The sequence below is a fragment of the Vibrio cincinnatiensis genome (assembly GCF_022113815.1).
Classification (GTDB): Bacteria; Pseudomonadota; Gammaproteobacteria; order Enterobacterales; family Vibrionaceae; genus Vibrio; species Vibrio cincinnatiensis_A.
This window is the reverse complement of record NZ_SGOM01000007.1, coordinates 173,014-225,248: the sequence shown is the minus strand read 5'-3', so window position 1 is coordinate 225,248 and position 52,235 is coordinate 173,014. Positions and strand designations below refer to the sequence as shown.

Annotated in this window: 44 protein-coding genes and 1 other annotated feature (1 of these 45 running past the window's edge); of the genes, 16 read left to right on the top strand and 28 right to left on the bottom strand. The window is 43.5% G+C overall.

The annotated features are described in order from the left end of the window. Nucleotides 1-501: 501 nt before the first annotated feature. The 3 genes from clpB to rluD all read right to left on the bottom strand — a co-directional run bounded on the left by clpB (nt 502) and on the right by rluD (nt 4,878). Entirely contained in the window at nt 502-3,075 is a 2,574-nt protein-coding gene (gene clpB, locus EXA13_RS11040) for an ATP-dependent chaperone ClpB (RefSeq protein ID WP_238133223.1), read from the bottom strand. Nucleotides 3,076-3,173: 98 nt separating this feature from the next. Continuing rightward, nucleotides 3,174-3,899 carry a peptidoglycan editing factor PgeF gene (pgeF, locus tag EXA13_RS11035; RefSeq protein ID WP_238133222.1) on the bottom strand — a complete coding sequence of 242 codons (726 nt, stop codon included), beginning with the start codon at nt 3,897-3,899 and terminating at the stop codon, nt 3,174-3,176. 4 nt (nt 3,900-3,903) lie between these two features. Continuing rightward, nucleotides 3,904-4,878, bottom strand: a complete 975-nt coding sequence (gene rluD / locus EXA13_RS11030) for a 23S rRNA pseudouridine(1911/1915/1917) synthase RluD (protein ID WP_238115663.1) — start codon at nt 4,876-4,878, stop codon at nt 3,904-3,906. Between the two features lie 152 nt (nt 4,879-5,030). On the opposite strand from rluD, the gene EXA13_RS11025 reads away from it, so the two are divergent. The 4 genes from EXA13_RS11025 to yjjX all read left to right on the top strand — a co-directional run bounded on the left by EXA13_RS11025 (nt 5,031) and on the right by yjjX (nt 8,474). Next, nucleotides 5,031-5,762: an outer membrane protein assembly factor BamD gene (locus EXA13_RS11025; RefSeq protein WP_238115662.1), complete on the top strand. Its 732-nt coding sequence runs from the start codon at nt 5,031-5,033 to the stop codon at nt 5,760-5,762. A gap of 401 nt (nt 5,763-6,163) precedes the next feature. Continuing rightward, nucleotides 6,164-6,502, top strand: coding sequence for a ribosome hibernation-promoting factor, HPF/YfiA family (gene hpf, locus EXA13_RS11020; RefSeq protein ID WP_238133221.1), 339 nt, complete (start codon nt 6,164-6,166; stop codon nt 6,500-6,502). Between the two features lie 112 nt (nt 6,503-6,614). Then, nucleotides 6,615-6,732: a sequence feature (Phe leader region), on the top strand. 12 nt (nt 6,733-6,744) lie between these two features. Continuing rightward, complete coding sequence (pheA, locus tag EXA13_RS11015; RefSeq protein ID WP_238133220.1) at nt 6,745-7,926, top strand: prephenate dehydratase; 1,182 nt, start codon at nt 6,745-6,747, stop codon at nt 7,924-7,926. A gap of 14 nt (nt 7,927-7,940) precedes the next feature. Next, on the top strand, nt 7,941-8,474 hold the full coding sequence (gene yjjX / locus EXA13_RS11010; RefSeq protein WP_238115659.1) for an inosine/xanthosine triphosphatase: 534 nt from the start codon (nt 7,941-7,943) through the stop codon (nt 8,472-8,474). Nucleotides 8,475-8,549: 75 nt separating this feature from the next. Here the strand turns inward: yjjX and trpR are convergent, their stop codons facing one another. After that, complete coding sequence (trpR, locus tag EXA13_RS11005; RefSeq protein WP_238115658.1) at nt 8,550-8,843, bottom strand: trp operon repressor; 294 nt, start codon at nt 8,841-8,843, stop codon at nt 8,550-8,552. Between the two features lie 55 nt (nt 8,844-8,898). Further along, entirely contained in the window at nt 8,899-10,845 is a 1,947-nt protein-coding gene (locus EXA13_RS11000; protein ID WP_238133219.1) for a transglycosylase SLT domain-containing protein, read from the bottom strand. A 263-nt stretch (nt 10,846-11,108) separates the two neighbouring features. On the opposite strand from EXA13_RS11000, the gene ettA reads away from it, so the two are divergent. Together ettA and EXA13_RS10990 are read left to right on the top strand one after the other, a co-directional pair. Next, entirely contained in the window at nt 11,109-12,776 is a 1,668-nt protein-coding gene (gene ettA / locus EXA13_RS10995; RefSeq protein WP_238133218.1) for an energy-dependent translational throttle protein EttA, read from the top strand. A 133-nt stretch (nt 12,777-12,909) separates the two neighbouring features. After that, a complete protein-coding gene (locus EXA13_RS10990) occupies nt 12,910-13,284 on the top strand; it encodes a PilZ domain-containing protein (RefSeq protein ID WP_238133217.1) in 375 nt (124 codons plus the stop codon). Nucleotides 13,285-13,326: 42 nt separating this feature from the next. Here EXA13_RS10990 and tyrA read toward each other — a convergent pair whose 3' ends face one another. Next, nucleotides 13,327-14,454, bottom strand: a complete 1,128-nt coding sequence (tyrA, locus tag EXA13_RS10985; protein ID WP_238133216.1) for a bifunctional chorismate mutase/prephenate dehydrogenase — start codon at nt 14,452-14,454, stop codon at nt 13,327-13,329. Nucleotides 14,455-14,474: 20 nt separating this feature from the next. Further along, nucleotides 14,475-15,548: a 3-deoxy-7-phosphoheptulonate synthase gene (locus EXA13_RS10980; RefSeq protein ID WP_238133215.1), complete on the bottom strand. Its 1,074-nt coding sequence runs from the start codon at nt 15,546-15,548 to the stop codon at nt 14,475-14,477. A 239-nt stretch (nt 15,549-15,787) separates the two neighbouring features. On the opposite strand from EXA13_RS10980, the gene EXA13_RS10975 reads away from it, so the two are divergent. Next, nucleotides 15,788-17,464 (top strand): sensor histidine kinase, encoded by a 1,677-nt coding sequence (locus EXA13_RS10975; RefSeq protein ID WP_238133214.1) that lies wholly within the window; start codon nt 15,788-15,790, stop codon nt 17,462-17,464. 9 nt (nt 17,465-17,473) lie between these two features. Then, nucleotides 17,474-18,193 (top strand): two-component system response regulator BtsR, encoded by a 720-nt coding sequence (gene btsR, locus EXA13_RS10970; RefSeq protein WP_238133236.1) that lies wholly within the window; start codon nt 17,474-17,476, stop codon nt 18,191-18,193. Between the two features lie 25 nt (nt 18,194-18,218). On the opposite strand, the gene nagZ is transcribed toward btsR, so the two are convergent. Next, complete coding sequence (gene nagZ, locus EXA13_RS10965; protein ID WP_238133213.1) at nt 18,219-19,208, bottom strand: beta-N-acetylhexosaminidase; 990 nt, start codon at nt 19,206-19,208, stop codon at nt 18,219-18,221. A 127-nt stretch (nt 19,209-19,335) separates the two neighbouring features. On the opposite strand from nagZ, the gene EXA13_RS10960 reads away from it, so the two are divergent. Further along, on the top strand, nt 19,336-20,463 hold the full coding sequence (locus EXA13_RS10960) for an anhydro-N-acetylmuramic acid kinase (RefSeq protein ID WP_238133212.1): 1,128 nt from the start codon (nt 19,336-19,338) through the stop codon (nt 20,461-20,463). 43 nt (nt 20,464-20,506) lie between these two features. Here the strand turns inward: EXA13_RS10960 and EXA13_RS10955 are convergent, their stop codons facing one another. Next, nucleotides 20,507-22,306, bottom strand: a complete 1,800-nt coding sequence (locus EXA13_RS10955) for a cation:proton antiporter (protein WP_238133211.1) — start codon at nt 22,304-22,306, stop codon at nt 20,507-20,509. 23 nt (nt 22,307-22,329) lie between these two features. Further along, a complete protein-coding gene (locus tag EXA13_RS10950; protein WP_238133210.1) occupies nt 22,330-22,671 on the bottom strand; it encodes a DUF2799 domain-containing protein in 342 nt (113 codons plus the stop codon). Between the two features lie 255 nt (nt 22,672-22,926). Between EXA13_RS10950 and EXA13_RS10945 the strand changes: the two genes are divergently transcribed. Next, nucleotides 22,927-24,414 carry a carbon starvation CstA family protein gene (locus EXA13_RS10945; protein WP_238133209.1) on the top strand — a complete coding sequence of 496 codons (1,488 nt, stop codon included), beginning with the start codon at nt 22,927-22,929 and terminating at the stop codon, nt 24,412-24,414. Between the two features lie 80 nt (nt 24,415-24,494). On the opposite strand, the gene ispH is transcribed toward EXA13_RS10945, so the two are convergent. From ispH to murJ, 6 genes are all read right to left on the bottom strand, one after another. Beyond that, nucleotides 24,495-25,457: a 4-hydroxy-3-methylbut-2-enyl diphosphate reductase gene (gene ispH / locus EXA13_RS10940; protein ID WP_238133208.1), complete on the bottom strand. Its 963-nt coding sequence runs from the start codon at nt 25,455-25,457 to the stop codon at nt 24,495-24,497. 30 nt (nt 25,458-25,487) lie between these two features. Then, nucleotides 25,488-25,919, bottom strand: coding sequence for an FKBP-type peptidyl-prolyl cis-trans isomerase (gene fkpB, locus EXA13_RS10935; protein ID WP_238133207.1), 432 nt, complete (start codon nt 25,917-25,919; stop codon nt 25,488-25,490). Nucleotides 25,920-26,064: 145 nt separating this feature from the next. Continuing rightward, a complete protein-coding gene (gene lspA / locus EXA13_RS10930) occupies nt 26,065-26,565 on the bottom strand; it encodes a signal peptidase II (protein WP_238133206.1) in 501 nt (166 codons plus the stop codon). A 15-nt stretch (nt 26,566-26,580) separates the two neighbouring features. After that, nucleotides 26,581-29,427, bottom strand: coding sequence for an isoleucine--tRNA ligase (gene ileS, locus EXA13_RS10925; protein ID WP_238133205.1), 2,847 nt, complete (start codon nt 29,425-29,427; stop codon nt 26,581-26,583). Nucleotides 29,428-29,457: 30 nt separating this feature from the next. Then, entirely contained in the window at nt 29,458-30,426 is a 969-nt protein-coding gene (gene ribF / locus EXA13_RS10920; RefSeq protein ID WP_238133204.1) for a bifunctional riboflavin kinase/FAD synthetase, read from the bottom strand. A gap of 65 nt (nt 30,427-30,491) precedes the next feature. Beyond that, a complete protein-coding gene (gene murJ, locus EXA13_RS10915) occupies nt 30,492-32,060 on the bottom strand; it encodes a murein biosynthesis integral membrane protein MurJ (protein ID WP_346346949.1) in 1,569 nt (522 codons plus the stop codon). A 348-nt stretch (nt 32,061-32,408) separates the two neighbouring features. Between murJ and rpsT the strand changes: the two genes are divergently transcribed. Then, the gene (gene rpsT, locus EXA13_RS10910; protein WP_099610660.1) at nt 32,409-32,669 is read left to right on the top strand and encodes a 30S ribosomal protein S20; all 261 of its coding nucleotides are present in this window, start codon (nt 32,409-32,411) and stop codon (nt 32,667-32,669) included. Between the two features lie 114 nt (nt 32,670-32,783). Here rpsT and EXA13_RS10905 read toward each other — a convergent pair whose 3' ends face one another. After that, nucleotides 32,784-33,080 carry an ArsR/SmtB family transcription factor gene (locus EXA13_RS10905; RefSeq protein ID WP_238133203.1) on the bottom strand — a complete coding sequence of 99 codons (297 nt, stop codon included), beginning with the start codon at nt 33,078-33,080 and terminating at the stop codon, nt 32,784-32,786. A gap of 302 nt (nt 33,081-33,382) precedes the next feature. Further along, nucleotides 33,383-34,273, bottom strand: a complete 891-nt coding sequence (gene nhaR, locus EXA13_RS10900) for a transcriptional activator NhaR (protein ID WP_238133202.1) — start codon at nt 34,271-34,273, stop codon at nt 33,383-33,385. Between the two features lie 362 nt (nt 34,274-34,635). On the opposite strand from nhaR, the gene EXA13_RS10895 reads away from it, so the two are divergent. Next, nucleotides 34,636-35,784 (top strand): Na/Pi symporter, encoded by a 1,149-nt coding sequence (locus tag EXA13_RS10895; protein ID WP_238133201.1) that lies wholly within the window; start codon nt 34,636-34,638, stop codon nt 35,782-35,784. Nucleotides 35,785-35,958: 174 nt separating this feature from the next. Here EXA13_RS10895 and EXA13_RS10890 read toward each other — a convergent pair whose 3' ends face one another. Genes EXA13_RS10890 through rppH form a run of 5 tightly spaced genes read right to left on the bottom strand, consistent with a single transcriptional unit; the run spans nt 35,959 to nt 41,241 of the window. Continuing rightward, a complete protein-coding gene (locus EXA13_RS10890) occupies nt 35,959-36,810 on the bottom strand; it encodes a thymidylate synthase (protein WP_238133200.1) in 852 nt (283 codons plus the stop codon). Between the two features lie 9 nt (nt 36,811-36,819). Beyond that, nucleotides 36,820-37,635, bottom strand: coding sequence for a prolipoprotein diacylglyceryl transferase (gene lgt, locus EXA13_RS10885; protein ID WP_238133199.1), 816 nt, complete (start codon nt 37,633-37,635; stop codon nt 36,820-36,822). 34 nt (nt 37,636-37,669) lie between these two features. Next, nucleotides 37,670-38,464: a sulfite exporter TauE/SafE family protein gene (locus tag EXA13_RS10880; protein WP_238133198.1), complete on the bottom strand. Its 795-nt coding sequence runs from the start codon at nt 38,462-38,464 to the stop codon at nt 37,670-37,672. A gap of 9 nt (nt 38,465-38,473) precedes the next feature. After that, nucleotides 38,474-40,720: a phosphoenolpyruvate--protein phosphotransferase gene (gene ptsP, locus EXA13_RS10875; RefSeq protein WP_238133197.1), complete on the bottom strand. Its 2,247-nt coding sequence runs from the start codon at nt 40,718-40,720 to the stop codon at nt 38,474-38,476. A gap of 2 nt (nt 40,721-40,722) precedes the next feature. Next, complete coding sequence (rppH, locus tag EXA13_RS10870) at nt 40,723-41,241, bottom strand: RNA pyrophosphohydrolase (RefSeq protein ID WP_238133196.1); 519 nt, start codon at nt 41,239-41,241, stop codon at nt 40,723-40,725. A gap of 614 nt (nt 41,242-41,855) precedes the next feature. Between rppH and mutH the strand changes: the two genes are divergently transcribed. Beyond that, nucleotides 41,856-42,530, top strand: coding sequence for a DNA mismatch repair endonuclease MutH (gene mutH / locus EXA13_RS10865; RefSeq protein WP_238133195.1), 675 nt, complete (start codon nt 41,856-41,858; stop codon nt 42,528-42,530). 161 nt (nt 42,531-42,691) lie between these two features. Continuing rightward, nucleotides 42,692-43,726 carry an NADP(H)-dependent aldo-keto reductase gene (locus EXA13_RS10860; protein ID WP_238133194.1) on the top strand — a complete coding sequence of 345 codons (1,035 nt, stop codon included), beginning with the start codon at nt 42,692-42,694 and terminating at the stop codon, nt 43,724-43,726. Nucleotides 43,727-43,777: 51 nt separating this feature from the next. Here the strand turns inward: EXA13_RS10860 and vpsR are convergent, their stop codons facing one another. From vpsR to brnQ, 4 genes are all read right to left on the bottom strand, one after another. Next, entirely contained in the window at nt 43,778-45,109 is a 1,332-nt protein-coding gene (gene vpsR, locus EXA13_RS10855) for a cyclic-di-GMP-binding transcriptional regulator VpsR (RefSeq protein ID WP_238133193.1), read from the bottom strand. A gap of 287 nt (nt 45,110-45,396) precedes the next feature. After that, nucleotides 45,397-46,929 (bottom strand): lysine--tRNA ligase, encoded by a 1,533-nt coding sequence (lysS, locus tag EXA13_RS10850; RefSeq protein ID WP_238115648.1) that lies wholly within the window; start codon nt 46,927-46,929, stop codon nt 45,397-45,399. Nucleotides 46,930-46,962: 33 nt separating this feature from the next. Next, a protein-coding gene (prfB, locus tag EXA13_RS10845) for a peptide chain release factor 2 (protein ID WP_238115647.1) occupies nt 46,963-48,061 on the bottom strand; the annotation gives its coding sequence in 2 pieces (ribosomal slippage) (nt 46,963-47,985 and nt 47,987-48,061; 1,098 coding nt in all). Nucleotides 48,062-48,259: 198 nt separating this feature from the next. Next, the gene (brnQ, locus tag EXA13_RS10840; protein ID WP_238133192.1) at nt 48,260-49,576 is read right to left on the bottom strand and encodes a branched-chain amino acid transport system II carrier protein; all 1,317 of its coding nucleotides are present in this window, start codon (nt 49,574-49,576) and stop codon (nt 48,260-48,262) included. Nucleotides 49,577-49,883: 307 nt separating this feature from the next. On the opposite strand from brnQ, the gene EXA13_RS10835 reads away from it, so the two are divergent. Next, entirely contained in the window at nt 49,884-50,606 is a 723-nt protein-coding gene (locus tag EXA13_RS10835; protein WP_238133234.1) for a tRNA1(Val) (adenine(37)-N6)-methyltransferase, read from the top strand. 90 nt (nt 50,607-50,696) lie between these two features. Next, nucleotides 50,697-51,920, top strand: coding sequence for an ATP-dependent RNA helicase SrmB (gene srmB, locus EXA13_RS10830; RefSeq protein ID WP_238103175.1), 1,224 nt, complete (start codon nt 50,697-50,699; stop codon nt 51,918-51,920). A gap of 126 nt (nt 51,921-52,046) precedes the next feature. Here the strand turns inward: srmB and prfC are convergent, their stop codons facing one another. Next, nucleotides 52,047-52,235 carry the 3' portion of a peptide chain release factor 3 gene (prfC, locus tag EXA13_RS10825; protein ID WP_238133191.1) on the bottom strand. The gene runs 1,401 nt beyond the window's last position, so only the last 189 of its 1,590 coding nucleotides appear in the window; the start codon falls outside the window, past its right edge — the gene reads right to left on this strand; it ends in the stop codon at nt 52,047-52,049.

Here is a 52,235-nt window from a genome sequence, read left to right as displayed (position 1 = left end):
ATGAATACTGACTTCAACTTACCTTAGTAAATTAAAGCTATTATCGTTCCAACAGAACGATAATGAATTGACTGTGCCAAAATCAAGTAAACTTGATTCTGATTGGTCACTCAGTTCATCGATAAATCTTTTTGATTATCATCAACGAGTGCCCACACAGATTGATTGGTTTAAATTGTTAAAGAGCGGTGCTTCGCTGGCTCATGAGAGCTTCGAAGCGGAGGTGCATTCTAGCGAGATAACTGAGCGTGTCAAACACTTTTTCAATTTTCTTTTTTTAGAAGCTTTTCCTCGCCTAACACTGCTTGAAGCCTTGTGGCATCTGCCGTGTCAGTGAGGGCGCATTATAGGGAGTTAATGAAAGTTGGCAATAGATAAAATGATAATTTTTATAAATTCAGGCTCAAACGCTCAAAAAAAACGACGAAAGCGTCAAATTTATAAGGTTGGGATAGAAAAAGAGACTTAATCTCCTCAGACCAAGTCTCTTTTTTTACCTAATTACTGATGAGCGGTAATGTTGCCACCTTTCACTTCTAAGTAGATTGGCATCCCTGGTACAAATTGCCCAGCCAAAATTGATTTAGCTAATGGGTTTTCAACCGTTTGCTGTATTGCTCTTTTCAGCGGTCTTGCTCCATATACAGGGTCAAATCCCACTTGTGCAATTAAGTTTAGCGCCTCGTCATTAACCTTCAACTCATAATCTTTGTCTGCTAAGCGTTGACGTAGCCGTTCAATCTGAATAAGAGCAATTGATTTAATATGCTCTTTACCTAGCGGATGGAATACGACACTTTCATCGATACGGTTTAAAAACTCAGGACGAAAATGCTTACTCACCACATCCATCACTTGTTCTTTCATTCCTTGATAATCCAGAGAAGCAAAGTGTTCTTGAATTCTTGATGAGCCTAGGTTTGAGGTCATAATCACAACAGTATTGCGAAAATCGACCGTTCTTCCCTGTCCATCGGTCAAACGCCCATCATCTAATACCTGTAATAGAATATTAAACACATCAGGGTGTGCTTTCTCGACCTCATCCAGTAAAAGAACAGAATAGGGTTTCCGACGCACAGCCTCGGTTAAATATCCCCCTTCTTCATACCCTACATAGCCCGGAGGTGCACCAACTAGTCGAGCTACAGAGTGTTTCTCCATAAACTCAGACATATCAATCCGCACCATGGCATCTTCACTATCAAACATGAAGTTAGCTAATGTTTTACACAGTTCAGTTTTCCCAACCCCCGTTGGGCCTAAGAATAAGAACGATCCAATTGGGCGATTGGGATCCGAAAGCCCCGCACGACTACGGCGAATGGCATTCGCAACCACTTCAACGGCTTCAGCCTGTCCAATAACTCGTTGGTGAAGAACCTCTTCCATACGTAATAATTTCTCTTTCTCCGCTTCCAACATTTTAGAAACAGGAATACCGGTTTGCTTAGAAAGGACTTCCGCTATTTCTTCATCAGTGACTTTATTACGCAGCAAGGTCATCTCTTGCATTTCCGCTTGAGCAGCTAAGTCGAGTTGTTTTTCTAACTCAGGAATCCGGCCGTACTGCAGCTCGGACATGCGGCTTAAATCCCCCGCTCGTCTAGCAACTTCTAAATCTAAACGAGCTTGTTCCAGCTCCGCTTTGATATGTTGAGTTCCCGAAAGGGCGGCTTTTTCGGTATTCCAAATCTCTTCTAATTCCGCATATTCTCGCTCTTTCTCCTTCAGTTCATCATTAAGGATACTGAGCCGTTTTTCACTGGCATCATCATGCTCATTGATTAATGCTTGTTGCTCGATCTTAAGCTGGATAATTTTTCGTTCCAGTTTATCCAAGGCCTCTGGTTTAGAGTCCATTTGCATACGGATACTTGATGCCGCCTCATCAATCAAATCGATCGCTTTATCGGGCAGTTGACGATCCGAAACATAGCGGTGCGATAATGTTGCCGCAGCAACGATGGCCGGATCGGTAATCTCAACATGATGGTGTAATTCATAACGCTCTTTGAGGCCACGCAAAATAGCAACGGTATCTTCGACTGTTGGCTCATCGACTAACACTTTTTGGAAACGACGTTCTAGTGCTGGATCTTTCTCAATATATTGGCGATATTCATCCAGAGTGGTGGCTCCAACACAGTGCAACTCACCGCGCGCCAAAGCAGGTTTCAACATATTACCCGCATCCATTGAACCTTCACCTTTACCGGCACCAACCATAGTATGCAGTTCATCAATGAAAAGAATGACATTACCTTCTTCTTTGGCAAGTTCATTTAAGACTGACTTCAACCGCTCTTCAAATTCACCGCGATATTTGGCCCCCGCAACCAGAGCTCCCATATCCAACGAAAGCACTCGACGGCCACGAAGCCCTTCAGGCACTTCATTATTAATGATACGTTGAGCAAGCCCTTCCACGATCGCCGTTTTACCCACACCAGGCTCCCCGATAATAACCGGGTTATTTTTAGTGCGGCGCTGCAATACTTGGATGGTGCGACGAATTTCATCATCACGCCCAATCACAGGGTCAAGTTTGCCTTGTTCTGCTCGCTCGGTGAGATCAATAGTGAACTTTTCCAGAGCTTGGCGAAGCTCTTCTGCATTAGGATCATTCACTTTTTGACCACCACGAATGGTTTCAATCGCTTCTGAGACTTTCTTTTCACTCAATCCGATCTCTTTTAATAATTGACCAAGAGGGCCACGATCTTCCAATGCGGCAAGTAAAAATATTTCCGAGGAGATATAAGCATCTTGACGCTTTTGCGCCACTTTATCACAGAGGTTAAAAAGTGAACCGAGTGAATTAGAAAGCTGAACATCACCACCAATCCCACTCACTTTAGGTAAGCGATCAAGCATTTCGCCCAATTTAGAGCGTAGCTGGGCAACATCCACACTGAGCATGGTTAATAATGGGCGAATCGGGCTGCCATTTTGATCGAGTAATGCCACCATCAAATGTACAGGCTCGATATACTGATGATCGCGCCCAAGTGCGAGCGACTGAGCATCGGAAATCGCTATTTGAAATTTGCTGGTAAATCTATCGAGACGCATAACCACCTTCTTAATCTCGTCGGAGATAAACTAATGACGTATAGAAAGATGGTTACGCAAGGGGGAAATTTCAAGCCAATACCATAAACTTTATAAGACTATTCAATCCAAATAAAGCTGGCTTGCCGACCCGTAATGCCGTCACGGCGATAAGAATAAAATTGTTGAGGATGTTGATAGGTACAAAGGTCGCAACTATAAACTTGGTCAATGCCCAATTTTGCTAATCGTAAACGTGCTAATTTCACCATATCAGCCAACCATTTACCTTGCCGCGAAGTCGGTAAAAACGCGAGTGCCGCATCACCATCATGATCACAAAACGCTTCTCTGACCTCATCACCAACCTCAAAGGCTTGCGTACCAATAGCGGGACCTAACCAAACAAGAGGGTGACCGGTCAATTTTTGCATCGCATTTTCAACAATACCTCCCGCCAACCCACGCCAACCGGCATGAACAGCAGCAACTTGTGTTCCTTGAGTATTGGTGATAAGAACAGGTAAACAATCTGCTGTCATCACCGAGCAAACCACACGAGGAGAAGCGGTGAAAAGACCATCGGCATCCAATATCACTTTTGTCGGCTGTTCAACTTCCACAACGTTAGTCGAATGCGTTTGATTTAACCATATAGGTGATGAGGGCATGTGGCTCATCATCTGCAACCATTCGCGGTTACGTAACACTAATTTTGGATCATCCCCAACATGCGTACCGAGATTTAAGCCGTGATACGGCGGAGGCGAAACCCCACCGATTCGTGTAGAAGCAAAGGCTTTAATGTTGTCTGGTGCTGGCCAGTTGGGAATAATCTTATCCATGTGATTAATACTCTTGCGAATAATTCAACTTAGCATCTTCACGTAATGCTTCAGCCATCACGACCATATCATCGGGAACTGGCGCATGAAATTCTAACACTTCCTCGGTAATAGGATGAGCAAACTTCAGCATCACCGCATGTAGCGCTTGTCGATCAAAATGACGAATCATTTCTGTTAGCTCTTCAGATGCACCTTTTGGAATGCGTGCCCGCCCACCATAAGCCGTATCCCCTAACAAAGGATGTTGCAAATACGCCATGTGGACACGAATTTGGTGAGTGCGACCCGTTTCCAGACGAAGCCGGATTCGAGTGTGCTCACGAAAATGTTCAGCAACACGATAATGCGTCACAGCAGGTTTTCCCATAGGTGTAACGGCCATTAAAGTTCGCTTCGTGGCATGGCGGCCAATTGGCTTGTCAATCATTCCACCGGCGGTCATTTTGCCAATCGCTATCGCTTCATATTCACGAGTAATATTGCGTTTTTGCAGTTCACGGACCAATCGAGTTTGTGCAGGGACAGTTTTCGCTACGACCATTAACCCAGTCGTATCTTTATCCAAACGGTGCACAATGCCAGCACGAGGCACTTCTGCAATCGGAGGGTAATGATACAATAACGCATTTAAGACCGTACCATCCGGCGTTCCGGCACCGGGGTGCACAACGAAATCTCTAGGCTTATTGATCACGATAATGTCGTCATCTTCATAAACAATATCGAGTGGAATATCTTGCGCTTCCCAACGTTGCTCATCTTCTAACTCGGCCAGAACCGTAATATTTTCTCCACCCATCATTTTCGTTCTGGGTTTGGTGACAACAAGACCATCGACGGTAATCTTTCCGTCCAATAGCCATTCTTTAAGCCGTGAGCGCGAAAAATCGGTGAACAATTCCGCTACCGCTTGATCTAAACGCTGACCAAGCTGGCTTTCTTTTACTGTTTGAGTTAATTCAATCTGCTGAGCCATATCGAACTTTTTTAAAAACCGTGAGACTAATAGCCACTAGTGTGGAAAAATAGGTCTTATTGTATCTGTTACTGGAAAGAAAGTAACGAAACGATTTATGGGGCATCCTGCTCCTAGTTTAGAAGCTTTATTGCAAGGAATTGAATCCTGACATGAAATACCAAACTTTATCGGGTTTACTCGCGTTATCTTTATTACTGACAGGCTGTTCGAGTAAAGAAGAGATTGTCCCAGACGTACCACCAGCAGAACTGTACAGCGAAGCACAACTGTCACTGCAAAGCGGAAACTGGCTCACTGCAATAGATAAGCTCGAAGCACTGGATTCTCGCTACCCTTTTGGTGCTTATTCAGAACAAGTACAGCTAGACTTAATCTACGCCTACTACAAAAATGATGATCTCGCTCTTGGGCTAGCAACCATTGAACGCTTCACTCGTCTTAATCCAACCCATGAGAAAATGGATTGGGTGCTCTATATGCGTGGGCTAACTCATATGGCTCAAGATCGTAATTTTATGCACGAATTATTCAATATTGATCGAAGCGATCGTGATCCAGAGCCCGCAAAATCGGCCTTTGCCGCTTTTAAACGTTTATTAGAACGTTACCCGAATAGTCCCTATGCCAAAGATGCCCAGCAACGCATGTATGCTTTAAAAAATCGATTAGCCGATTACGACTTAGCCACCGCTGACTTCTATTTACGCCGTGAAGCTTGGATTGCCGCGATCAACCGTTCTCAAGAGTTGCAAAAAACCTACCCTGGCACTGAAGCGGCTCGTAAATCTCTGGCTATTCAATTAGAAGCTTATCAACAATTAGGGCTGGACGAAGCCGTTGAACGAACCCAGCAACTCATTCAGCTAAACCCACGCCCATAGATTGATACGAAAAGAGATAGACAAGCTAGAAACCAGTAGTTAAACCCTGCTGGTTTTTTCTTTGAGAAAAACAAGATGAAGCTCTGACAAGAAGAAGAGAAGAACCCATGTGATTCGATTCACACTTATAAGATGAACAAAAATAGAGCAATATTTTTTTGAAGTTGATACAAGGCCCTAAAAAATAGAAAGTTTTTAGTAATACCTATAACCCAATCTAATCGTTTTTATCCAAATCTCAAGCTTTTTCCTTACCTCACACACTGACTCCTTGCTAAAGATCACGTTTATTTTTAAAGAGTCATACACCCAACCAAAAAGAGAGGTAGATCACATTCTTTTGTTATTGAAACGCTAATCTGTAGGTAACCCATAAGGGATGCAACAGAGGAAAAATCACTATGCAAATGAATATTACTGGTAAAAACATTGAAATCACCTCTGCGATCCGGAATCACATTGAGAGCAAATTCAAAAAGTTAGAAAAATGGCAAGTAGAAATTACAGGGTGCCAAGCAAGTTTTAGCGAACAGCCAAACAAACAGAAAAAATTTGAAGCAACGGTTACAATTCCAAAAGGCCAACTTGTTGCCTCTGCTATTCACGATGACCTTTATGCCGCAATTAATGAGGTAGAACAAAAACTTGAACGCCAATTGAATAAATTGCGTCATAAGCCCGAAGCGCGGCGAGCAGATAAACCCGAAGTGGAAGAAGAAGAAGAAGAAGAAACTGAATAATCTGAACCATTGCCGAGATAGCGCCTTAGGGCGCTATTTTTTTGCTTGACGCTCCTATCGGGCTTGCTTATTGTGTTGCTTGAATAAATAACCAAACAACAATGAATAATGGCATATAACTCACTGTTCCTTTTTGACTTCTTTTTTCTCCAATAATCCTTGGAGGCGTGCTCGTTTACGGAAATAAGTCAAAAACGAACAGGAAGCCTCCCTAGGGAGGCTTTTTTTATAAGGATTTTATAATGACAGACCATTCCCCTTCACTGGAAGAGATTCGATTACGTTTAAACACGATTGATGACCAACTGCTAAAGCTACTCTCTGAACGGCGTCAACTCAGTATTGAAGTTGCGAAAAGTAAAGTTAAAACCTCAAAACCAGTACGGGATACACTGAGAGAACAGCAGCTATTGGTAAAGCTTATTCAATCAGGAAAAGAGAACTATCAGCTAGACGCTCAATACATTACCAAACTCTTTCACACCATCATTGAAGACTCCGTCTTACTGCAGCAGGCCTACTTGCAAAATTTAGCGAATCCAGAAAATCGTAAGCCTCTAGCTCGTGTTGCCTTTTTAGGTTCTAAAGGATCTTATTCCCACTTAGCAACCCGTGAATATTTCAGCCGTAAAAATACCGAATTAATTGAACTCAATTGTGACCAATTTAGAGAAGTCACTAAAACGGTTGAATCAGGGCACGCAGACTACGGTGTTCTTCCAATTGAAAACACCAGTTCAGGCTCAATCAATGAAGTTTATGACCTTTTACAGCACACAACCTTGTATATCGTAGGGGAAATCACTCAACCGATAGAACATTGTTTAGTGGCAACTCAGGATATCCGCTTAGAAGAGATCAAAGTACTCTACTCACACCCACAACCTCATCAGCAATGTAGTGAGTTTTTAAGTCGGTTAAAAGGTGTAAAATTAGAAACCTGCATCAGCACGGCGGATGCCATGAAGAAAGTGCAAGACTTACAACGAAAAGATGTGGCAGCCATCGGTAATGCCTCTAGCGGTAAACTCTACGGATTACAAAGCATTCAAGGCAATATTGCGAACCAAACTGAAAATCATACACGCTTTATCGTAGTCGCACGTAAACCCATTGAGGTGTCCACCCAGATCCCCGCAAAAACCACCTTAATAATGTCAACGTCTCAAGAGGCGGGAGCCTTAGTTTCCACCCTCTTGGTTTTACAACGTTATGGGATCAATATGACAAAATTAGAATCTCGTCCAATTATGGGAAACCCATGGGAAGAGATGTTTTATGTCGACTTAGAAGCTCATGTCGATTCACAAGAGATGCAGCAGGCACTGGGTGAATTAACCAAACTCACCAAACATTTGAAAGTGTTAGGTTGCTATCCGAGCGAAAATATCAAACCAACACAAATTAAATTAGCTAATCAATAAATATAGAGTCTGTCATGAATAATGTTATCGTCGCCTCGCTCAACCCCGCAAAAATTAATGCTGTAAAAAGCGCATTTAACGAAGTATTTCCAGAACAAGAGTTTCATTTTCAAGGGGTTTCTGTCGCTAGTGATGTAGCAGCACAGCCAATGAGTGATAGCGAAACCAAACAAGGAGCACTCAACCGAGTACACAATGCAGAACAAATAGCGCCTAACGCCGAGTATTATGTCGGCCTTGAAGCTGGCATTGACCATGGAATGACGTTTGCTTGGATGATCATCAAGTCCGGTCAGCGTTATGGTGAGTCGCGTTCCGCGGGGTTACCTCTGCCTCCTATTGTAACAGAGCAACTCACGCCTGATAATGAACTGGGCCATGTGATGGATAAGGTTTTTTCTACAGAAAATATTAAGCAAAAAGGAGGAGCTATTGGTTTACTCACTCGCCATAAGCTCACTCGTAGCTCGGTTTACCATCAAGCGTTAATTCTTGCCTTAATTCCATTTATCAACCCAGAGCTCTTCCCCATCAATAACCTCAAGTAGATCTTCGGCGCAAGAAAAAGTCAGCTAATTCCCTTTAGCAAACGAAGGGGCTAAAGAAGGGTTGTTCAGGCGTAATTAAGGTAACAATAATTTTGCTAGCGAATCTCGCTCTTGCTCTGAGCGAGATTTCAGCTCATTCGAACCTCGTGTGATGGTAGCGACACCTACCCCTAACAACTGGCTAATCTGACGCTGAGAAAGTTCACCTTTAAGCAGCTCACATAAAATATTGACTCGAGCCACTAAAGCTTCGCGTTCATCCGGTGTCATTAAGATGGTTAACAGCATTTCATGCTGGCCCTGTGCCGTTGCTTGTTTGACTAACGCTAATAACTCACGCCAGTCACTATACTCAGGTTGTGATGACATTCTTGTACTCGTTGAGTGATACACCCGCTCTATTGTAGAGAACACTCAGATGGAATCAATATCTTGTTGCTAACTCTTGTTGAGTTAAAAATTCTCCATCCAATGCCATTAAGTTGCGATAGTAAGTTTCAAACATCAAAATATTTTGGACGTAGCCACGCGTTTCACGAAAAGGAATCGCTTCAATAAACGCATACACATCCAACTGGCCTTGCGTTTGCTCTCGCCAACGATCAACCCGATTCGGCCCAGCATTATAGGCAGCAAAAGCAAAGATCCGATTGTTATCATAACGCTCAAGAAGCCCGTTGAGATAATGGCTACCAATCTCAATATTCTTTCCTACCTGATACAACTCGTCAGCATCATCATAATTAAGCTGGTACTTCTTCGCCGTATAACGTGCGGTAGCTGGCATTATTTGCATGATTCCCCTTGCTCCCACTGGAGAGCGCGCCTCTACATCCATAGCACTTTCCTGGCGTGCCAATGACATTAAGGTAATCGGATCTATACCATGTTTTTTGCCATAAAAATTAAACCACCATTGGTGAGCCAACGGAAAACGCAATTGCGTGTTGTCCCATAAATTAGCAGAGATAGAGGCTTTTACGGTTAAATGATACCAACGTTGGGTTGCGGCATAAACGGCCAGCATCTCTTTCTCTTTTTGTTTTACCTGTAGCAGCAACCAGTTCCATTCACTCTTTGCAGCCGCAATTTTGTCTCGCTCAATTAATTCGTCAATGCGCACTAAAGTTTTTTGGTACGGTTTTAGCCATGAGCGATCTAAGGAAAGTGAAGAGCTGGGGTATTGAATCGATTGTTTCATCCACTGAGCGGCGGCGACACTGTAAAAATTACGCTGTCCAAGCAATGCCCGCATTCGAGCTAAACCTTGTGATTCATTGCCTTGTGCGATATCACTACGAGCTAGCCAATACTGCCAACGTAATGTGCTTTGTTCCCCCTCCGGTAATTGATGAATCCATCGAGCGAGGCCTTGCCAATCTTGCTCTCTCAGAGCAAGACGTATACGCGTTTCAATAAGAGGAACAGAAGAACTTTGCGCAATGATGGCATCTCGCCATAGTCGAAGCTCAACACTCTCCACATCCATCATGCGCAGAGCAATATATTGAGCAACACTGGCTTGTTGGGAATGAGGCCACACTATGGTTTGGTTAACCACCTGCCAGCGATTTTGAGCTTGAATTACATCGCTACGTGCCAGTTTTTTGAGGGAAAATTCGATCGCTTGAAGTAACTTAGGGCTATTTTTATGCTGCAGGATAAATTCAACGACGTTTTCAGGATGATCATACAATGCCAGTAAAGCAACCGCACTCGCTTCCCCAGGTTTATCCGTTAGCTTTCTAGCCAAATGCACCATTAAAGAGCGGTTTCGCCCTTCAAAAGCCAATAGCATACGTTCAAGAACCCTCTCCTCCGTTAACCCACCTTGCTGTTCCCAAACCTGAAATAACTCATCACAAGCAACAGAAACACTCGCTCCATTTTGCCATAATGATTGAGCGCCATTAAATGCTTCAGTATAACGGCCTGTCTTTAACTTGGCGGTATAGTAATAACAGCGATACGTTTCTCCCTGTGGTTCATTGGGGGAAAACTGAATAATCTCCGTCCATTTACCTTGGCTGGCTAAGGCCTCTAAATAAGGGGCACTGATACGATTAGCGAAGGGAAAATCTTTATGGCTATCAATAAAGTTGCGTACCACTATGGGGGATTTATCCCCTAAGTCAATTAAGAAGCTTCGGTAGTCGAGATAAGGTGTGAGTGGATAATCGGCAATGCTGGGACGCGCTTTCTTAAAACGGCGTACATCTCTATTATCTAGCCACTGCTGGGCTTGATCATACAGATCTCGTTGAGCCTCCAAATCCAACGTTTCAGACAGTGCGCTACCGCTAAATCCCCCCCATCCAATCAATATTGATAACAAAAGGCGAGATGGCTGAAAAAAATACCCAAGCGTCATAGCGCTCCATTCCTTTATAAACGAAAAATCCAATTCATACGTAATTACGCAGACTATTGCATAAAATGTAAAGGGACAAGATGTAAAGATGAAGTCAATTATCCTCCTTTAGCTTGAAGCTCTGATGACAGGATGAAACCATCATTAATAAGCCACATTCCCGTGACACTTCAACCAAAATCACTGCTCACTAGTAACAAATGCGCAGGCTTTGGTATAGAATAGTCGCTTTGTTCTGTTTGAAAGATTAGGAATGATCGGCAATGGCTGAATACGTCTATACCATGTCTCGGGTGAGCAAAATTGTGCCGCCTAAACGTCAAATACTCAAAGACATCTCTTTGAGCTTTTTTCCCGGCGCAAAGATCGGGGTATTAGGTTTAAATGGTTCAGGTAAATCGACCCTACTGCGTATCATGGCTGGCATTGACAAAGACTTCGATGGTGAAGCACGTCCACAACCTGGGTTAAATGTCGGCTATCTCCCTCAAGAACCCGTTTTGGATGAAAATAAAACGGTCCGTGAAGTTGTTGAAGAAGCCGTTGCTGATGTGGCTCATGCCCTTAAGCGCCTAGATGAAGTGTACGCCGCTTATGCCGAACCAGATGCAGATTTTGATGCGCTTGCTAAAGAACAAGGGGATTTAGAAGCGTTAATTCAAGCCAAAGATGGACACAATTTAGATAACGTTCTTGAACGTGCCGCCGATGCACTGCGCTTACCAGAATGGGAGGCTAAAGTCGCTACATTATCGGGGGGGGAACGTCGCCGCGTTGCCATTTGTCGTCTACTGCTTGAAAAACCAGATATGCTACTGCTAGACGAACCCACCAACCACTTGGATGCAGAATCCGTCGCTTGGTTAGAACGTTTCTTAGTTGATTATAGCGGCACCGTCGTAGCGATTACCCATGACCGTTATTTCTTAGATAATGCAGCCGGTTGGATTTTAGAATTAGACCGTGGTGAAGGTATTCCATGGCAAGGTAACTATACCTCTTGGTTGGAACAAAAAGACGCTCGTCTACAACAAGAAGCTTCACAAGAGAAAGCTCGTCAGAAAACCATTGAAAAAGAATTGGAATGGGTTCGCCAAAACCCTAAAGGCCGTCAAGCCAAATCCAAAGCTCGTATGGCTCGATTCGAAGAATTACAAAGTACCGAACATCAAAAACGTAATGAAACCAATGAACTGTTTATCCCACCGGGTGAACGTCTAGGTGATAAAGTTATTGATGTTAAACACTTAACCAAATCCTTTGGTGATCGAGTCCTGATTGACGATCTCTCCTTTAGCATTCCTAAAGGAGCCATTGTTGGTATTATCGGTGCTAACGGCGCAGGTAAATCGACTTTATTTAAGATGCTTAGCGGTGTAGAACAACCAGACTCAGGCAGCATAGAACTGGGTGACACGGTAAAATTAGCATCGGTTGATCAGTTCCGTGACAGCATGAATGACAAAAATACCGTTTTCCAAGAGATTTCTGAAGGTGCAGATATTATTCGTATCAATAACTTCGAAATTCAGGCGCGCGCTTACTGCTCACGTTTTAACTTTAAAGGCGTCGATCAGCAAAAAGTGATCGGAGAGCTGTCTGGTGGGGAACGTAACCGTGTCCACCTAGCCAAACTGCTCAAAGCGGGCGGTAATGTATTGTTACTCGACGAACCAACCAACGACCTTGACGTAGAAACACTGCGCGCTTTAGAAGAGGCTCTACTTGAGTTTCCAGGTTGTGCCATGGTTATATCGCATGACCGTTGGTTCCTTGACCGCATCGCAACCCATATCCTTGACTACCGCGATGAAGGTAAAGTGAACTTCTATGAAGGTAACTACACTGAATATATGGATTGGCTCAAGCAGACACTAGGTGCGCAAGCGGCTGAGCCACATCGCATCAAATATAAACGGATGACTAAATAATCCGCTTCAGGCCGCTAAGGCGGCCTGAATTCCTTTTACCCATAGGCCTTATTTTGTAAGTAGCGTTCCATTGTCAAATGGGTAACTCTGCTATGCTTACGTTATATTTTTATTCCCTAATACGGTGGCTATTATGACAGACCGACGCCGATTTTTTCGCATTCTCTATCAGGCACCAGCAATGCTGCGACAAGGCCAAGCTCAACTGGCTACGTGTATTCAAGATCTGTCTTTACATGGGCTACTTTTGTGGGCGGTTGATGAACCCAACTTAGATCCATCTCACCCATTAGAAGTCGAATTTACGCTACCAAACAGTGAGATAACCCTGACCATGACCGTCAGCTTGGTTAAACAGAATGAACGCATTCTCCATCTTAAAATTGATTACATTGATATTGAAAGCATTGCACATTTAAAACGGATTGTTGAACTCAATGTGGGCAATGAGGCACTGTTACATCGAGACATTGAACATTTGGTAAATTTAGGTGATGAAAAAGAATAATCATGGCGAGTCCAATACCCCTCGCCATTAACTTTGCGTCAGCTAGGTTCGATGAATCGCGTCATTGGCTTGTTTAAGCAAGTTTTGGCTCTCATTCATAAACTGCTGAGAATATTGACCAAACCATTGACTCACTTGCTCAAACTGTTCGATAAACCCCTGTTTATCTTGTTGTTCAATTAAACTCACCGCTTGAGCAAAACTTTGCTGAAAACGCTGAATCATCTGCACATTTTCGTGAGAAGAGAGAATGATATCTCCGTATAAGTGAGGGTCTTGACCAAATAAACGCCCAACCATGGCCAATTCAAGCCGATAAATCGGTGAGCTTAATTTCAGTAATTGTTCAAGATTCGGATTTACCTTAGAAAGGTGTAAGCCATAAACAAAAGAAGTAAAGTGGCGCAAAGCTTGGATTAATGTCATGCCATGATCGTGTTCATCGGCATCAATTTGACACAAGCTCGCTCCCCAAATCGCCAACTGATCCAATAACCACTGATACTGCTTTGCTCCGCGCCCATCGCAATACACCACGACCTGCTTAGCAAGGCTTGGAACATCTGGGCCAAACATCGGGTGTAGCCCGACAACAGGCCCTTGATGTACCTTTAACATGGCCGCCAGCGGCTTTGCTTTAATTGAGGTTAAATCACATAAAATACAATCTTCCGGTAACTGACCCAATTTATCAATGACACCAAGCGTTAGATGAATCGGCACAGTGACCACTACCAACCCTGCATCATGCAAAAGTTCATCAGCCTGAGCCCAATCTTGGCTACCCAAAATTTTCACTTGGTAACCCGATAAACGGAACATCCGAGCAAACAAACGCCCCAGTTGCCCGTTTCCGCCAACAATCACCACCGACCGTAACTTAGGATTTAAACACTTAAAGCCGGAATCTTTCTCACTGGCATAAGATTCACGCATTGTGCGACGCAAAATATCTTCGATTAACTGAGGAGGAACGCCTTTACGCTCGGCCTCATCTCGTCGGGAAGCTAACATGGATGCTTCACGTTCTGGAACATAAATCGGTAAACCATAGCGGCTTTTTACTTCCCCTACCTTTTCGACTAAAGCCAAACGACGAGCAAGTAGCTCAACCATTTGTTTATCCACATCATCAATTTGGTCACGTAATACGTTTAATTCTTCGGCCATCGGTAAATCCTTTCCCTTACTTAACCTTTGAGGCGATTTTCTAAAAATGGAACCAGCTCTTGATGAGCATGACGCAATAATGCCTCAGTCGCTTGCCAATGAATACAGGCATCCGTAATAGACACACCATACGCCATGGTCTCTCTCGGAAGATCGGCCGACTGATTACCTTCATAAAGGTGGCTTTCTATCATCAAACCAATGATCGAGCGGTTACCTTGACGAATCTGATGGATAACATCTTCAGCCACCAAAGGCTGACGACGATAATCTTTCCGCGAATTAGCATGGCTGCAATCAACCATCAATGCAGCATCAAGGCCGACCTGCTTCAGCTCTTGCTCACATTCTGCGACAGAAACAGAATCATAGTTAGTTTGCTTACCCCCACGGAGAATCACATGCCCATTGGTATTTCCTTGGGTCGTTAATAATGCGACTTGTCCTTCACGGTTAATACCCATAAAGCGATGGCTTGATGACGCCGCCTGCATCGCATTAATGGCGGTTGCTAAACTGCCATCGGTACCATTTTTAAAACCAATCGGCATAGAAAGCCCACTGGCCATTTCTCGGTGAGTTTGTGATTCCGTAGTGCGGGCACCGATGGCTGCCCAGCTAAAGGTATCTGCTAAATATTGAGGGCTAATCGGATCTAACGCTTCTGTGGCTAAGGGAATTCCCATTTCAGCCAGCTCAACCAGCAGCTTACGCCCCACATGCAAGCCGTGTTCAATATCAAATGTCCCATCCAGATGAGGATCGTTGATCAACCCTTTCCAACCCACCGTTGTCCGTGGCTTTTCAAAATAGACACGCATCACAATATACAGTTGGTCGCTTAACTGCTCAGATAATGCTTTTAGATTCTTCGCATACTCTCTGGCGGCATCAATATCATGGATAGAGCAAGGGCCACACACCACCAGTAAACGATGGTCTTTTTTATGAATGATGTCTGCTATCGTTTGGCGTGATTGACGAATAAACTGGCGAGCCTTATCGCTCAATGGTAATTTTTCTTTTAACGCATCAGGCGTTATTAAAACCTGTTCATCAACAATATTAATATCGCTTAAGTCACTTTTCTTCATATTACACCTGTAAACTTTTATTCACATCTATTTGTTAATGATGTTTAATCCTGAATAATTGTTAAATTAACAGGCTTTGTTAGCATTTCAAAGTGTAAATTATAAAAAACATTAACCGTAAAAATTTATTTACACTTGTGATTTATTGAGCTTATGCTCAATCTATGCAAACAACCATGTTTTATTCAAGCAAACTTTCCTAGAATGGGCTATCTCTGCGATTGATCACTGAGCTGTTTATGGAATTAGTGCTTTCCCTGTTACAACAAATGTGCGTTTACTTTGTACTAGCTTATATGCTGAGTAAAACGCCACTTTTTCTTCCCATTCTTAATATCTCTAGCCACTTCACACATAAACTCAGTGTGTATGTACTGTTTTCGCTCTTTTGCATCTTAGGCACCTATTTAGGCTTGCAAATTAATGATGCCATTGCCAACACTCGGGCCATCGGTGCCGTCATGGGCGGAGTCTTTGGTGGGCCTGTTGTTGGGTTTGCTGTTGGTTTAACAGGTGGCCTTCATCGTTTTACATTAGGCGGTTTCACAGACCTTGCCTGTGCTGTTTCAACCACGGCTGAAGGCTTAATTGGTGGGTTATTTCATACCTATATGCTCAAACAAGGGAAACGCCAACAACTCTTTAATACTCGCACCGTATTCACCATTACTTTGATCGCTGAAGTGGTGCAAATGCTCCTAATTTTATTGATTGCCAAACCTTTTACTGAAGCCTATGAGCTTGTTTCTGCGATAGCCATTCCGATGATCATCGCTAACGCTTTAGGAGCCGCATTGTTTATGAGTATCCTACAAGATAAAAAAACGATTTTTGAGGAGTATTCGGCCACTTTCTCACGTCGAGCCTTGAACATTGCGGAGCGTTCAGTAGGAATTCTTGCCGCAGGTTTTACCCCCAGCAATGCTGAAAAAATCGCCAGAATTGTTTATGAACAAACCAATGTGGGGGCCGTTTCCATTACCGATAGAGAAAAGATTCTCGCTTTTGTGGGCATTGGTGATGATCATCATAAACCCAATACGGCCATTTCCTCTCAAAGTACACTTGATGCTATTGCTCGTAACGACATTATTTATCTTGATGGTAAAGAGTATCCTTATCAATGTTCATTATCCTCCACCTGTAAACTGGGGTCGGCGTTAATTATTCCACTCCGAGCTGGTGATCGGGTAATTGGGACCATTAAGTTGTATGAACCTAAACGTAAGCTGTTTTCCACCATCAATATGTCGATGGCACAAGGGATTGCTCAGTTACTTTCTAGTCAGATTCTGTATGGCGAATATCAAGAAAAGCAGATCCTTTTATCACGAGCTGAAATCAAATTACTTCAAGCTCAAGTTAACCCACATTTTTTGTTTAATGCATTAAATACCATTAGTGCCGTGATCCGTCGAGATCCAGCAAAAGCGCGAGAACTTATCCAACATCTCTCACAGTTTTTTCGCAGCAACTTAAAACAAAATATTGGAACAGTGACACTAAAAGAAGAGCTAGCCCATGTGAATGCGTACCTCACCATTGAAAAAGCACGTTTTAGTGATCGTCTTGATGTGGAAATAAACATCAATGAAGGGTTGCTCGAACGAAATGTTCCCAGCTTCACCCTGCAACCTTTAGTGGAAAATGCAATCAAACATGGCACCTCAAACCTACTAGAGGGAGGTAAAGTTCGTATCTACAGTGTAGAAGAAGCAAAGGGAAGTCGAATCATTGTGGAAGATAATGCTGGAAGCTATCAAACGCCAAAGCAGGATCATGATGGTCTCGGCATGCAAATTGTAGCTAAACGCTTAACTTATAAATTTGGCAATGCATCATCACTCAATGTGGATGTCGAACCCAACCAATACACAAGGATGAGTTTTCTCATCCCACAGAAAGGAAGTTACTGAGGTATGAGTATGCTGTCTGCGTTAGTCATTGATGATGAACTCTTTGCTCGTGAAGAACTCATGGAGTTATTAGAAGAAAGCGGCAAGATCAACGTAATGGGGGAAGCCAATAATGCTATTGAAGGTCTAAAGAAAATTCATCAGTTGAAGCCAGATGTGGTGTTTCTTGATATACAAATGCCACAAATTACTGGCATAGAACTACTCGCGATGCTCGATCCTGACACCATGCCGAAAGTGGTCTTCATCACGGCTTATGATCAATATGCGCTACAAGCTTTTGAAGAAAATGCCTTTGATTATTTACTCAAACCCGTTGATCCTGCGCGGCTGGACAAAACGATTCAACGCCTACAGCGTAATATCACTAAAACACAAGATTTTGCTCTGTTAGCCCCGCACCAACTTGATCATATCCCCTGCATTGGCCTAAACCGAATCATGATCATTCCAACTCAAGACGTAGAATTTGCCTTTAGTGATATCAGTGGGGTACATGTTCAAACCGCTCAACAACGCGCCACCAGCCAATTAACCTTAAAAATACTGGAAGCAAAAACGCCATTACTTCGCTGTCACCGTCAGTACCTGATCAACCTTAAAGCGATCAAGGAGATCAAACTGCTGGAAAATGGATTGGCTGAAATTATTACCCCAGCTGGACATTCGATTCCAGTCAGCCGTCGCTATTTAAAAGAATTGAAAGAAAAGCTGGGGTTTTATTCTTAAAACAAAGGTATCTTAACGCCGTTATTTATCCATGCTGCTCAATAATGCGCCGCATGGAAACACGGGCTTGCTGCCATTTGTCTAACGATTGGAGATCTTGGTAGGTAAAACTCTTCTGTTTAAGCAAAGACGTGGCCTGAGCCACTTCCATAATCGGTAAGTTATCTAACACCGCAACCGCAGACTCACGCTTATTACACATTAAAACCATATCACACCCAGCAGCTAACGCTTGCTGTGCTCTTTGTGCAGGTCCGCCCATAATTGCGGCCCCTTCCATACTTAAATCATCAGAAAAAACAATCCCTTTAAAACCCAATTCCTGACGTAATTTTTGTTTTAACCAATAAGCAGAACCACTGGCAGGCTGTGCATCATAATGAGGGTAAATGACATGAGCTGGCATCATCGCATCCAATATGCCTTCATCAATTTGCGCTTTAAAAATCGCCATATCCTCATCAATCGAATGACGTTCATCATAAGGTGTTTCTAGATGAGAATCGGCCACTACCGCGCCATGCCCGGGGAAATGTTTACCCGTTGTTGCCATCCCCACTGACTTCATACCACGCATATAAGCTCGGCTGTAATTCAGCACTGTTTGAATATCGTCACCAAATGCACGGCTACCAATAGCGCGGCACTCAAATCCTTTATCCAAAACGGGAGCAAAACTGAGATCAATATCATGCGCAATTAACTCTGCCGCCATTAACCATCCACCCAGTTCAGCGAAGGTTTCTCCATTTTCACACTGAGCATAATATTGCGCAGCTGGAATGGGGCTAAAGCCTTCACGAAAACGTTGCACTCGGCCCCCTTCTTGATCAACCCCAATCAGAATCGGGCGTTTTGCCGCTTGACGAATGGCTTTATTCAACGCCAACAACTGCGAATTATCGTGATAGTTTCTAGCAAATAAAATAACGCCACCCACCGTTGGATGCGCCAAGATTTCACGATCTTCAGCCGTCAGTTCACAGCCTTCGACATCAAGCCATAACGGTCCCATTTTTGCCCCTTATTGAGTAGTGAAAGGTGAAAGTGAAAATTATCACAGCCAATGAGGTTATTCAGTTTGTTTTTCAATTACAATGACTTTTCATAACCTAACCCACTCTAAAGCATGAGATAAAAGCATGACTGAACGTGAACTCTACATTGGCATTATGTCTGGAACCAGTATGGATGGCGTCGATACCGCACTGGTAGCATTCACTGATCATCACATCGAGTTACTGACACACGGTTTTCTCCCTATGCCAGAGATGCTCAAACAGCGTTTACTCAACATTTGCCTCGGTCAAGCCACTCACCTGCAAGAGATCGGGCAGTTAGATCATCAACTCGGCCATCTGTATGCCGATGCGGTTGAGCAATTACTGGCACAAAGTGGTTATCACGCGGCGCAGATCACGGCTATTGGAAATCATGGACAGACCGTTTTTCACCAGCCCGATGGGAAGTTTCCGTTTACCCTTCAATTAGGAGACGCCAATATTTTGGCCGCTCGAACCGGAATCACAACTATTGCTGATTTTCGCCGCAAAGATATGGCGTTAGGCGGCCAAGGAGCACCATTAGTTCCCGCTTTTCATCGCACCATTTTTAATGTCACAGATTCAACCGTTGTGGTGCTCAATATTGGAGGCATTGCCAATATTTCGGTGTTATTCCCCGATAAAAGCGTCTTGGGATACGACACCGGCCCCGGCAATGCTCTGATGGACAGTTGGTGCCAGCGACATACTCAGCAGAGCTATGATGCCAATGGAGAATGGGGACGCCAGGGGAACCTTAATGCTTCCCTACTGCAAACATTAAAGCAAGACCCTTACTTCCTTCGCCCAGCCCCAAAAAGTACGGGACGCGAATATTTTAACTTGCCGTGGTTGGAGGCTCATCTGGTCAATCATCCATTGAGTGCCCCCGATGTGCAGCGGACATTATGTGAATTGACGGCTCAAACCATTACCGATGAGGTTTGCCGTTATGCTCAAGGGCCGACACCACAACTATTCGTGTGTGGCGGAGGCGCTCAAAATGGCCTCTTGATGGATTGTTTACAAGCTCACCTCCCAACATGGCAAGTGGCTTCAACTGACAGTAAAGGCGTCAATGGAGATTATATGGAAGCGATGGCTTTTGCTTGGCTGGCGCAACGAAGAGTTCACGGTTTACCCAGCAATTTACCTGAAGTTACTGGGGCTAAACAGCTCGCGTCTTTAGGTGTCATCTACCCAGCGAATGAGCTTGCAGCACCATAAGGTGAAGCAAGCTGTTCAATTGAATCCGACTAATGGAGAGCCACTAATGGTTCTCCGCGGTTTTTTTGATTAAAGCCACCACCGTTTCACCTTCTTTAGCCGTAAAGTGACGAATATCGGAACACATTTGTACTCGTCCTCGCAGATCAACCACAAACAAAGGTAGCCAATAACTATCTTTATGCAATTGCTGATAATCTTCAAAAGTAAAATTATCACTGAGCTTAGTATGTTTGATTTCTCCCCCTTGATTAAACAAGCTGGCTAATTTCTTATAGCTGACTTCCCCGCCAAGAAAAGACAAACCATGATACACCTGAGCAACAGTGTGCTTTTCACTGTTGTTGCCATTGGCATTATCGTGCAGACAAAAAACACGTTTTTCACCAAAGTCCGATAAGAACTGCATACAAGCCATGATATTAAAATGCTTGTCTGGACTAAGAGCGAGCATATGCCCCACTCCAATTAAATTGAGGTATTCATCCGCATGGCTAGAAATAGGGTTTCCGTAATAATGCTCAAGCCCCGCCATTCGAGATTGGCGAATGTAATCCCAGTTCGAATCGGTCAACACGACTCGACAATCGTATTTAGCTATCGCCAATCCCACTTGCCGAGCCACATCATTAGCCCCAAGAATTAAGAACCCTTTTGGGGCAGGCTCAGAAACCTTTAAGGCAATAGCAACCGGGCGAGCGGTAATACTCTGCAACACCACCGTGCCAATAATCACCATAAAAGTCATGGGCACCAGTAAGTTTGCTTCTTGCATACCAAATGAATCCAGCTTGATGGCAAACAGTGATGAAATTGAGGCAGCAACAATTCCTCGTGGTGTGACCCAAGCAAGAAAGGCTTTCTCTTTTAAGCTCAAACGACTACGCATCGTAGAAAGGAAAATAGACATTGGACGAGAGACCAACTGCATTACCACAAACAGGACTAAAGCGCTCCACCCAAGAGCTTCAAAATCACTCACTTCTATACGCGCTGCCAGTAAGATAAATAACCCCGTGATCAGCAGTACAGTCAGATTTTCTTTGAAGTGCAGTATATGTTGGATATTGACCCCTTTCGCATTGGCCAGCCACATCCCCATCACGGTCACAGTCAATAAACCGGATTCAGATTCAATGGCATTCGATAAGGCAAAAACACCCAACACGACACTCAATACCGCGAAAGGTTGCAGATACTCCGGTAACCCACCTTGCCGCAGTACATAGGCAACCGCCGCCCCAGAAAGGATACCTATCCCCACACCGATAACAATAATCGCACCAAAGACATACAAGCTATGGGCTTCACTGCTTGACACAATAAATTCATACACCATCACCACAAACAAAGCCCCAAGAGGATCAATTAAAATCCCTTCCCAGCGCAAAATATTGGATAATTTAGTATTGGGGCGTACCGTACGCAGCAGTGGAACAATTACCGTGGGCCCAGTCACTACCGTCAAACTTCCAAATAAAAGCGATAGAGGCCAATCAAATCCAAGCAGCCAGTGAGTGGCTAATGAAGTCACCCCCCATGAAATCAGCGCTCCAAGAGACACAATGCTCCAAACAGTATTACTGACCCCACGAATATCTTTAAAATTTAAAGTCAAACTGCCTTCAAACAATATCACTGCGACCGCTAACGAAATCAGAGGAAAGAGTAAGTCTCCCATCAATTGCTGAGGATCCAGTAGCCCTGTTACAGGACCGGCAACAATACCCGCCAATAATAAAAATAAGATGGCGGGTAAACGCAGTTTCCAAGCTAACCACTGACAACCTAAACCAACCACACCAACCGTCGCTATCGCTAGCGCAATATATTCTTCATGCATCACATGCTCTCATCTCATGTAGATTAACGGTTATATTCATTCCAACCGCGTTGCCATTCCATTCTAAATTTTTGGGCTTGATCCGTTCCTTCACACACCCCTTCATAATACTGACCATTTACTCCCATTTGATAGGCAAAATTCGGGTTACAATATTCAGCGATCCCTTCGAGATAACCACTCTCATAATCATTGTGCTTCACCGGCCCCAGTTCAGACAAAGCCTGATAAGAACGGGAAGTATAACCAGCGATTCCATCATTGTAGCCAATTTGATGCCAATTCCCCTGCTCAGCCAAATCATTTTCACTAGCAACGCAGCCCATTAAAACAAAGATGATTCCAACCACTATCACTCTACTCATCATTACCCCTTTACTTTTTACAACACAAGAACCAACACCGTTAACAACTTATTAAAAGCCACTCAATAAACTTAAATGCCACTTAATTTTTTATACGACCACTCACAAGAGTACTCAATGAGCCAGTTCGACAAATGGCTTACTATCGGCATTGTTAAGTGCACTCTAATCCATTTAAAACATGGGCGTTTTGAGTATAGCGATCAATTTAACGATAAGCCCCTACGCATCATACAAATATAAAGGATAATGACTATGTTGTGGTTTCTGACCTGCGTTGCAGCCTTACTTGGTGGGTATTTTCTCTATGGCGCGATAGTTGAGAAAATATTTGGTATTAATGAACAGCGCCAAACACCGGCTCATACCCAAACCGATGGGGTTGACTACGTCCCGATGTCTACTCCTAAAGTTTACCTAGTCCAACTGCTCAATATTGCCGGTGTTGGCCCGATCTTTGGCCCCATAATGGGTGCATTGTATGGCCCGGCGGCAATGCTGTGGATTGTTGTCGGATGTATTTTTGCCGGAGCTACCCACGATTACTTCTCTGGTATGCTATCCGTTCGTAACGGCGGAGCTTCAGTGCCAACGATTACGGGCCGCTACTTAGGCAATGGCGCGAAACATTTTATGAACATTTTTGCCATTGTTTTGCTGTTATTGGTGGGAGTTGTGTTTGTTTCTGCTCCTGCCGGAATGATCACTAATTTAATCAATTCACAAACGGATGTGACGGTGAGCATGACTGCAATGGTCGTTATCATCTTCGCTTACTATATTATTGCGACGATTGTCCCTGTCGACAAAATCATTGGCCGCTTTTATCCTCTGTTTGGGGCGCTACTGATTTTTATGTCTGTTGGGCTGATGACTGCTATTGCTTTTTCTAGTGAGCACCAAGTGCTTGGGGGGTTTGAAGTTCGTGATATGTTTGCGAATCTCAACCCGAATGATATGCCCCTGTGGCCCGCTCTTTTCATCACCATTGCTTGTGGTGCTATTTCCGGTTTCCATGCGACTCAATCTCCATTGATGGCTCGTTGTATGGAAAATGAGAAAAATGGACGCTTTGTATTCTATGGCGCGATGATTGGTGAAGGGATTATTGCTCTAATATGGTGTACCGTTGCACTCTCATTTTTTGGATCATTAGAATCGCTCTCTGATGCTGTTGCTAACGGTGGCCCAGGCAATGTTGTTTACAGCGCTTCATTTGGCTTACTGGGCGTGTTTGGTGGCATCCTTGCTTTCCTTGGCGTGGTGATTCTACCGATCACTTCTGGCGACACAGCTTTTCGTTCTAGCCGGTTAATTTTGGCAGAATACTTTAATATGGAGCAAAAATCATTACGTAACCGATTGATGATGGCACTACCACTCTTTGTATTAGGTGCCGTTTTAACTCAAGTCGATTTTGGTATTATCTGGCGTTACTTTGGCTTTGCTAACCAAGCAACAGCAGTAATGATGCTATGGACTGCTTCGGCATACCTGCTCCGTCATAATAAGCTACACTGGATTACCACCGTTCCCGCGCTCTTTATGACTTCCGTTTGTATTACCTTTATTCTCAACAATAATGCACTAGGCTTTGGTTTACCGATGTTATTGTCAACCCTTGTTGGTATAACCTCATCACTGGCTATTATGGTTTATGTAATGCGAATTTCGAAAGGTAAAGGGGAGATTGATCTCGCAGAACAGCAAGAAGTTGAGAAGAAAGCCATAAAAACCGCTTAATCGACCATTTCCTTATTATCAAATGAAGAGGGAGCCTCTTTCGCTCCCTCTTCATTTTTCATCACAATGGCCTTTGTGAATTAGCTTATCTGTTTAATCTGTAGTTCTTTAGGAACTTCAAAAAACATATTTTCTTCACGGCCAAGCACTTCTTCCACTTGAGTCGCACCTAATTGTTGAATACGCGCTAATATTTGATTAACTAACTCTTCCGGTGCAGAAGCGCCAGCCGTGACACCCACGGTTGTTACCCCATTAAACCACTGAGGCTGAATATCTTCCGAGCAATCAGTCAAGTAACCGGGTGTCCCCAATTTTTCTGACAACTCTTTTAGCCGAGTTGAGTTAGACGAGTTTTTCGAACCGACAACGATCATCATATCCACTTGCTGTGCCAATACACGAACGGCATCTTGACGATTTTGAGTTGCGTAGCAAATATCATCTTTACGCGGCCCCTGAATATCGGGAAAAACTTCACGTAGTTTATCAATCACATCCGCAGTTTCATCAACCGACAATGTCGTTTGACTCACATAATGCAGGTGAGTAGGGTCTTTCACTTTGGCTTGTAGCGCAAGAACATCGTCTGGTTTTTCAACCAAGTACATGCCGCCAGCATCACTGGCATATTGCCCCATAGTGCCTTCTACTTCTGGGTGTCCAGCATGGCCAATTAGCACCACTTCCATATGTCGTCGACTAGCACGAGCCACTTCCATATGCACTTTTGTAACCAAGGGGCAAGTTGCATCAAACACGGTTAATGCTCGCTCTTTGGCCTCTTGACGCACTTGTTGAGAAACGCCATGTGCAGAAAAAATGACAATGTTATCATCAGGAACTTCACTTAATTCCTCAACAAACACAGCGCCACGTTGTTTGAGTCCTTCCACCACAAAACGGTTATGAACCACTTCATGCCGGACATAAATCGGAGGCTGATATAACTCTAATGCGCGTTCAACAATGCTAATGGCACGATCAACGCCAGCACAAAAGCCGCGGGGATTCGCTAACAATATTTTCATGTTATTGCTCATGGGTTAAAAATCTGGCTAGTGTAAATAGTATTAATCTACCGAGACAATTTCGACATCAAACACGACATCTTGCCCAGCCAGTGGATGGTTAAAATCGACGGTGACTGAATCGCCCGCTATCGCTGTAATAATACCAGGAATTTCCATACCATCGGGGCCGCTAAAAGCCATGATCGTTCCGACTTCGACCTCGCGCTCACCAACAAATTTCCCTCTATCCATATAATGGATATGATCAGGATTCGGTAAACCAAACGCATCTTGAGCAGCCAAGGCGATGGCTTTCTGCTCCCCGGCTTTCATTCCTAATAAGCCCTGTTCAAAGTTGTCACTTAAACTACCATCACCGATGATAAGTTTTGCTGGTTTACCCATATTGTGGGTACTATCAGCAATAGAGCCGTCTTTAAGTTTAATGGAGAAATGCAGCGTTACTGCTGAGTTGTGGGTAATGGTTGTCACGTTAGGCTTCCTTGAAAGAGTAGACCAGCTCTTGATGGCTCGGTTTATTTTATTCTGTTAATTCTATTAAACGTCTTTCTAACAAAAAGCGCCGACCGAATCAACGGACGACGCTTAAGGTTATTCAATTTGCATCAGACAAGACTCAATACTTTTTAGTTCGAAAACTATCAAGCACGATCATGGCTGCGCCAATACAGATAGTACTATCGGCTAAATTAAAAGCAGGCCAGTGATAGGTTCCCCAGTAGAAATCGAGGTAATCCACGACAAAACCATGTACCACTCGGTCAAAAACATTTCCAACCGCTCCGCCAATGATCAGTGCGTAAGCAATATTGTTCCACTTTTCCGAAACGGGTAAGCGTCTCATCCAATACGCTAATAATCCAACCACGGCCACAGCAATACCAGTAAAGAACCAACGTTGCCAGCCAGCTTGATCACTCAAGAAGCTAAAGGCAGCACCGTAGTTATGAACATAAAGTAGATTAAAGAATGGAAGAACTTCAATTCGGTTTCCCCATCCATACCCCATTTCATTCATCACTAGCAGTTTAATGCCAATGTCCGCGAGGAATACGAGTAACGCTAGCCATAGCCAGCGCACTCCGGATTGTTTTAGTGACAATGCTTGTTGAGTCATACTCTCGCCTTGAAATTAAGCAAACTGACGTTGCTCGCCTTCACCTTCTACGTTAGAGACACAACGACCACAAATCGTTTCATGACCTTGGATTGTGCCCACGTCTGAGGTGTAATGCCAACAGCGATCGCATTTCTCTGCCTCAATTTTACTCACTTGAACAAACAAGCCTTCAATCTCTGTTGCCTGCGCAGCGTCGGTCTTCTCTTCCAATGCTTTAACTGTAGCTTTAGACGTTAACAGGACAAAACGCAGTTCATCTTGCAATTCACTGAGCTTCTCAACTAATGCTGGTTCAGCAAAAAGAGTGACTTCTGCTTGTAGTGACCCCCCAATGGTTTTTTCACTACGAGCATTTTCTAGCAGTTTATTCACTGCACTACGAACATCCTGAATATCACTCCAGAACGCACTGCTGAGCGCTTCACCTTCATCTAATGCGAACAGATCTTGATACCACTCGGTCACAAAGACAAACTGGCTACGTTTTTCACCATTGGCTTGTAATGGTGGCATCGCATTCCAAATTTCATCGGCGGTAAATGACATAATTGGTGCCATCCAACGCACTAAAGCTTCAACAATATAATAAAGCGCCGTTTGGCAACTGCGTTGCGCATGACCACCACGCTTCGCAGTGTATTGACGATCTTTGATCACATCGAGATAGAAAGAGCCCATTTCAATAGAACAAAAATGCATCAAGCGCTGTACTACCGCATGAGTGTTGTATTCTTCATACGCTTTAACAATTTCCTGCTGCGCAGCTAAAGCTCTTGCTACGGCCCAACGATCCAATGCCACCATTTCTTGCGCAGGAATCATATCCGTAGCTGGATTAAACCCGTTCAAGTTCGCTAAGAAGAAACGAGCGGTATTACGGATTCGGCGATACGCATCCGCACTACGTTTTAAGATTTCATCAGAAACGGCGACTTCGCCCGTATAATCTGTTGAAGCAACCCACAAGCGTAGAATATCTGCTCCTAGTTTATTGGTCACATCTTTCGGTGCGACAACGTTGCCGATCGACTTAGACATTTTACGTCCTTGTCCATCCACCACGAAACCATGGGTTAACACCTCTTTATATGGCGCTTTACCTTTCATGGCGACCGACGAAATCAATGAAGATTGGAACCAACCGCGATGTTGATCTGACCCTTCTAGATACATATCAGCCTGGGCGCCATTAAATTCAGGGCGATTGTCTACAACCGCATAGTGAGTGACACCGGAATCAAACCAAACATCTAGCGTATCGAGCACTTTTTCGTATTGCTCAGCATCGCTACCTAAGATCTCGGTGGCATCGAGATCCCACCATGCTTGAATGCCTTTTTGTTCAACCAACTGCGCGACTTTTTCAATCAGTGCTGGTGACTCAGGATGCAGCTCTGCGGTCTCTTTATGAACAAATAGTGCAATCGGTACGCCCCATGTCCGCTGGCGAGAAATACACCACTCAGGGCGACCTTCGACCATGCCTTCAATTCGACTTTGACCCCAATCAGGCATCCATTTCACGCCTTTAATTTCACTGAGCGCTTGCTCACGTAACCCAGCTTGATCCATCGATACAAACCACTGTGGAGTGGCCCGAAAGATGATTGGCGTTTTATGACGCCAGCAGTGTGGGTAGCTGTGCTCATACGCATGATGATGTAACAGCGCCCCTCTTTCTTTCAACACTTCAACAACCGCATCATTGGCTTTAAATACATGCTGCCCAGCAAACAGTTCTGTATCCGGAAGGTAAACGCCGTTAGAACCGACAGGATTGGCGACTTCCAAACCATATTTTTGGCCAACAGCAAAGTCTTCTTGGCCATGGCCTGGGGCAGTATGCACCACACCCGTACCTGATTCAGTTGTAACATGATCGCCTAAGATAGCAGGCACAGTAAAATCGTAGAACGGGTGTTGGTATTGAGTCAGTTCAAGATCCGACCCTTTCGCAAAGCCCAGATTATGGAAATGTTCGATACCCGCACGATCCATCACCTCTTTTGCCAACTCCGCAGCAACGATGATTCGCTCAGCTTGTTCACCTTCAACTTGGATCAACACATATTCAAGATCATCACGTAGGCAAACCGCACGGTTTGCAGGTAATGTCCAAGGCGTTGTGGTCCATATAACAATGGATAGGTCACCGTGACCAGCATGATCTTGCGCTAAGCTAAATTTACTGAGCACCGCTTCAGGATCAGCCGCTTTAAAACGGACATCAATAGACGGTGATACTTTATTCTTATACTCCACCTCAGCTTCAGCCAACGCCGAACCACAGTCAGTACACCAGTGAACAGGCTTAAACCCTTTAAGTAGGTGGCCCTTATCGGCAATTTTGCCCAAAGCACGAATAATATTCGCTTCGGTTGCAAAATCCATGGTGCGATACGGTTTATCCCACTCACCTAAAATACCGAGTCGTTTAAAGCCTTCTTTCTGTCCTTCAACTTGCCCGGCAGCATATTCACGACATTTTTCACGAAACTCCGCAGCCGTCACTTTCTGACCCGGTTTTCCCACTTTTTTCTCAACCATCAATTCAATAGGCAAACCGTGGCAATCCCAACCGGGAATATAAGGGGCGTCAAAACCTGAAAGTGTTTTGGATTTAATAATAATGTCTTTAAGAATCTTATTTAGTGCGTGACCAATATGAATGTCACCGTTGGCGTATGGAGGACCATCATGCAATACGAACGATTTCTTGCCTTTCTTTGCTTCACGGATTGCACCGTAAAGATCTTCTTTGTACCAACGTTTAAGCATTTCTGGCTCACGTTTAGCCAGATCGCCGCGCATTGGAAACCCTGTTTCAGGTAAGTTCAGGGTATCTTTATATTCACTCATCGATTCTTAATTCCGTTCTATTGGGCGAAGTTAGACATTATGTGTATCGGTGGAATCAACCGACTCACTGTAAAGCTGACGCAGCCACACCCTTGCTGCCTCAGCATCCAATTCAATTTGTTGTTTGAGTGCATCAAATGACTCAAACTTACGTTCATCACGTAATTTATGTAAGAGCGCGACTTCGAGCTGCTTTCCGTACAAGTTGCCTTGAAAGTTGAATAAATGCACTTCCAATTGCTGACGAACACCGTTAACGGTGGGGCGTTGGCCAATATTCGCCACACCACCAATCGGTTTCTCTCCTAAACCATACGCTTGAACCACATAAACACCAGACACCGGAGAAACGCATCGTTTTAGTGGAATATTGGCGGTTGGAAAACCAATGGTACGACCTAATTTTCGACCGTGAGAAACTCGCCCACTGATGCTGTAATCTCTTCCCAGCATACTGGCTGCGAGAGGGAGATCATCAACAGCAAGCGCCTCTCTTATCAATGTGCTGCTCACTCGCGCATGTTCAACACAAAAACTGTGCGTATTCACAACCTCAAAACCATATTGTTTTCCAGCTTGACGAAGCATGGCAAAATCACCTTTACGGCCTTGCCCGAAGCAGAAATCATCTCCCACTACCAGAAACTTAACACCCAATTGGGTGACCAACAAGTCACGAATAAACGCCTGAGCATCTAAATTGGCAAAATGATGATTAAAATTGACACACAACAAGCGATCAAGCCCTAATTTCCCCAATTGAACAAATTTATCTCTCAACCGAGTTAACCGAGCTGGCGCACGCTCTTTGAGAAAAAGCTCCATCGGCTGCGGTTCAAAAGTCATCACTACCGATGGTAAATTCAGTTGCTTTGCTTGTTTGGAGACCTGACTTAATACTTTCTGATGCCCCAGATGCACACCATCAAAATTACCAATGGTCAGTACACAGCCATGGTGGTGAGGCTTAATATTATGAATACCGCGGATCAATTCCATTGCAATACGCTTAAAACCTATTGTTCTCAATTATATGGGTGTAAAACTGGCGGATTATACCTTAACTATCCCTCTTCTGTCGCTGCTTTTAGGTCTTTTACTCGGACCCCAAAGAGCAAGGCACTCAGAAGATAAGCCAACGCACCAAAGGCAATTAAACCGCTTAAAGTCAATGTTCGCTGAGTGAGTCCCCACTCCAACCAAGCCGACATAGAATCCAGTTGCCAATAGATGGCTGCAACCATGACAACCCCCGCTAAAATCAAACGAGTCACAAATAATACGGTTTGACGACTCACTCGATATACCCCCTGTCTATGTAAACCTCGATACAAAAGGGCCATATTAATAAAAGCAGAAAGTGCAGTGGCCGCCGCTAACCCCACATACCCATAAAACCAAGCAAAAATAGCATTGAAAACAATATTACTTAACATAGCGATAATGCCGTAACGCACTGGCGTTTTGGTATCTTGCCGAGAGTAATACCCCGGTGCTAAAACCTTAATCAGCATAAAATTCAGTAAACCTGCGGAATAAGCGAATAAAGACAACGAAGCTTGCTGTACATCACTCGCTGTGAATTCGCCACGCATAAAGAGCACCATCAACATGGGTTTAGCTAATACCATTAAACCTAACATAGCTGGAATGCCGAGTAGAATCACCATTCGAACGCCCCAATCCATGGTTTGTGCAAACCCAGCTTGATGCGCATCGACATGCTTACGAGATAAAGCGGGTAAAATAACGGTTGCGATGGCAATACCAAATAAACCGAGTGGAAATTCTAATAAACGATCGGAATAATAGAGCCAACTGATCGAGCCGGTTTGCAAAAAACTGGCAACAAAAGAGTCAAATAACAGGTTAATCTGGCTAACTGATACGCCAAATAATGCTGGTATCATCAAGGTACGAATTTTCACCACTCCGGGATCTTTCCAACCCCATTTAGGCTTAACCAGCATGCCTGCTTTTATTAAAAATGGCAGTTGAAATAAAAATTGCACCAAACCGCCCAAAAACACCCCAATGGCCAAACCAACCTCAGGCTTGGCAAGGTTAGGCGAAATATACCACGCTGATAAAATCATCATGATATTAAGGAAAACAGGGGTAAAGGAAGAAACCGCAAATTTCCCTAACGTATTGAGAATCGCCCCTGATAAGGCCACCAAAGTGATAAACCACAAATAAGGGAACGTGATTTTCAGCAATAAACTGGCTAACTCAAACTTTTCCGCTGCTGGCCCACCATTTAACCAGTCCAAAAACCAACCGGCACCAAATAATGCAGTAACAACGCCAGAAAAAACGACACCAAGTAATGTCACTACCGTGACGAGGGCACCTAAGGTGCCTGACACTTTAGCAATCAACGCTCGGGTTTTCTCTTTGTCTCCTGAAGCATGATATTCCGTTAAAACAGGAACGAAAGCCTGAGAAAAAGCCCCTTCAGCAAATAGGCGGCGTAAGAAATTAGGAATGCGATTGGCAAAGAAAAACACATCAGCACTCGCCCCTGCCCCCATCAAATTCGCCACAACAACATCACGAACTAATCCCAAGACTCGGGAAATAAACGTCATAGCACTCACAATGATGCCTGACTTGAGTAAGCGTTTACTCACAGTAACCTCGAAAAATCAGCAAAAATACTCAACCGACTACTGACAATACGAAACAGGAAAGCCTTATTATCAAGGCTTCATCTTCGATAAATACCAGTAGGTTTATTCACTTAGTGATACTCTCTCACGATTGAGTCAAAGAATGTCAGCGTAAGATCCGGATAAGTATTAGCATTGGTAAAAAAATACTGTTAGAATCCACGCCATCTTAACCGTGAAGGCCTTGTGATACCAAACTTGTTTGGTTTAGACGGGTTTTTGCACAAATCATTTGACATTTAAGTGCAAATAAGGGATATTTCCGGCCCTTAAATTGTCACCGAACTAAAGTTTTTGGGAGTTAGACCCTTGGCAAATAACAAATCTGCTAAGAAGCGCGCTATCCAATCTGAAAAACGCCGTCAGCACAATGCTAGCCGTCGTTCAATGATGCGCACTTACATGAAAAAAACTGTTGCTGCAATTGCTGCTGGCGACAAAGAAGCTGCAACTGCTGCACTCGCAGTCGTTACACCAATCCTTGACCGCATGGCGACTAAAGGCCTTATTCATAAGAATAAAGCAGCTCGTCATAAGTCTCGCTTCTCTGCAGCGATCAAAGCTCTGTAATTGAGTTTGATTTCTCAGTGATGAAAAAACCGGCTAAGGCCGGTTTTTTATTTATCTGTAGTCTATCTCTACTTTTCAGCATTTTCCGTAAAGCTCGTTCCCACCCAACGGTGATCAGCGAGAACAGTATAAATGATGCAACAACTCAATCATGGCTTTTACTTCGTTACTGCTTAACGTATAAAACACGGTTTGCGCTTCTTTGCGCGTCTCAACTAAGCCATCCCTTCTTAGCCAAGCCAAGTGCTGTGACAACGCCGACTGGCTTAACTCTAACTTTCCACACAACTCCCCCACGGAGAGTTCCTGATTGTGTAATAAGCAAAGAATTTGCAGCCGCCTCTCATTTGCCATGGCTTTTAATAACACCACTGCTTGAGCGGAGTTCTGTTCCATTTGTTCAAGGTTCATGAGTAAGCCTCTTTTCCATAACCACTTAAGCTACCCCATGCCTACACACTGTTTGGCCCACTAAAGCACTAAGCCAGCAAACCACAACTTACTTCTCTAACTTTTTAGTCATGGATGATAAACCTAGAGGTGTAAGTGAACAGCTACAGAGGGACACTTAAATTTATCGGACAAACAGCATCGTGGCAGATTTTACCTGATCTATTTGACCGATTTGGCAGATAGTAATCTATTTGTTAACAATAATATACACCCAAAGTGTATCAAGATTCTGAATATGGGTTATTTAAACTGCCTTATATTTATTCAAAAAAATGTTGAAAATCAGCGTCACACACATTTTTGACTGCCGGATGTTGAATCATCCGTTCAGCAAAAATGACGTAGTACTCTTCTTTAATTTCTTCGATTTGACTGATTAGATGCAGCGTACCTTCCTGTTCCATTTCTGAACGAAGCAGTAATGGAGCCATAAAGATTACTTCTGGGTGATACAAAGCAAAAGCTTTCATTAATGCCGCATCGTCAAATTCACCAAGTACATTTGGCTGTAACCCTTGCCGTTCAAACCATTGTCGAACCTTACGCCCCATCGCAGTGCGGCTTCCCGGTATCAGTAATTTACGATTGGCTAAAATGGCGGGATAATCTTTTCGATCCACTTTGCTGCTTGAAAATAACCCCATATGGCTTTCACCAAGTTTTTTACTAAATAACCCAGGGCTTTGACTTGAATCAACTGGACAATCAGAGAGAATCATATCCAGCTTATGTTGCGATAACTGCTCAAGTAACAATTCATGTGTCGACTCAAAACAGCGCAGATGAATGCGGTTATCTTCTGGGACTGTCGTCATTAATATTTTACTGACTAAACGCTTAGAAAGTGCATCGGCCACTCCAACATCAAATAACACATTAGCACGTTGGCTGTAGTTAACGATATCCAGCATTTCATAGCTCAATCCAAACATACGATCAGCATATTTAAAGACCAATTGCCCTAATTCCGTTGGTTCAATACTACGCCCATTCCGCTTCGTCAGTTTGCCTTCTAATCTTTCTTCTAATGCTTTGATTTGTCCGGTAACGGTTTGAGGTGTTAAAAATAACGCTTCCGCAGCCTTGGTTACTGAACCTTGTTTACACACCATCCAGAAATAGTAGAGGTGATTATAGTTAAGATGAGACATACGATAGATTTCAACATGCAAATGTAAGCGATGGTTATAACAAACCTCTCTATTGACCGCAAATATTTCGATAAAACCGATAAATTAAAGCCACTACTCAGCATTAAAACGAAGTGAAATACCCCTTTTGTCATAAATCTGCCATTGATAACAACAATCAACTAGGCCTAGTGCTTGAGAATAAAAATAAAAACAACATTAAATTCAATCAATTAAAAACAAGTAATTCATAAAAAAAGAAGTAAGTAACAAAAGCATCACTTAATAATGCTTCTGTCATAATATTGAAATATTTTCATTCTACTATCGCGCACAGATTCAACAACAGACCGATGATGTTCATTAGGTCAATGGAGAAGCCCATGATAAACCAAGCGACATCAACAACGTACCCAAGCGTAGCAACGACTCGCTGGCTACGTTGGATAAACTTGGCCTTTATGCTGTACCTACTATTACTTGCCGTTGCGATGGTCGGCAGTGGATTCAAATGGTCAGCCGGAGAGCAAGCAAAAGCATTATTTACCTTTGCCTCTCATCCGATTGCAGGATTAATGATAGGGTTAGTAGCAACAGCCCTTATCCAGTCATCAAGTACCGTCACCTCCATTATTGTGGGTTTAGTGGCTGGTGGCTTACCCGTGGAAATTGCTATCCCTATGGTGATGGGAGCAAATATTGGTACAACGGTGACCAACACTCTTGTCAGTTTAGGACACGCACACTGCAAAGATGAATTTAAACGAGCTTTTGCCAGTGCAACCATTCATGATTTTTTCAACTTACTCGCTGTACTGATTTTCCTACCATTAGAAATGATGTTCGGCATATTAGAAAAAATCTCTTATTGGCTTGTCTCTCCATTGATGTCAACGGGAAATATGAGCATGAAAGGGTTAGATTTTATCGGCCCAATCACGAAACCAATTGTTGGTGGCCTTCAAACACAACTGGGTGTTTTCGGTAATGTGTGGGGAGGCGTCGCTATGATCGTGTTAGGCATCACCACCATTTTCTTAGCCATATTGGTGATGGGCCGCCTGATGAAAACCTTGATGGTTGGTCAGGCTCGGGACATCCTCAAAAGTGCTATCGGCCGAGGGCCACTACACGGCATCGCTTCGGGTACTGTGGTAACGGTATTGGTTCAGTCATCCAGCACGACGACAACATTGATTGTTCCCTTAGTTGGCTCTGGTGTGCTAAAGGTCCGTGATATTTACCCATTTACTCTGGGTGCAAATATCGGAACTTGTGTCACGGCTCTACTTGCGGCAACCGCTGTATCTGGTGAGTTTGCAGTATTCGCACTACAAATTGCACTGGTACATTTAGTCTTCAACCTGATGGCCACTCTACTGATTTTTGGCATTCCATTCTTACGTGAGATACCTCTTAAAGGGGCGGATTGGATTTCTGACTGTGCGATTAAAAATAAAGCCGCGGTTGCCGCTTATCTCTTAGCAGTCTTTGTGGTATTACCAGGATCAATTCTGACCTTAACGACCTAATTGAGCAATCATCGTTCCGTAATAAAAAACCGCCGTGGAAAACACGGCGGTTTTTTATTCAACCTTCAACATTATTTATAGACGATCCGTCATATTATCTCTATCAACAAAGGGGTTACGATGACGGATAAAATCGCTAACCACATGATCCTAGCTTTAATGCGTAAGGGAATATCATACTGAGAATGGATACTGAATGGCCTCATGGTGCTGGTAATCGGTGACTTCAAAGTCATCCAATGTTACCCACGTTTCTAAATCTTCTAGCGAACGAATGTCAGGATTGATCTTAAAGTGGGCAGCATCTAATGGCTCACGCTTCAATTGCACGTCTCGCATCAGTGCCAATTGGTCTTCATAAATATGAGCGTTCACAATTTTATGATATGCCTGTCCCGGCTTCTTACCCGTGATTTGCGCCATCACAGCAAGAAATACATAGACTTGAACCATGTTAAAATTCAACCCCAGCGGGACGTCACATGAGCGTTGAGTACTGTTTAAGTACAAAGTATCGCCTAACAAAGAAAAGTGGTGACTGTACATGCAAGGACGCAAGCACCCCATGTGAAACTCACCTGGGTTGTAAAAATTGAGAATTTCGCCTCGGTCATCAACACCGCGAGTGAGATCGTCAACAATCTTCTTTAGTTGATCAATATGCCCACCATCAGGTCTTGCCCAAGCACGACCTTGAACGCCATAAACCCGTCCCATATCATCCTCACCTTTTCGGTAAGAATTGTTCAGCCAGTCATGGTTTAAATTTGCATTCGCATCCCATGTTTTAGTCCCTAAACGGCGAAAATCAGCGGCATTATCATAACCTCGAATATATCCAAGTAATTCTGCCACGGCTGCTTTCCAAAAACTTTTACGTGTTGTTACCAACGGAAACTGATTATTGGCGACATCGTAAGTTAAATCGGCATTAATGACGGTCAGGCAACGCTTACCGGTACGTTCATTTTCAACCCAAACGCCTTGTTCAACAATTCGCTGGCAAAGGTCTAAATACTGCTTCACTTCAAGCCCTTATTTCTTTTGAGGTGTATCTTGATAGACTTGGCGCTGATACGCCCAAAAAATGAGTAGTCCACCGACAATAATCATTGGTGTGGAAAGAATTTGCCCCATTGAGATCATGTCACCAAATAATCCAAGCTGTACATCAGGCTCACGGACAAACTCGACCAAAAAGCGGAATGTACCATATCCGACTAAAAATAACCCAGAAACCGAGCCAAGAGGGCGCGGTTTTTTGATAAACCAGTTCAAAATAAAGAACAAAACAATGCCTTCTAATGCCAACTCATACAACTGGGAAGGATGACGAGGCAGCGGCCCCCCATTAGGGAAAACAAAAGCCCAAGGGACATCAGTCACTCTCCCCCAAAGCTCTGAATTCATAAAATTACCTAACCGCCCCATTCCAAGCCCGAATGGAACTAAAGGAGCAACAAAGTCAGCCACACCAAAGAAAGTACGTTGATTCCTTCGTCCATACCAGAACATTGCCGTGATCACCCCTAATAATCCGCCGTGGAATGACATTCCGCCAGTCCAAACTTTAAATAGGTATAAAGGGTCAGCTAAAAAGAGATCTAAATTATAAAACAAGACATATCCAACTCGACCACCAATAACCACTCCAAGGAAACCGGCAAAAAGTAAGTCAGAGACTTGATCTCTACTCCAACCACTGCCCGGCTTATCTGCACGTCGGTTCGCTAACCACATGGCAAATAAAAAACCAAATAAATACATCATGCCATACCAACGTACAGAGAGCGGGCCGATGGAAAACAACACAGGATCGATGTTAGGAAAAGTTAAATATCCCTGAGACATAAATGACGTTCTCTTATTTTTTAAGAAAGAAACACTATTGCAGTAACATTGTTAGCGCAACAAACATAAGGAAAATAGCAAAAAAACGCTTCAAAGTAGCGGTCGGAAGCCGTGTGGCCCATTTAGCGCCCATACGAGTAGTCAGCATAGACGTTGAGGCGATCGCCAGTAAGGCGGGAAGATAGACATAACCAATACTGTAATCGGGCAAATTTTCTAACTGATAACCATGCAAAATAAACCCCAGCATTCCTGATAAAGCAATAACCAAACCACAAACCGCTGAGGATCCAACTGCTTTTCTCATTTCGACGCCATGCCGATTTAAAAAAGGAACCGAAAGCGAACCCCCACCAATACCAGCTAAGGTAGAAATAATACCAATACCCGCTCCACATAAGGTGGTAATCCAAGCTCTGGGCATCGGATAGTTTGAACGCGCTTGAATAGAAAGTGCCATCTGAATAGCAAGTAGGAAGACGATCACACCAAATACTTTGGGTAAATAATGGCTAGGAATCCACTCTGCAACAACCGACCCTAAGAAGCCACCTAATAAAACACCCGGTAGTAACCATTTGACGACAAAAAGATCAACATTCCCCAATTTTAGATGATTCAGTGCAGAAGAAGTCGAAGTGATAATAATACTGGCTAAAGAGGTCGCTAAAGCCAAATGCATGACGATATCAGATGCAATCTCTGCTTTGGGCAATAAAAACAGTAAAGCCGGCACCACCAACAGCCCGCCTCCAATTCCCAGTAGGCCTGCCAATAATCCGACGACAACACCGAGCATCACCAGTAAAGCGATTAACTCTATACCCACACTACCTTCCTATTTTTTTCCTGCACGGATAAAGCCCGCAAACCCTTGGCTTTCAAAATGAACAAGCATCATATTATAAATATCATGCCCATACGATTGCATTAAGGCTTTCTGAGCTAATAACTGCAAGTCGCCTCGTGTTGAATGACGAACTAAATACTTAACCTTAGCAACGTTAGAAGCATTCATACTGAGCGTACTATAGCCAAGACCGATCAACAGCAATGCTCCAACCGGATCACCAGCCAGCTCGCCACACACACACACTGGAATAGAATACTGCTGGCAAGTCTGTTGAATTTGTTTCAACGCCATGATCACCGCGGGATGCATAGAATCGTAGACATTAGCCACGTGTGCATTGTTCCGATCAACGGCTAATAAATACTGGGTAAGGTCATTGGTACCGACTGATACAAAATCTATTTTATTGGCGATCATCGGTAACAGATACAGCATGGAAGGCACTTCCAGCATGACTCCAATCTTAGGCATCACAATACTGGCATCCAACTTCACCGCTTCTTGATAAGCTTGCTGAATTAACATCAATGCATCATCTAACTCTTTCGTCCCAGAAACCATCGGCAACAAAATCCGTAGATTGTTATGCTCACTACTGGCTCGCATCATTGCTCGCAGTTGGATAAGAAAAATATCGGGGTGATCAAGAGTAAAGCGAATTCCTCGCCACCCTAGAAAGGGGTTATCTTCTTCAATAGGTAGGTAAGGCAATGGTTTATCACCACCAATGTCTAAAGTCCTCATCACCACAGGGCGATCAGGATAAGCATCCAGAACCCCTCGATATTGCAGGATCTGTTCTTCTTCTGATGGAAAACGATGCTGCAGTAAAAATGAAATTTCTGTACGATAAAGCCCGATACCATCCACACCTTGATTAATCGCAATATTGGTATCGGCGCTTAACCCTGCGTTTAAAAGTAGTTCAATGTGGGTTCCGTCTTGGGTAAACGCTGGCTCAAAAATCGCCTCATTGACCATTTTTGATAATTGCTGCTCTTCATAAGCTAATGCTCGATATTCAGCTAGGACCTGTTTCGCCGGAGAAATAAATAGCTTACCGCTGTAACCATCAACAATACCTCTTTTACCATTGATCTGCTTTAGGTTCAGAGAAACACCCATAATGGCAGGAATACCCAGTGCACGCGATAAAATTGCGGCGTGTGAGTTTGCCGCCCCCTCCAAAGAAACAACGGCCAGTAATTTATCTTTTGGTAGCGTCGCCAAAATAGAAGCCGTTAACTCACGAACCACCAAAATAATCGGTTTTTCGAGCTGTTGCTGTTCATGCTCAGTGTTATAGAGGAAATAAAGTAAACGTTGCCCAAGCTCTCGTATGTCTTGCGCTCGCTCGCGTAAATATGCATCCGACATGCGAGCAAAGCGATTGGAGTAACTTTCCACAACTTGACGCAATGCCCAATCAGCCCGATCCCCTTTTTGGATCTGTGCTTTCAAATCATTGCCCAGCATGGGGTCATTTAATAAATGGGTAAACAGATCAAAAATAGCCAGCGCTTCTTTATTGATATCGTTATCAAGCTTTTTTCTTAATTTTCGAAAATCACTCAGCGCGCTCTCCATTGCTCGGGCTAGCCAAGCCTGCTCTTTTTCGATATCCAGCGTTGAGGCAGGGTAAACCTCCGTTAACTGTGGCTGAGAATCATCCCACCACAATTCTCCAATAGCCACTCCCGTTGAAGCGGGGATGCCACTGATCGCTTGCTGCTTTTTAGTCAGAAGCCAATGCCCTTGTGTTTGAGCATAAGCCACAATGACAGCTAACTGAGCAGCTAACGTCACCAGAAAAGAGACTTCCATCTCACTAAACAAACGAGGAGATTTTTGCTGGACCACTAGCACACCGAGAACTTGTTTACGGTAGATAATGGGCGTACCAAGAAAGGAGTGATACACCTCTTCACCCAATTCTTTAAAATATTTAAAACTGGGATGTTGAGAAGCTTTGGCAAGGTTAATGGGCTCAGCCGTTCGTTTCACTAACCCCACTAACCCTTCGTCAAAACCGATATGAATTTTATCGCCTTTAAACTTTAAACCTTGGGTCGCCATCAGTTCTAAGCGCCCCATTTCTTCATTTGCTAAGTAGACAGTACAACACTCAGTCGCCATAGCGCTGCAGGTTTGTTTCACAAAAATATCCAACGCTTGATAAACGTCTTCTACTTTTGACACTTGTTCAACTATGTCCCTTAGCTGAGAAAGCATATTTATCCTCTTCGGTTTTTGCGCTTACCCTTTACTTTACGTTCTTTAAAAGGCATCGCTAATGAGGCAAACTCTTTCATCGCTCGTCGATAAACATCACGCTTAAAAGACACCACTTGCCTAACAGGGTACCAATAACTGACCCAGCGCCAACCATCAAACTCAGGGGTACTTCCACGTTGCATGTTGATTTTTGACTCATCACATTCAAGACGCAGTAAGAACCATTTCTGTTTTTGTCCAATACAGACGGGTTGAGAGTCCCATCGTACCAAGCGTTTTGGTAGTTTATATCTTAACCAATGACGACTGGTGGCGATAATTTTGACCTCTTTTTTGGTTAACCCAACCTCTTCGTAAAGCTCCCGAAACATTGCTTGCTCTGGAGACTCCCCCTCATCAATTCCACCTTGCGGAAATTGCCATGAGTGTTGTCCATATCGTTTCGCCCAGAATACCTGACCATGGTTGTTACAAATCACAATACCCACATTGAGTCGGTAACCATCGCCATCTATCACTGGCAAACCTCTAATAAAATCTTAATGGTGTTGATTTTTCCACATATCCCCAGCAGGAGCAAACGAACTCGTGTGATTCACTCGATATTTATGATTGAAGGAAGGTAAATCGGATAACTTTCATACAGAAAGGGAGTTATCAACAAAAGAATGAGAGATTGAGCACATTTATTCACGTTTTCTGTGAATAACCATGTGTAGAAGAAAGGGAACAAAAGAAAATGTCGTTTTTTTACCATTTTCCCCGAAAAGAATAAGAGAAAAAATAGGAAACAAATGAATTTAATATCAGCAAGTTACAATTAAACCCTTCACTCACCTCAGTAAAAACCATCGCCAAGATCCAAAAGAAAACAGCAATGCTTAAAGATCCACCAACTCTTCTGTTATCCACACAGATAAAGAGTAACTGGCGATAAAACGGGTTATTTTCTCAAAAACAGCGCCCTAAAACCCCTGTTTATTCATACATACTCGCCTGTTGTGTTTATTTTTTTGATTATGTTGTGGATAAAATAAGGTAAGGATCTTCTCTCTCTTTCAAGTCAAGCATCAGTAAGATCCTTCTTTGCACTTTTTTTGTTACACTCTTTCTTTTTCTCCCTTAAAGAACCATGAAGCCAGAACCCCAAAGTGAACAAGAATTACTCGATAGAGCCCAACAAATAGCAGGGTTAACCTTTGCTGAATTAGCTCAACAGGCCAACATGCCTGTCCCGATTGATCTTAAAAAAGACAAAGGTTGGGTTGGGCAATTATTAGAGTGGCATCTAGGGGCCTCTGCGGGCAGTAAACCTCAGCAAGATTTTGCCAAACTCGGCATTGAGTTAAAAAGTATTCCCATCAGCTACACAGGAAAACCCTTAGAAACAACTTTTGTCTGTGTTGCCCCTTTAACTGGTATCCAAGGGTTAACTTGGGAAAATAGCCATGTTCGACATAAGTTATCGCGTGTCTTATGGGTTCCTGTGCAAGGAGAACGGGAGATCCCTCTTCCTGAGCGACGAGTGGGTTCTCCATTAATTTGGAGCCCGTCAGAAGAAGAAGAAGCGCAGTTAAAAGCCGATTGGGAAGAATTAATGGAATTTATCGTCTTGGGTCAGGTATCACAAATCACAGCCAAGCATGGGGAAGTATTGCAAATTCGACCCAAAGCCGCGAATGGGCGCGTCAAAACCGAAGCTTATGGGGTAAATGGTCATCCCATTCGAACATTGCCGAGAGGGTTTTATTTGCGAACGCAGTTCACCGCTAAGTTGCTAGAGCGTTACTATGCTCTTCCAGGTTAACTCTCTCTGGTAATGCCTTTCTTACCCTATGTTACCTGCAAAAAGATAAGCATAAATTTTATTTTCATTATTGAGTGAGGTTCGCTTATAGTGAAATGCCTATCTCAAATCACTTACGTTGTACGAGAGCTATCGCTTTTCCACAGCAACAAGGAAGTACTATGCAATATACCAAACTGCCGCATTCCACCTTAGAAATCAGTAAAATCGGCTTAGGTACCATGACGTTTGGTGAACAAAATAGCCAAGCGGATGCTTTTCAACAATTAGATTATGCTCTAGAACGCGGGGTCAACTTTATTGATACCGCTGAAATGTACCCTGTACCACCTAATGCGAAAACACAAGGTAAAACCGAAGAATACATTGGTAACTGGATTGAAAAATCCGGTAAACGAGAAAAAATCGTACTCGCAACAAAAGTTGCTGGCCCTCGTAATGTTGGTTACATCCGAGATAAAATGGCTCTTGATCATCGAAATATTCATCAAGCAATCGATGATAGCTTACGTCGCTTAAAAACGGATTATATTGATCTTTACCAATTGCATTGGCCACAACGTCAAACCAATACCTTTGGCCAACTTAACTACCCGAATCCAGAAGCTCAGGAAGAAGTGACTCTGCTTGAAACATTAGAAGCACTCAATGATCTCGTTCGGATGGGTAAAGTTCGCTACATTGGTGTTTCAAATGAAACTCCTTGGGGGTTAATGACCTACCTACGCTTAGCAGAAAAACATGAACTGCCCCGAATGGTATCCATTCAAAACCCCTACAATCTACTTAACCGTAGCTTTGAAATCGGGCTTTCCGAAATTAGTCATTTTGAAGGCGTTAAATTGCTCGCATACTCCCCAATGGCCTTTGGAGTATTAAGTGGTAAATATTTGGAAGGCGCTCGCCCACAAGGCGCTCGTTGCTCTTTATTTGAACGCTTTCAACGCTACTTTACTGAGCAAGGCATTAAAGCGACTCAAGCTTATGTGAATCTCGCTCAAGAGTTTGGCTTAGATCCAGCACAGATGGCTTTAGCTTTCGTTAACCAAAAACCGTTTGTTGGCAGCACTATTATAGGAGCGACTCAGTTGCCTCAGCTAAAAAGTAATATTGATAGCCTAGAGATAACATTCACAGAAGAGCTACTCAATGAGATAGAGAAAATTGCAACACAATATTCAAACCCGTGCCCATAACCATCCAAATAAGAGCGAATCACCCACGATTCGCTCTGTTCTATTTTCTCGTTAAAAAATAAAATCGGTCATTAAATGGTGCTTATTCAGCAAACGATACATTGTTGCGCGAGAAATCCCTAACTCTTTAGCGGCATTAGACACCTGACCAGCATGGGATTCTAATACTTGCACTAACGCCTCGCGCTCTGAACGCTCTCGGATACTTTTTAACGTTCGTTTACTTTCAATACGCTTGGGCAGATCTAAATGACATTCATTAAGCATCACGGTGTCCGACATCAACACAACTCGCTTAATTTGGTTCATTAATTCTCGTACATTTCCCGGCCAATGGTAACGGGCAAGCAAGAGCAATGCTTCTTCAGAAAAACTACGCGCTTGTGCGTTATATTCTTTGGCATATTCTTTTAAAAAATGGTTTGCCAATAAGGCTACATCTCCCGCCCTGTCCTTTAAACTAGGCACCTGAATTCTTAATACATTAATGTAATGGTACAGTTCTTCATTAAAGTCACCATCAATCAACGCTTTTTCAATATCCATAGAGTGAGCAGCTAATATTCTCACATCTATTTGTTGAAGGCCTTGTGGCGTGCTCACTTTTCCCTCTTGTAAAAAGCGCAACAAGTTCCATTGCTGGTTCTTTGGCAGAGCAAGAATGTCATTGAGCAATAGCGTTCCGCCATGTGCTTGTAGAAGTAAAGAAGGCGTGGAAGCTTGGTTATCAATACCAAACAGTTCTTGTTCTAACCTTTTTTCAGACATCGCACGGCAATTAACGATAATAAATGGCTTTTGCGAGCGAGAAGAGGTTTTATGAATGGCTTTCGCTACCGTCTCTTTTCCAGCACCACTTTCTCCGGAGATCAAAATACTCACATCGGTGGGAGCTATGCGTTTAATTTGATCACGTAACCGTTTCATGGCCATCGATTCACCCAATAACCCCATATCCGTATGATTTCCGTAATCAGGCCAAACCTTTTTCTCTAACTGAAGCATTCCAAGTTGGTGACCGATCGTACTGAGTAGCTGAGTATCTGGAATGGGGGCGGTAAAAAAGTCGATACAGAAATTCACAATAAACTGGCAAATCGTATCTGAGCGAAGCTGCGACTCACGAATGAAAGCCAACCAACGAACTTGTTTATGACTACTCACTAAATTAGCCACACCATTTAAGCTAAACTCATCATGGCTAAGATCAACAATACCAATACAAGGGCCGATATCGGAAAACATCTGATCCGCTTTGCGCAGATCAGCACACTGCGTACATTTCCATCCAGCTTGCTCTAAAACTGATAACCACGGCTCGTAGGTGCCACCGACGACAATTAGCGAGCCGGGAACACAACCCATACGAAATTGAGTACCCATTAACTGGTTTCCTTATTAGTTTTTTATTTTTATATCGCGCTACATTGGCGCAGAATTTATCGTCGCTACCTTAGCGGTACTCTAAGGCAGAATCTGTATCACTTATAAGACTACACGATAAATCCCTATTCATCGGACCAATAAATAACAGAAGTTTGATCTTAACGAGGCCGTTTTTCTCAAAAAATAAAAATAAAGAGAATGCCATTCTCCTTTAAAGACTAATTACAGTACAAAGAAACAGAAAAACCGCCAAAAGGCGGTTTTTCTGATGCAGAGAGAACCGATTACTGCTGAGGTCTCATTGCTGGGAACAAGATAACATCACGAATAGTATGTGTATTGGTCAGTAGCATCACTAAACGGTCGATCCCGATACCTTGGCCTGCTGTTGGAGGCAAACCGTGCTCTAGCGCCGTAATATAGTCTGCATCATAGAACATCGCTTCATCATCACCCGACTCTTTCGCTTCAACTTGGGCTTTAAAGCGTGCGTCTTGGTCTTCCGCATCATTGAGCTCAGAGAAGCCATTCGCCACTTCACGGCCGCCAATAAAGAACTCAAAGCGATCAGTAAAGAATGGGTTATCATCACTACGACGTGCGAGTGGTGAAATATCCGCTGGGTAACCAGTAATGAAGGTTGGTTGCATCAACTTAGGTTCAGCAGTTTCACCAAAGATCTCTTCAAGAAGTTGACCACAAGTCCAGAACTCTTCCACTTCAACGTGAACCGATTTGGCAATCGACACCATAAGATCACGATTTTGTATATCTTCTTCTGTAAGCGCTTGGATTTGTGCATGATCCGGATTGTAGTGTTTGATCGCTTCAAACATGCTCATGCGCGCATATTTACCCCCAAACTCTACCGTTTCATCGCCATAAGGCATTGAGGTGGAGCCCAAAACTTCCAGCGCGATAGAGCTTAGAAGTTCTTCCGTGAAATCCATTAAGTCTTTGTAATCTGCATACGCCATATAGAATTCCATCATGGTAAATTCTGGGTTATGACGAGGAGAAAGCCCTTCATTACGGAAGTTACGGTTGATTTCAAATACACGATCAAAACCACCCACAACAAGACGTTTGAGGTAAAGCTCAGGCGCAATACGTAAGTACATTGGCATATCGAGTGCATTGTGATGAGTAATAAATGGACGCGCACTCGCACCACCAGGAATCACATGCATCATGGGGGTTTCAACTTCCATGAACTGTTTAGAAATCATGAAATTGCGAATGGCAGACATGACTTTAGAGCGGATCACAAATGCATTACGTGACTCTTCGTTCACGATCAAATCAACATAACGTTGACGATAACGCATCTCTTGGTCAGTCAAACCATGGAATTTTTCAGGTAATGGACGCAGTGCTTTCGTCAGAAGTTCGAACTCTTCCATATTTACGTAAAGATCGCCTTTACCTGATTTATGCAACGCACCTTTGACACCGATGATGTCACCGATATCTAATCCTTGGTATTTTTCTTTTAAAACCTGTTGCACGTCTTTTGAGGCATAAGCTTGAATACGGCCAGACGTTTCTTGAATTACCAAGAATGGACCACGTTTAGCCATGACACGTCCAGCAATCGCTACCACATGGTTCAGGGCTTCTAACTCTTCTTTGCTCTTTTCACCGAACTTCTCTTGCAGATCACCCGCCAAGCTGTCACGACGGAAGTCATTGGGGTGACCATTCGCCTTACAGCCCTTACGGATGTGCTCTAACTTACTACGACGCTCTGCAATCAGTTTATTTTCTTCTTGCGCGATTTGTTGTTGATTCGCTTCGTTTTGAACAGCATCAGTCATTTTGCATGTACCCTGTTTTTGTCGGTAAAAAGCTTATAGGCCTGATTTCAGGCTAGCTTCAATAAATTTATCTAGATCACCATCTAGAACCGCTTGCGTATTGCGATTTTCAACGCCAGTACGTAAATCTTTGATTCGAGAATCATCTAATACATAAGAGCGAATTTGGCTTCCCCAGCCGATATCCGATTTGGCATCTTCATTGGCTTGCTTTTCGGCATTCTGCTTTTGCAGCTCAAGTTCGAATAACTTGGCGCGCAGCTGTTTCATTGCCTGATCTTTGTTTTTGTGTTGAGAACGGTCATTTTGACACTGCACCACAGTATTGGTTGGGATATGGGTAATACGAACCGCAGATTCAGTGGTGTTAACGTGCTGACCACCCGCACCAGATGCACGATAGACATCAATACGGAGGTCTGCGGGATTAATATCAACCGCAATGTTCTCATCAATTTCTGGGTAAACAAACGCAGAAGCAAATGAAGTATGGCGACGACCACCTGAATCGAAAGGAGATTTACGTACTAAGCGGTGAACACCAGTTTCTGTACGTAGCCAACCATACGCATAGTCTCCGATAATACGCACAGTCGCCGATTTAAGTCCAGCAACATCGCCTTCCGATACCTCGATCACTTCCGTTTTAAAGCCTTTATCATCCGCCCAGCGCAAATACATGCGCAGCAACATCGATGTCCAATCTTGTGCTTCTGTACCACCAGACCCAGCTTGTAAGTCGATATAACAGTCTGAAGAATCATGATCACCAGCAAACATACGGCGAAACTCTAATTGTTCAAGTTTACTTTCAAGTTCGCTCAGCTCGGGCTCAATTTCATCAAACGTTTCTTGATCATCAGCCTCAATAGCTAATTCAAGCAAACCTTCAACATCATCGACACCTTGTTCTAATTGATCGATCGTTTCAACCACCGCTTGTAGAGATGAACGTTCTTTCCCCAAAGCTTGTGCTCGCTCAGGTTCGTTCCAGACATCCGGTTGTTCTAATTCAGCATTGACTTCTTCTAGACGCTCTTTCTTCGCATCGTAGTCAAAGATACCCCCTCAGGATTGTTGTGCGTTGTAACACATCCTGAATACGGTTTTTTATAGGATTGATTTCAAACATGTTGATTTTTGGCTTTATGAATAGAATTTAACCGAAGAATTCTACTGAAAAATGTGACGAAGATACAGGGAAAAATGGGGAAACGTATCGCCTTATCAGCGCTCATCGTTCTCCATTCCCTCTAAGCGTGATTCTTTCCTCTATAAAAAAGGCGGATGAAGTTCATCATCCGCCGATTAAGGTGTTTAATATACTTGATTATGCAGCGCTTTCATGAGGCGATTCACTCCGCACTCTTCCTGCTACAAAAAACATACAGATGAGGGCTGAAAATGAAGGTAAAACCCAGCCCATGCCAACATCAAATAAAGGCAACATATCAAACATAGACATATCAAAACCGAGAATTTTTGCAGCATCAATCAAGGCAAATGAGAAAGCCACCAACGTCACCACACGAAAAGCGGTTTGAGGATTCGGCATTTTATGGCGAACAAAAGCCAGTACCACTAAAGCGATAGCAACTGGATACAAGGCGACTAAAACAGGAATGGATAAATCAATTAATTGATTTAAGCCAACATTGGCAACCGTGGCACAAGCCACCCCATTGATGATAACCCAAACACGATATGGGAGCGGGGTTAAAGAGTTGAAATACTCAGAACACGCGGAAATCAAACCAATCGCCGTGGTTAAACAAGCCAACAATACAATCGTCGACAGAACCATTTGCCCATAAGGGCCAAATAGCGCTTGGACGTACTGACTTAGAATAAACCCACCATTATCGGCCCCACCAGCAATTGCTGAGCTGGTGGCACCAAGATAGAACAAAGAGATATACACAGAAGCTAAGCCAAAGGCTGCAATAAAGGCAGAGCTAATCAGGTATTTGGTTGTGGCTCGCTGTTCGGTAATCCCTTTAGCGCGTAAGCCATCCACGATCAACATGCCAAACATTAATGCGGCCAAGGTATCCATGGTGTTATAACCTTCCAGAAAACCCTTGGTAAATGGCTGTTTCGCATAGGGTCCAGTCGCCGCCATCCATTCTCCTTGTGGATCAAGAAAAACGCCGATGGCTAAGATAATCAAGCCAACAAAGAGTGCTGGTGTTAACATTTTGCCAATGAGATCAATCAAACGGCCCTGCGACCAAGAGAAAAACATGGCCACCACAAAGAAAAGGATAGAAAATATCGAGAGATGCAGTTGTGATGTCTCAGCAAATAATGGACTTACCGCCATTTCATAAGCCACTAACCCTGTCCGAGGCGCAGCAAAAGCAGGGCCAATGATGATAAAAATCAGTACTGCAATGAGAGTGGCGATCTTAGCTGGCAAGTCTTTTGTTAAATGATTCCAACTACCTCCAGCAATCGCAACAGCAATAATAGCAACCAGCGGTAAACCAACGGCCGTCAAGAGGAAACCACTCATTGCTGATAGTAAATTCACCCCGGCTAATTGGCCCGCCAATGGCGGAAAGATAATATTCCCAGCGCCCAGAAAGAACGCAAAAAGCATAAAGCCTAACGCGGCAATATCTGTTAATTTTAACGTCTGTTTCACAGATAACCCTTAAATTATTAATGTAATAAATGTTGTGTATGCATCGAAAGGGAAGTCAGGCTTCCTCTCACTTGTAAGGGTCGAATAATGACGAACCTATTGACTTTTCGCAATAGCTAAGCAAAAAACACCATATTAATTTATCAATTGAACTAAAAAGCAGTGAATTACACTATTTGTTAAAAATAATACAGAATCATATATCAACAAAAAACCATTACAAACGGCCAACAGATAGAACAAAACACCAAACAAAATTACAACAACAGATAAAATTACCTAATAATTAATATATGGCGATATTTTCATAAAAAGTGAATCAATGAAAAGTAAGCAATTCAAATTTAAACAGTTTTCGATTGATGGGAAACAGTGCGGAATGCCCGTCAGTACCGATGGCGTACTACTTGGTGCATGGGCATTTACTCAGCCTCCAAAACGAATTCTTGACATAGGCAGTGGTACTGGCTTGTTGTCTTTGATGTGTGCACAACGTTTTACTCAAGCGCATATTTACGCTGTCGATATTGAACCAATGGCCTTTAGCACGACCACTCATAATGTGGCAACGTCACCATGGCAGGAACGTATTGAGGTTCAGCAGCAAGATATTCTTACCTATTCATATACTACACGTTTCGACGGTATCATCTGTAACCCGCCTTACTTTACCAGTGGAGAGATGGCTCACTCTTATCAACGAGCACTCGCCAGACACACCCAAACATTAACCCACCCAAACTTAATTCAGCGTTTGAGCGATCTTTTAACCGATGAAGGACGAGCTTGCTTTATTTTGCCCATCCAAGAAGGAGAGGCATTTATTCAGTTAGCCCAACAACACGGTTGGCATCTACAACGATTATGTGAAGTCCGCCCTTCTTCTTCAAAACAAGCTCATCGATTACTGTTTGAACTGGGCACAGAAATGAATGAAGTTGAACAGAGTCAGCTGACTATTCATACTCAAAATGGGTATAGTGAAGACTTTATTGCCCTTACTCGAGATTTTTATCTTAAGATGAAGTAATTAAAGATGTGATCTGAGTAAGGATCCAACTATAATGTGCGCCCTCTATTTTAGACTATTCAGCCCCCAGCCTTGCGGAGTAACCTCACTGTGACTAAAACCTTTGCTGACTTAGAACTGGATGACAATCTTCTTGAAGCCATTGAAGAAATGGGCTTTCAACGCCCGACTCAAGTTCAAGAGGAAGCGATTCCCCATGCACTGGACGGTAGAGATATTCTTGCCTCTGCACCAACAGGTACAGGCAAAACCGCAGCCTTTGTCATTCCTGCTCTACAATATTTACAAGATTTTCCTCGTAAAAAAGGGGGGCCAGCACGAGTCTTAATTCTCACCCCGACTCGTGAGTTAGCCATGCAGATCACCGAACAAGCACGTGAACTGGCCAAGCATACTCATCTGAATATTTTTACCATTACCGGTGGTGTGCAATACCAAGAGCATGCAGAGATCCTTGCGACCACTCAAGATATCGTGGTAGCGACCCCTGGCCGCTTATTGGAATACATAGAAGCGGAACGGTTCGATTGCCGAGCGATCGAATGGCTGGTACTCGATGAAGCGGATCGTATGTTAGATATGGGTTTTGGCCCAGTAGTTGATCGCCTTGCCTCTGAGTGTCGCTGGCGCAAACAAACTTTGCTTTTCTCAGCCACATTAGAAGGACGTGGCGTTGAAGGATTTACTGCCGATCTTCTGACTAACCCAGCAGAAGTGAATGCAGAACCCCCTCGCCGTGAACGGAAAAAAATTGCTCAGTGGTATCACCGTGCCGACGATATGGCCCATAAACTTGAACTGCTTAAAGTGATCCTCACTCAGCAGTCTGAACGTGCTATCGTCTTCTTAAAAACTCGTGAGCGGTTAGCAGAACTGCGTACCGAGCTAGAGCGAGCACAAATAGCTTGTGCTTGGATTCAAGGTGAAATGCCACAAGATCGCCGCAATAATGCGATTACTCGTTTTCGTGAAGGCGACGTCAATGTACTGCTAGCCACCGATGTCGCCGCGCGAGGTATTGATGTTCCTGATATTAGCCATGTGATTAACTTTGACCTGCCACGCAGTGCGGATGTGTATTTACACCGCATCGGTAGAACGGCGCGAGCGGGTAAAAAAGGCAATGCCATCTCTTTGGTCGAAGCACACGATCAACTCATGATGGATCGCGTTGCTCGTTACGTCAAAGAAGAGATCAAAGAACGCTTTATTGATGGGTTACGCCCTAAACACAAAAAACCGACCTTCAAGAAAAAGAAAAAAGATGAGAAAAAGAAAGTCGTCGTGAAGAAGAAAGCGAAAAAGAAAAAGTAAGCCTGCATACTCGATAGCAAAAAGCCGATGAGACATTCATCGGCTTTTTATTGCTTCGTACAATACATTTTCCTAAAGAGGGATTGCTGAGCATCGGTATTCCAGTGTCATACTGGAAAGCAAAGATTAATGCTCTCGAGTGGCTCGGAAAACAATCTCCGGTGCACGTTCTTGCGCTAGGTTCAAGTTAACCATTGTTGGCGCAATATACGCGAGGTTATCTCCCCCATCTAAAGCTAAGTTGCTTTGGTTCTTACGTTTAAACTCTTCCAGCTTCTTCGCATCGTCACACTCAACCCAACGAGCAGTTGCAAC

Bases quoted from the DNA above. Each gene is read 5' to 3' on its own strand.
- clpB (WP_238133223.1), bottom strand. From the start codon at position 3,075: ATGCGTCTCGATAGATTTACCAGCAAATTTCAAATAGCGATTTCCGAT.
- pgeF (WP_238133222.1), bottom strand. From the start codon at position 3,899: ATGGATAAGATTATTCCCAACTGGCCAGCACCAGACAACATTAAAGCC.
- rluD (WP_238115663.1), bottom strand. From the start codon at position 4,878: ATGGCTCAGCAGATTGAATTAACTCAAACAGTAAAAGAAAGCCAGCTT.
- EXA13_RS11025 (WP_238115662.1), top strand. From the start codon at position 5,031: ATGAAATACCAAACTTTATCGGGTTTACTCGCGTTATCTTTATTACTG.
- hpf (WP_238133221.1), top strand. From the start codon at position 6,164: ATGCAAATGAATATTACTGGTAAAAACATTGAAATCACCTCTGCGATC.
- pheA (WP_238133220.1), top strand. From the start codon at position 6,745: ATGACAGACCATTCCCCTTCACTGGAAGAGATTCGATTACGTTTAAAC.
- yjjX (WP_238115659.1), top strand. From the start codon at position 7,941: ATGAATAATGTTATCGTCGCCTCGCTCAACCCCGCAAAAATTAATGCT.
- trpR (WP_238115658.1), bottom strand. From the start codon at position 8,843: ATGTCATCACAACCTGAGTATAGTGACTGGCGTGAGTTATTAGCGTTA.
- EXA13_RS11000 (WP_238133219.1), bottom strand. From the start codon at position 10,845: ATGACGCTTGGGTATTTTTTTCAGCCATCTCGCCTTTTGTTATCAATA.
- ettA (WP_238133218.1), top strand. From the start codon at position 11,109: ATGGCTGAATACGTCTATACCATGTCTCGGGTGAGCAAAATTGTGCCG.
- EXA13_RS10990 (WP_238133217.1), top strand. From the start codon at position 12,910: ATGACAGACCGACGCCGATTTTTTCGCATTCTCTATCAGGCACCAGCA.
- tyrA (WP_238133216.1), bottom strand. From the start codon at position 14,454: ATGGCCGAAGAATTAAACGTATTACGTGACCAAATTGATGATGTGGAT.
- EXA13_RS10980 (WP_238133215.1), bottom strand. From the start codon at position 15,548: ATGAAGAAAAGTGACTTAAGCGATATTAATATTGTTGATGAACAGGTT.
- EXA13_RS10975 (WP_238133214.1), top strand. From the start codon at position 15,788: ATGGAATTAGTGCTTTCCCTGTTACAACAAATGTGCGTTTACTTTGTA.
- btsR (WP_238133236.1), top strand. From the start codon at position 17,474: ATGCTGTCTGCGTTAGTCATTGATGATGAACTCTTTGCTCGTGAAGAA.
- nagZ (WP_238133213.1), bottom strand. From the start codon at position 19,208: ATGGGACCGTTATGGCTTGATGTCGAAGGCTGTGAACTGACGGCTGAA.
- EXA13_RS10960 (WP_238133212.1), top strand. From the start codon at position 19,336: ATGACTGAACGTGAACTCTACATTGGCATTATGTCTGGAACCAGTATG.
- EXA13_RS10955 (WP_238133211.1), bottom strand. From the start codon at position 22,306: ATGCATGAAGAATATATTGCGCTAGCGATAGCGACGGTTGGTGTGGTT.
- EXA13_RS10950 (WP_238133210.1), bottom strand. From the start codon at position 22,671: ATGAGTAGAGTGATAGTGGTTGGAATCATCTTTGTTTTAATGGGCTGC.
- EXA13_RS10945 (WP_238133209.1), top strand. From the start codon at position 22,927: ATGTTGTGGTTTCTGACCTGCGTTGCAGCCTTACTTGGTGGGTATTTT.
- ispH (WP_238133208.1), bottom strand. From the start codon at position 25,457: ATGAGCAATAACATGAAAATATTGTTAGCGAATCCCCGCGGCTTTTGT.
- lspA (WP_238133206.1), bottom strand. From the start codon at position 26,565: ATGACTCAACAAGCATTGTCACTAAAACAATCCGGAGTGCGCTGGCTA.
- ileS (WP_238133205.1), bottom strand. From the start codon at position 29,427: ATGAGTGAATATAAAGATACCCTGAACTTACCTGAAACAGGGTTTCCA.
- ribF (WP_238133204.1), bottom strand. From the start codon at position 30,426: ATGGAATTGATCCGCGGTATTCATAATATTAAGCCTCACCACCATGGC.
- EXA13_RS10905 (WP_238133203.1), bottom strand. From the start codon at position 33,080: ATGAACCTTGAACAAATGGAACAGAACTCCGCTCAAGCAGTGGTGTTA.
- nhaR (WP_238133202.1), bottom strand. From the start codon at position 34,273: ATGTCTCATCTTAACTATAATCACCTCTACTATTTCTGGATGGTGTGT.
- EXA13_RS10895 (WP_238133201.1), top strand. From the start codon at position 34,636: ATGATAAACCAAGCGACATCAACAACGTACCCAAGCGTAGCAACGACT.
- lgt (WP_238133199.1), bottom strand. From the start codon at position 37,635: ATGTCTCAGGGATATTTAACTTTTCCTAACATCGATCCTGTGTTGTTT.
- ptsP (WP_238133197.1), bottom strand. From the start codon at position 40,720: ATGCTTTCTCAGCTAAGGGACATAGTTGAACAAGTGTCAAAAGTAGAA.
- mutH (WP_238133195.1), top strand. From the start codon at position 41,856: ATGAAGCCAGAACCCCAAAGTGAACAAGAATTACTCGATAGAGCCCAA.
- EXA13_RS10860 (WP_238133194.1), top strand. From the start codon at position 42,692: ATGCAATATACCAAACTGCCGCATTCCACCTTAGAAATCAGTAAAATC.
- vpsR (WP_238133193.1), bottom strand. From the start codon at position 45,109: ATGGGTACTCAATTTCGTATGGGTTGTGTTCCCGGCTCGCTAATTGTC.
- lysS (WP_238115648.1), bottom strand. From the start codon at position 46,929: ATGACTGATGCTGTTCAAAACGAAGCGAATCAACAACAAATCGCGCAA.